The sequence below is a fragment of the Pantoea sp. CFCC18177 genome, from assembly GCF_059412425.1.
On sequence record NZ_JBNBPL010000033.1, the window covers coordinates 1 to 51,524 of the forward strand.

Consider the following 51,524-nt stretch of genomic DNA (forward strand, 5'->3'; position numbering starts at 1 on the left):
CGCCCCCATCTCACCAGCAACTTCCCGATGATCAGTCGGGGATCATAGCACCCGGAGGAGAATGATCGAGATATAAGGGTCGCCATTTATGGCGACCGAAAACCAACATTACCCCAGATACGCCCGCATGCGCCCTATGGCAACGGCGCAGACTTCGGCTCCAGTGTCGGTTTACGCAGCAAGCGCGGATACAAGAACAACATGCGTCCCGGCCCACGATTCAGCACGGACCACACCAACAACGAAACCGCCACACAGACAGCAACGCCCGTCACCGGCATCAGTATCGCCCACGCCCAGCTGAACACCGCATTGCCAAACCAGCCGTAGTGCAGTGCCAGCGCAATCGCGCTCAAACCCAGTAATTCGATAAAGATACGATGCAGCACATAAATCTGCAGGGTGTTGCGGCCAATCCAGTTCAGCCACGCCATATTCAGGCGCTCATTAAGGAAGCGACATACCACAATGCCAAACACGATAGTCAACAAACTGTAGAAGGGATTTTTATAGATGCCGCCCACATGGTGCGCGACGCCAATCAGCGCGATAGCCGCCAACAGCAGCCAGTGCTGGCGCTTGAGCTGACTGATCTCAATCAGCGACTGGCTAAAGAACACGCCAAGCAGGAAGTAGAGATAGTTTTGCGCCACGCTGGTTGGCCCCCAACCGGGGATCAGGCTGAACTGCGCCGCGTAATTGGCCAAAATCGCCAACAACACCAGCGCGATTTTCTGGCGATGGAACAACTTAGTGAACAGGAAGAACCCGGCCAGCGCATAGAGATACCACAGGCTGGTCATGGCGGTGAACAGCAGCTTGATGAACTCAAACGGCGTATCGGCATAGGCAGCATTCTTCGCACTGGAGAGCTTTTCCCCAAGGTGAGTGGAAATGTAATGAATACTGACCCACTGAATCGCTCCCCACAGTAAATAGAGATAGACGATGTTACTGAACTTCTTGGTAAACACCTCTTTCCAGCTCTTCTTAATAATCGAACTCGCTGCCAGCAGTCCGGACACAAAGAAAAACGCGGGCATACGTAGCGGCGAGAGGTAAGTGTTAAAGGTCACCCACCAGTGCGCGGGCACCACACCGGTGGTGAGATGATGTATCGAAGGAGCGAAGGTGGTGATGATCGAGTGGTGCAACACCACCAGCAAGATACAGGCACCTTTTAGCGTGTTGATCCAGAGGACCTCGTTTCTGGCATTACTCATTGTTTTATCCTGATTGCGCCATGAATTTGTAAAGAATTATTTATATTTACAAAGTTGTCTCAATCGGGCGGCTCTTAAAATTCCTTTAGCCTGTTGCTACAGAAATTTTAGTCATGATAAAACACCTAAATTCAGTGGGTTATTTAATCGAAGCGTAAATATTTTCAGAAGAAACTGAGAGCGGTTAATGACATAACGCAGAAAGGAAGCGCCATCCGATCCAGACGGCGCTTGAGACTATTGGTTAAGAAACTTGTCGAGAAATTGCCGGGTGCGTGCCTGCTGCGGGTTGCTAAACAGTTCTTTTGCTGGCCCCTGTTCGACAATGCGTCCCTGATCCATAAAGATGGCGCGGTCAGCGACATCGCGCGCAAAGCTCATCTCATGCGTCACGATTACCATGGTGCGCTTCTCCTCTGCCAGCGCGCGGATGGTATTGAGCACCTCCCCCACCAGCTCCGGGTCCAGTGCCGACGTCGGTTCATCAAACAGAATCACCTGTGGACGCATCGCCAGCGCACGCGCAATCGCCACACGCTGTTGCTGTCCACCGGAAAGACGGCGTGGGAAACTCTGTTCCTTACCGTGCAACCCGACTTTCTCCAGCAAGCTACGTGCGCGAGAGATCGCTTCCGCTTTCGGCTCACCTTTGACGATCACCGGACCTTCAATAATGTTCTCCAGCACCGAACGATGCGGGAACAAATTGAAGTTCTGAAACACGAATCCCACCTGCTGACGCAAGCGGCGCACCTGCTCTTTTTGCTTGTTGAGCCCGAGGCTGGCATCAATGGTGATATCGCCGACCGTGACACGACCACTTTCGGGCACTTCCAGCAGATTGATACTGCGCAGCAAGGTGGTTTTACCCGATCCACTCGGACCAATGATCGCCACCACCTCACCTGGAGCCACATCAAGATCGATGCCGTGCAGCACGGTCTGGCCGTGGAACTGCTTCACTAGCTGGCGTACTTCAATTGCACTCATTTCGCCTCCCGATCCTGTCGATTCACATGCGCTTCCAGACGGTTTTGCAGCGCCGACAGCACGGTCGCCATCACCCAGTAGATCAGTGAAGCGGCCAGATACATGGTGAACACTTCCAGTGTACGTGAGGTGATCAGCTGCGCCTGACGGAACAGCTCTGGCACCTGAATGGTGGCCGCCAGTGAGGTGTCTTTCACCAGACTAATAAAGCTGTTGCCGAGTGGCGGTAACGCAGTGCGTGCCGCTTGTGGCAGGATCACGCGGCGCAAGGTTTGCCACGGCGTCATGCCGATACTGGCTGCGGCTTCCCACTGCCCGCGCTCAATGGCAGCAATCGCGCCACGCAATGATTCTGAGGCGTAGGCTGCGGTGTTAAGCGACAGGCCGATCATCGCTGACGGAATCGGATCCAGCTCGATACCAAACTGTGGCAGACCGTAATAGATCATAAACAGCTGGGCGATGAGAGGGGTGCCACGGAAAATCGACACGTAAATACGCGCCAGCCAGTTTATCGGCCAGAAGTGTGACAAACGCATCAGTGCCAGCACAAAGCCGAGTACCAGGCCAAAGAACATCCCGCCGATACTCAGCTGCAGTGTGAACAACGCGCCCTTAAGTAAAAATGGTGCTGAATCCAGCACCAGTTGTAGGCTTTCCTGCATTATTTAGTGACGTCCGCGCCGAACCATTTCTCAGAGAGTTTGCTCAGCGAGCCATCTTTTTGCATGTCGGCAATTGCCGCATCAATGGCTTTCAGCAAATCATCATTGCCTTTACGCAGGGCAACGCCCGATTCCAGACGAGAGAACGCCGGGCCCGCGACCGCCATGGTGTCGCCCGTTTTCTTCACCAGATCCAGCGCCGCTAAGCGGTCAACCAGGATGGCATCAACACGGCCAGAACGCAGATCCTGATATTTGGTTGGGTCATCATCATAGGTACGGATGTCCACGCCTTTGACGTTATCGCGCAGCCACTGTTCGTAGTTAGAGCCCAGGCCGACACCGACTTTCTTGCCGGACAGGTCTTCCGGCTTAGTGATGCTGCCGGCGTTTTTCTTCATGGTCAGCGCCTGCACGCCAGAGATGGTGTACGGGGTAGAGAAGTCATACTTCTTTTTACGCTCAGGTGAAATCGTCACCTGGTTGATCACCACGTCGATGCGTTTTGAGTCCAGCGCGGCCAGCATGCCATCCCATTTGGTCGGCTTAAGGTCGGCTTTCACGCCAAGATGCTGAGCCAGCTCTTGAGCGAACTCCACTTCAAAACCGGTGAGTTTGCCGTTTTCATCCTGGAAACTGAACGGTGGATAGGTCCCTTCCAGACCCACGCGCAGCTCGCCTTTACTTTTCACCTGCGCCAGCAGATCTTCCGCTGCGAAGGATTTGGTGTTCACGCCCGCAACCAGCGCGACCGCCATCATGCCCATCACCAGTTGGCGACGAATTGGAGAGAAAGTCATGTTGACCCCATTTTTTGTGATGTGTTGTTGTGTGTCTCTTGGTGCGCATCAATGCTCCCCTACGAAAATGATATTGCCTCCTCGTAGGGTTGCCATTTATGGCGACCGTTTATGTAATAACCGCCGGATTATAAACTTTTTTTTGCTGCTGTCTCAGACCGAAGGATGATAAGCAAATAACGCAGGCGATCCACCGGTATGCACAAATAACAGTGGCCCTTCCCGACGGAAGCGGTTCTGCGCAATACCATCGATCAAGCCCGCCATCGCTTTGCCGGTATAGACCGGATCCAGCATGATGCCCTCCAGACGCGCCAGCAGCTTCACCGCTTCCATACCCTCTTCGTTCGGTTCACCGTAACGCGGGGCGAAATAGTCATCCCACAAGGTGATCGGCGCATGCACCTGCACTTCAAGCTGTTCTGCCAGTGCCGTGCGAATGCGTTCTACTACCGGCAGTTGTGCCTCAACTTTGCGTGAAACAGTCACACCCACTAATTCGGTTTCTGGCAACAAATGCTCAAGGCCCACCGCCAGACCGGCGTGGGTGCCTGCACTCCCGGACGCAACGACGACGGCGGCAAAATCCACCACGCCTTCACTTTGATGGGCGATCTCTTGGGCGCACTCTACATAACCTAGCGCACCCAAGGCATTTGAGCCGCCAACGGGTACCACATACGGACGGAAGCCCTGCGCTTCCAGACGATCGGCCTGTTCAGCGAGTTGTTCAGTGGGATTGTACAGCGACTCCACCATCACCACCTCGACGTCCATCAGGTCGAGCAGCAGGCGGTTGCCATTAGAAAGGTAGTTTTCGCTGGTCGTGCCAATAGGATTTTCCAGCAGTGCGACACACTTTAAGCCGAGACGAGCGGCCACCGCTGCGGTCTGTCGCACATGGTTGGATTGAATCGCACCTGCGGTCAGCAACACGTCGGCCCCTTCACGCAACGCATCGGCAGCGAGGAATTCGAGCTTACGCAGTTTGTTGCCACCCAAAGATACCGGCGTGAAATCATCACGCTTGATAAAGATATCGCGACCGAGGTAGTCAGAAAGCCGTGGCAAATGCTCAAGCGGCGTAGGCGCACCGAGTAATTCAAGACGAGGGAACTGGTGCAACAGGTGTAAGGACAATGCAGCCTCCATTCGGGCAATGTGCAATTATCCCTATAGTGTTGCAGAAGATGAGAAAAGTCGCACCCGGAAATCTGCGAGCGCGGCCCTTGTTGCCGCTATGCTCAGCAACAACAAGGGCAGGATCACAATCAGCCCTGCTGCCAGCCTAAAAACTGGTCATATTTGCGCAGCGCGATGCGGTAGTTATTGTTACCGGCATCAGGTAAGTCGTTTTCCAGACACTCATGCCAGCTGATGCCCCGTAATCTGTCGGCCGGGAAATTTTTCGCTTTCAGCATGTCATCAAGACGACGCAGGCGTACTACATACTCACGTATGGTGCTGTGACTCATTTCGGTCTGTTCAAACAGGTATTGCTTGAACGCCATAATGTCGAAGTAATTCGGATGGGTATTACAAAAAATATCGCTGCAAAAACGACACAACGCGGTCAATTCCGGCTGGAGTTTCATCCACACCTGATCGTCAATCATCTGGTCCATGCGTGCGATGGCCTCTTTATTGATGATCTGGCCGCGGAATACTAACGCCATGCGGTCTAAAACCTTGCCACAATGTGAACAATTGCTTTGGCTGTGTTTGTAGTCTTTAAGATAACGACTTAAAGGTCTGGCTTTGGCTTTGGCTCCCATTGCTGAGTCCCCGGTATTTTTATTTTTGATCCCAGGAACTGAGTCTGTCAGCGCGCCCCCGCTAATCGGGCACGCAGGCGTTTGATCGCCTGACTGTGCAGCTGGCTGACGCGGGATTCCCCCACTTCCAGCACTGCGCCAATCTCTTTCAGGTTCAGTTCTTCCTGGTAGTACAGTGTGAGCACTAATTTTTCACGCTCGGGCAACGCCTCGATCGCTTCAATTACGCGGTCACGCAAGTTTCCTTCCATTAACTGATGAAGCGGGTTGGCTTCTTCATGCCCTTCCGTCACCAGCTCCGCACTGTCACCGTGTTCTTCCCGATACTCGTCGTAGGAGAAAAGTTGGCTGTTGTTGGTATCGAGCAAGATCTGCCGATACTCCTCCAGCGAAACATTCAACTGTTCAGCCACTTCCTGCTCAGTAGCCGAGCGCCCCAACGCTTGTTCTACTTGATGCATAGCACCAGCCACTTCGCGCGCATTACGACGTACGCTACGAGGTGCCCAGTCGCGGCTGCGCAGTTCATCCAGCATTGCGCCCCGGATACGCTGCACGGCATAGGTGGTAAAGGCGGTGCCTTGTAGCGCGTCGTAGCGCTCCACGGCATTCAATAAACCAATGCCACCAGCCTGCAGCAGATCGTCAAGCTCAACGCTGGCTGGCAGACGTACCTGCAAGCGCAACGCTTCATGTCGCACCAGAGGAACGTAGCGCTGCCAGAGCGAATGTTTATCCATCACGCCTTCGGGCGTATAGAGATCGTTCACGATGACTACCCTGCGTTAATAAAGTTATCGGCATGATTATCCAATTCTGTAGGGGTTTCGATTGGCAGAATAGGCGGGAAAAAGCGAGGTTATTTCAAATTTGTTATGGATGGCGGCGCAATGCACCGCCATCAGCCCGATGTCTAGCGCAGATTACGCAGCCGTTGCCGCGTGCCAGGCGGCACCGCGTCCCACAGTGCACAGGTTTTGCCCTCAAGTGTCTGATAGAAATCGCTTACCGACACTTCAGTTTCCAGTGCCGGATTAAACACCACCTGCCCAGTTTCTGCGTCGATGCTTATCATTTTGTTGATAAACAAGCGCTGTAGATCACTGCGCAGGAACAGGCCGTTATCGACGCTGTTATCCGCCAGAAAGCCCTCTTCATTTTCTTGCGTATCGATATAGCAGGCTTCCACCCATGGCCAGCTGTGGCGTTCGGTGAGCTGCGTTCCGGTAATGATGCAGGCACCATAGCGTGCCTTTACCGCCGAACTGAACTCCGCCTGGCTGGCGCGCTGGAACACTTTGGCTTTCACACGCCGACCCACTTCCGTACCCGGCATCACGGCCGTAGGCACTTTATGATGCGGCGTGCTTAACACCACCAGAAACTGAATCTTGCGCGACAGCGGGAAACAGGGATGCGCATGGGGATCAAACAGCTGCCAATACTCCTCCTCTTCCGTTTGACGCATCAGCACCAGTTTGAACCCTCGACTGGAGAGCAGGTTCTGCGCTTCTGCCGAGTGAGGATCGAGCATGGCGTACACCTGCGTTTCCCCCACCACTTTCCAGCGCCCTTCTTTCTTTATTTCATCGTTGCGACGGAAATAAAGGAAAGCCTGTTGCGTCTTCAAATAGTGCTCAAAACGGCGCAGATAGTTTTTGCGTTCGTTATCTTCCGAGACGAACAGCAGATCCTCCAGCGGGCTGTTGATCTCTTCCTGCGCGAACACCGCGCGGATGATTAAATTGCGAAAGCTGGTCGACGGGCTCAGCAACCCGCGTGCGGTGAGTTCTTTCTCGTCAGGATGCTGCTGCGCATAGCGCAACGCAATCTCTTCGAAGGTCAGTTGCTCACCTGGTAACAAGTCATAATTGAAGCGCATAGACACCCCAGAAACAGGAAAAATAGAGCGTAAAAATTGGAATGATTCTGGAGTGGTTATCGGCATTTTTGTGCGGGACTGTAACAGGGTGGTTACTTTTCTGAGGATGTAGGGTGGTGGGGGAAATCAGCCTGTTCGATAAGGCACAATTTGATTTATCGCAGCAACAATCACTGCTTAAATTTGTAGGGTGCGGCCTTTGGGCTAATGCTGGTTACGTAAGCGCTTTTTGGCCGCCATAAATGGCACCCCTACTAGAATGTTGTGGTAATGGTGGTCACTTAAACGCATTTTGGTCGCCATAAATGGCGAGCCTACGAGAATGGATACTGTTTTTCGTAGGGTGCGCCTTTATGCGCACCAAGATAAATGCTCATTTCGTTGCGGCGCGATTTATCGCGCTTTTTCTTTTTCCGGCGCAAACAACAGCGCCACAGTTTTCATCTTCTCATGAACTTCCACTGATGGCGGTGCCGGTAACGCGGCATGATTTACGGCATATATGGCCGCCTCACACAGCCCAAGATCGCCGGTCGTATTATGAATCCCGGTGAGTTGCCCTTTGTCATCCAGATCGATACGCATATTGCAGCGTTTGCCAATAAAGTGGTCAACATCATAAAGCTCCAACTGAATGGCGTAGACAATACCTTCGTAGTAGCTTTTAAAATCAGTCACCGCAGGGAGTGGCGGCGGCGTGCCGTGAGTGCGCGGGTGTTTGATCGGGGTACAGCCTGCGAGCAAAAAAAGTGTAATAAGGATAAGTCGCATGGTTCACGTCCTGTGAAGAAGAGTGTAGTGAGTATATAAGGATATTCATGATATGCAGGTATAAAAAAACCCCGCCGAAGCGGGGTTTGATAAGCAAGAAGCTTAGAGCGATTAGCCCTGCAGCAGAGACAGAACCTGCTGTGGAACCTGGTTAGCTTTAGCCAACACTGAGTTACCCGCCTGCTGGATGATCTGTGCTTTAGACATGTTTGAAACTTCTGTTGCGTAGTCAGCATCCTGAATACGAGACTGTGCTTCAGACAGGTTGGTAGTGGTGTTGTTCAGGTTGGTGATAGCAGAGTCCAGACGGTTCTGTACCGCACCCAGGCTTGAACGGAATTTGTCTACCTGAGAGATAGCCTTGTCCAGCAGGGCCAGAGGATCTGAAGTAGATGCTCCTGCGAACTCAGTTGAAGCAGTAACTGTAGTTGTTCCATTACTCTCTGTGCCACTGCTCAGCTCGATACCAGTGGTACCTACAGTAGAGGTTGGTGTTGCTGAATCTTTAGAGTTAGCGAGTACGTCAGTACCAGTAGTACCAGCCTGATAGTTTTTGCCTTGGATGGTAACAAAACCTACGGCGTTGCCGCTAGCATCAGCGCCCACTTTAATCAGCTGTTTAGATTGAGCTGCACCGTTGGTATCAATTCCATTGGCAGCATCACCGTAAGTTACATCAGTGGTGTTCAGCTCTACTTTACCCGCATCTCCTGTTGTAACGCTGCCATCGCCCACAGAAACAGAGTAAGAATCGCTACCAGACTGAACAACATATTCGTTCTTGCCAGTAATCTGGTGCAGAGAAAGAGTGCTTGCATCAACCCCCAGAGTTTTAGCAACGTCAGTCAGGTTAACAGCTGTTTGAACACCGGTAGTTGAATCAGCTACGGTGCTGATAGAAGCGCCAACATCCAGAGTATTTTTAGATACTGAGAAACCGCTCAGACCCAGAGTTGAAGAGTCAATCTGCTGCAGGTTGATGTCGATAGTCTGGCCATCGTTTGCACCAACTTGGATAGACATTTTGCCGTCTTTAGCCAGTACGTTCACGCCGTTGAACTGAGTCTGACCAGATACACGGTCAATTTCGTCCAGACGTGATTTGATTTCGTCCTGGATTGAAGACAGGTCAGAATCTGAGTTAGTACCGTTCTGAGACTGTACAGTCAGTTCACGAATACGCTGTAAGTTGTTGTTGATTTCTGACAGTGCGCCTTCAGTAGTCTGCGCAGCAGATATACCGTCGTTGGCGTTACGAGCAGCCTGAGTCAGGCCGTTGATGTTAGAGGTGAAGCGGTTGGCAATTGCCTGACCAGCAGCGTCATCTTTAGCGCTGTTGATACGAAGACCAGAAGACAGACGCTCGATAGAAGTAGACAGAGCAGACTGGTTCTTGTTGATGTTGTTCTGAGTGATCAGCGAGAGGCTGTTGGTGTTAATTACTTGAGCCATGGTTTAAGTTCCTATTAATCAAGTCTTTGGTTAAGGTGTGGGCTTCAACCCGCCGGCNAGAGGCTGTTGGTGTTAATTACTTGAGCCATGGTTTAAGTTCCTATTAATCAAGTCTTTGGTTAAGGTGTGGGCTTCAACCCGCCGGCTTCAGCGCCGTCAAAGTTGTTATCGTCTACCTGCTAACAACCTTTAGATTTTTTTTAGTACCAGGCGAAATTTTTTCTCTTCAACCTGTCACGCTTATCTTTATCGCCCTCACCCAGCACTTCTTTAGTGCAACCCAAGCACTTTTCTAGCGCGAGAAATACCCTTCTCTATATGCCTTATTCGCTTTATCACTCGCTGATAAATAATTTTAAACTTTGCCCATCAAAAGCCGATAACCCGGGTATTCACTCTCCGTGTCGATATAAAAGGAAACAACATGGCTAGTATCTCTACGCTCGGTATCGGTTCAGGACTCGATTTAAGTACCATTCTGGATAACCTGGAAACCGCCGAGAAAGCGTCTCTGACACCGATTTCCACTCAGCAAACGGCCTATACTGCCAAACTGAGTGCTTACGGGACGCTGAAAAGTGCCCTGACCACCTTCCAGACCGCTAACACCACGCTCAATAATGCCGATCTGTTCACCGCGACGTCTGCCAGCAGCAGTTCCAGTGCCTTTAGCGCCACCACATCGGGTTCCGTGGTTGCCGGTAAATACACCATCAGCGTGTCGCAGCTGGCTCAGGCTCAAACCCTGACTTCAGCAGTACAGACCAGTAACACCACTGCATTAGGTGACAGCTCCGCCAGCAGCCGTACACTGACCATTGCGTTGAAAGACGGCACCAGCAAAGATATCTCTCTGACCAGCGATCAAACCTCGCTGACGGGTATGCGTGATGCCATCAACAGTGCTGATGCCGGCGTCTCTGCCACCATTATTAAAGTCGGCGATGGCAGCTACCGTTTATCGCTGACCTCAAGCGAAACCGGCAGTGATAATGCCGTCAGCTCGATAAGCGTGACCGGTGATGACACCTTGCAGGGCATTGTGGGTTATGACTCCACTGCCAGCAGCAACGCGATGACCGAGAGTGTCACAGCGCAGAATGCCAAGTTAACCGTTAACAACGTTGCGATTGAGAACAGCAGCAATACCATCAGTGATGCGCTTGAAGGAATTACGCTCAACCTGAATGACACCACTAGTGGCAATCAGACGCTGACCATTACCAAAGACACGACGAAAGCTGAAAATGCAATTACCAGTTGGGTGGATGCTTATAACACCTTGCTGGACCAGTTCAATACGTTGACCAAATACACCGCCGTTGACGTTGGTGCTGACTCACAAGATTCCAGTAACGGCGCGCTGTTGGGTGACAGCACCCTGCGTACCATTCAGACCCAGTTGAAGAGCATGCTGACCAATGCGCAGAGCTCTTCTACTTATAAAACTCTGGCACAGATTGGTATCACTACCGATCCGACAACGGGTGAATTGGAAACCGATTCTGACAAACTGGAAACGGCGCTGACCAGCGATCCAGACGGCGTAAAAGAGATGATCGTCGGTGATGGCAAGACCACCGGGATCTCCACCACCATCGCAACGAACCTGACTGGCTGGCTTTCCAGTACCGGTATCGTGCAGGCCGCCACTGATGGCGTGAGCAAAACGCTGAACCAGCTGACGACTCAATATAACGACATGAGCACCCGTATCGACAACATGGTGGCGCGTTATAAAACCCAATTTACTCAGCTTGATGTCCTGATGAGCTCGCTCAACCAGACCAGTAGCTATCTGACACAGCAGTTCGAGTCATCCAGCAGCTCTAGCTCCAGCAGCTCTTCTTCATAAGGAGTGATCATGTACAGCGCAAATGGCACTAAAGCCTATGCAAAAATTGGTGTGGAGAGCGCAGTGATGAGCGCTAACCAGCAGCAGCTGGTCTCCATGCTGTTTGACGGCGCGCTCAGCGCGCTGGTACGTGCCCGCCTGTTCTTGCAGGATGGCAATATTGAAGGCAAAGGTTCATCGCTGTCGAAAGCGATCAACATCATCGAAAACGGACTTAAGCAAGGTCTGGTGGAAGGTAGCGGCGATGAGCTCACCGATAATCTGGTGGGGCTTTACGCCTATATGGTCCGCCGTCTGCTGCAGGCCAACCTGCGAAATGACGTAGAAGCCATCGAAGAAGTCGAAGGTCTTTTACGCAATATCGCTGATGCCTGGAAAGAAGTCGCACAACCTCAACACCTTCAGGACGCCGTTTAATGAATAACGCACCGCAACTGATTACCGTTTACCAACAGCTACTCGATCTCAGCCATGGAATGCTGCGCCTGGCCGCAGACGGCGAATGGGATGACCTGATTACAAAGGAGATGGATTATGTCAGTGCGGTGCAAACATTGGCCCGCTCGACGGAAGCCGCGTCGCCGTCCAGCCAGCTGCAGGATCAGCTGCGCCCGGTACTGCGTCATATCCTCGACAATGAGAGTGAAGTCAAACGTCTGTTGAAATTGCGTATGGACGAGCTGACGCTGCTGGTGGGCCAGTCATCTAAGCAGAAATCGGTGATGAGCGCCTACGGCAAGCAAGGTAATGTGTATTTGCCGCAGAGTTCGTGATCGTCATGAAGTGTGAATGAGAAAGGGTGAGCCTCGTGCTCACCCTTTTTTTATTACTTCTGTGCAGGCACCGACACCGGCTCCATAATTTGCGGCTGAATATTCTGAATCACCGCGTCATTTGGGCGTTTCGCCACCTCTTCTAAGGCCTGCTGGCACTCTACGGTTGGACGATCGACCTTACGCATCCGCAAGCCGTCATAACGCAGCTCACCGTTCTGCAGGGTAATCGGCATCACGCGCACCTGACGTGTCACGTTGACCCAATCATCGCCCAGGCGGGTTAATTTGCCCGGCTTGGCAATCACGCGCTGCCACTGGCGGCAATCCAGCGTATCGCCCTGCGCACCGATAATCAGGCTGCCGATAGCTTGATCACTGATCAGCTTGCTTTGTGGCCCCACGGTCTGCCAGTTACCTTGTAATTCCTGCGGTGCCGGGGTTTTTACTGCCCCTTCATAGCTGGTGATTTGCGCACATCCGCTCAATGCCAATGCGGCCAGTACCATCCACTTTTTCATTATCGATTCCTACGCTCGCTTCAATGCCCGGTACGTTATAATTTTTCGCGTAAGTTACGCAAGGAATCTTCATTAAAACCCGGTGGTTCCTGACAATGTTCCCGGCGCGCGTTACACTAGCGCGCAAGATGATCAGCAGGAATTCCGAATGAAAACCCCAGAAGAGTATTACGCACAAGCCCGCACCATGTTTTTTGCTGCGCATGCCGATTTCCAGGCCGCGCTGGATGAGTTAACCGAAAGTGATGCGCGTGCGGCTAACCTGTCTTTGCGTCAACTGCGTGAATGGCATGCCGAGCGTATTTACGCGGCGTTCCTGCGCCAAAAGAAACTGGATGGCATGCTGTTTTCTATTCAACTGGCCGAACCCGATAAAGCGGTTGCTGCGGAAGCCATTGAAACCTATTTAAAATCTCATGCGGAAGCGCTGGGGATGACGTGGGAAGAGTTCTGTATTAAGAACGAACTCTAAGCGGAGCGGTACTAAAAAGGCGTCTCAGATACACCTCCAACCACACAAATGACCAAGGAAAAAGTTGTACAACACCATCGAAGTTGTATAACTTATCTCTGACGGCTTAGGTCGTAGATTGTCCTTGAACGAAGGTGCTGTTGCACCGCCTCTGGAGGAGTTGCTGGATTTCCCCTCCAGAGGTAGTATTTTTTCCCCTACTCTTCGCGCTCAATACCCTTCACCTCAACATAGCTCGCCACCGCCAACAGACGATTAATATGGGTGAGCAGCAGATCCACATCCGACTGCAAAAACTCATGCCCGCTGCGGGAAGCCGTCACAATCGCATCCTGAACGGTATCGCTAATGGTTAAGCTATTATCCTGCTTCGCATGAATCAGCAAGGCCGCGATCAGTAATGATTGCGCTTCAACCTGCGCCACCAGCTCTTTTGCTTCCGTATCCATTTTTGCCATTTTCAGCAAGATATCGATCACCAGTTGCCGCATGTCTACCTCCCAATGAGTCCATTTCCCTGTGTAACGCTGTTGAGTATCAGCGCAAATCCTGTGCGCCGCTTGCCAGAAAGAAAAAATTTCCAGCCGACTAGCGTCGATGACTTGCTACTGTTTTTATTTACAGTAATATGACGCACCCTTTTGAAGAATGGAATGCCCTGATGTTTGTGGAGCTGATTTACGACAAGCGCAACGTTGCCGGTTTGCCAGGCGCACGCGAGATGATTTTGCAGGAGCTGGAGAAGCGCGTGCAACGTGTATTTCCTGAGGTTGAGGTGCGCGTCAAGCCGATGGAGCGTAATGGGATTGATACCGATTTGAGTAAGAACGAAAAAGCAACTATCGCACGTATTGTCGAAGAGATGTTCGATGAAGCGGATATGTGGCTGGTGGCCGAATAGGCCACCCGCACGAAGGGAAATTAACTTTCTTGTTCGCTGTGATTGATGGTGATCTCTAAATCCTGAATCGTCTGCTCAATGTCATCCAGCAGTTTGCCCTGCTTATTGAGCAGCGTGTCGAAACGTCCCGCATACTCTTTATCCTTATACTCGCCTGCATCGAAGGCTAACCAGTGGCTGGAAAGCGTCTCGGTGTTGGTCTGTGCGTAGTGACGCATCTCTTTAAGCTGTGAGGTGACATCACGCAGGTAGTCGGTTTTGGTTTTGACAGTCTCTGTATCACTCATGGTGTCTTCCTTTTTGCTTAATAAGCCTGTTTAAATAACGTCTGAATGATTAAAGTTAGTAGAAAATATCGAGACTGCCTTAGGAATAATCGGAAGGTTAAATCGGGCGGCCAAATGACCGCCCGTATAGTTACAGATACTTCCGTGCTAACGCTATCAGCTCATCCTTGGCGGCTGCCCCCAGCTTCTCCACGCCCTGCTCGACAAAGTTAAATGCCTGCGTGAAGTCTTTAACGCTGGCACTCACATCCTCGCTGACGGCAGAGACAGCGGCTGAACTGGCGGCTGCCGCAGGTGCAGCAACCTCCGGTGCTGGCGCACTGCTCGCATCCGGTGCCGCGATCTCATTAGCAAAACTCTCCAGCGGTGACACTGTGCTGGTATCCGTGGCGGTGGTCGGTTCAATAACAGTTTGGTCGCTCATAACTTTCTCCTTCTTGCTGAATAAAGACCGCAACTGATGAAGACGAGTTGCGATCCGCTTAGTAATACTCATCATGGCCTCCTTAATGCGTTGATTCTGGTGGCGCGTCTTCGGTAACAACCTGCTTAACTTTGTCTGCCGTTTTGTTTGCCGTGCGGTCTGGCAAACCATCGAGTTTTTTCTGCAGCGCCACCAACTGGCTGGTCAGTTCGGCTACGCGAGCTTCGCGTCGATCAGAGATGGTTCGGTACTGCTGGCGAATATCCTCCACCCGGCGATTGGCACTGTTATTGACGAAAACAAACATGATGGTCATTGCCACACACATCAGTGACAGCACCAGCAACAATCCGCCCAACAGCAGCTGACGCCGATGACCTCTGACTGAAAATTCACTGTTTATCTGCACCATCGCGACTCTCCTCAAGGGTGGTAATCAGTTGATTGATTTGGCTACGGAATTTGTCACTGTGATCCGATTCCGTGGTCGCCAGTAAAATGCCCAGCGCGTTCTTGATCAGCCGTAAATCGGTTTCCAGCGAAGAGATACGCCGGAGATTTTTATCGTGCCGGATGCGCAGATCATCATTCTCCCGGCGCATCAGCGCGTGGCTCTCCTTGAGAAGCATCACCTGCTCTTTGTAGCTGGTGATGATCTCGCCGCCGGCGCGATTGCTGGTGACGATGGCTGCAATGCCAGCCATTAACGGTTTCCAGAACACAGCTGCCGCGCCGCCGCCGAGAAGCAGCGCACCGACACTGGTCACCAAACTACTTTCCATGCCCCACCTCTCAACACTGGCAAGGAGTCCGCCCCAGAAGCACATTGACTGCCCTTGCCAGGTGCGCAGCCAACGCCTGAATTTAAGTTTACTTTAGTTTATGAATTTAAGTATACTTAAGTAAAGCTTCCGGGAGTTGTCAAGATGATGAAAAAAGAATGTGTTGGTGAGCGTATTCGCAGTCGCCGTAAGGCGCTGAAATTGACGCAACAGGCGTTGGCCAAGGGTGTGGGCGTATCACATGTTGCTGTTTCTCAATGGGAAAAAGAGGAGACCGTGCCGCGCGGTGAGAACCTGTTGCGGTTGGCAGAATGGCTGCAATGCACTGCGGCATGGATCATGGATGGCGAGGGTGAAGTGTTTAGCGCACCGCTGGCGATTAACCACCTCACCCCGCTGCCATTGATAAGTTTGACGCAAGCGGCGCAGTGGATGCATGAGCAACGGTTGGCGATGCAACAGCAGGCCACACGCTTTCTCTACAGCGATATCCTACTCAGCGAACAGTCGCTGGCCGTGATGTTAGAAGATGGTTCCATGCAACCCGACTATCGGCAGGGTGATACGTTGATTTTTGACCCCACCGTCACACCACAACCTGGTGATGTGGTGCTCGCAGAGGTCAATGGTGTGGCGCAGGTTCGCGTTTTCCGACTGTTATCTCAGCGTCATGACGAACAAATTTTCTCGTTGCGCCCCTTAAACGAAGATTTTCCTGTGTTGACATCATCGGAGAACAAAATGCAATTGATTGGAACGTTGATGGAAATGCGTCGTTATCGCGCCGATTATCTCACGCAAAAAACCCGCTAATAAGCGGGCCAAGGTGGAGAAAACTACGGCAAATATTACAAAACGTCGGTCAGATGATCGACGACAACCCTCCCGTGCACATCCTTTTGTGTAATTCGATAACTGACGCAATAAGAGCGGCGGGTACTGAGTTTATCAAACAGCGCGACACTGCCCTTCTGCTTGCCGTCTGCGCCAACAATGCACCATTCGGTGACATCTTCCTGACCGCGGTTGTTGAGTCTTAACACGCTCTGTTCAACTAAACTATCGCTATCATCAATCTTTAAATAATCGCGTAACATCATGCTCACCTCTGGTTAACGAGGTCAAAGATACGCTTTTTATTTATCCATTCAATCGAATTTATTTATCGAAATCACTGCGCGAATACACTTAATTAACAATTCGATTTGACGTCTATTGCCAGCCGCTTCGGTTAACCTGTTATTTGAAAAAAAGTTTACCGTTCGGCCGATCAGCTATGGAGATAATTATCCAAGGCCTGCTAGTGTAGGGCCACAATAAAGATATGTCCGGACAATCGCTATGCTCACCACTATCCTCTATCGCAGCCATCTTCACGAACACGTGCCGATCAACACGCTTAAAGATATGGTTGCTAAAGCCAACACCAAGAATAAACGCGCGGATGTAACAGGCATATTACTGTTCGACGGCTTGCATTTCTTCCAACTGTTGGAAGGCCCGCGTGATGCCGTACAGGGCATTTATCATCGTATTAGTGCGGATGCCCGCCATCATAATTTGGTAGAGCTCATGCATGACTTCGCGCCAGCACGGCGCTTTGGCAAAGTGGGCATGGAACTGTTTGATTTACGCGAACACGACAAAGATACGGTTCTCCAGTCGGTATTGGATAAAGGTACCTCACGTTTCCAACTGACTTATGATGATCGCGCGCTGCAGTTTCTGCGCACCTTCGTGATGGCGCGCGATAAAGACAACTACTTTGAACTCCCTGCCGCTACCATGTGGGATTTCATCGCTAATGAATCATCGCATACCGTGCAAGATGACGTGTCAAACCCACCCCAGGACTTCCGCTTTGCGTTCCAGCCGATTATCGATCCCTTTGCACGTCGCATCGTGTCCTATGAGACGTTGATTCGTACCCCAAAAGGGGGGTCACCCCAGGAATACTTTTCTGCTTTCGAAGGTGAGGCGGTTTACTACGCGGATATCCACTCGAAAAAACGTGCATTTCAACTTGCAAGTACCTTGAACATTGGCGATCACAGCCTGGCGATTAATTTACTGCCAATGTCGCTGGTGACAGTGCCGAATGCCGTCGAGTTCTTGTTAACGGAAATTGAGGCGAATGGCCTGGTACCTGAACAGGTGATCGTTGAAGTGACCGAGAACGAAATCATTTCACGGGCAGATGAATTCACAGCAGAAGTCAGAAAGCTAAAGGCAGCGGGGATCAGCCTGGCATTGGATGATTTCGGCGCAGGGTTTGCCGGCCTGTCACTGCTCTCCAAATTCCAGCCCGACAAGATTAAAATTGACCGCGAGATCATCAGTGACGTGCATAAAAGTGGGCCGAAGCAGGCCATCGTGCATGCCATTATCAAATGCTGTTCTTCTCTGGAGATTGCCGTCATTGCCGAGGGTGTGGAAAAAGCTGAAGAGTGGATGTGGCTGGAGGCGGCAGGGATCAGTCAGTTCCAGGGATATCTGTTCGCGCACCCGCTGTTGAGCGGATTCCCAGCGGTGGCCTGGCCCGAAATTAAATAGCGCTGTTCAACAGACAAAAACCGCCTGACTTTGGGCGGTTTTTCATTTAAAGCGGTGTAAAGCCCGGTGGTAATAATCGATCGCTGATGACTTGATAGTTCATCAGCTTAAAAGAGCTGAGGGTAATCGGCACTGCAACACAGGGACGATACCAGCCAAACTGCCTAATATAACGCCACACCTCTGGCGGGTTATCTTTATCTCTAACCCAGTAATAACCTTCTTTCATCTATGTACGCTTCTTGTCGCTGCCCTCAAGAGCAGGCATTTATCAACGACGGCATACTAACACACAGATGACAGGAATGATCAGTAAGTGATTGTTTTAATTAGCGCTTCGCTTATTTTCAGCATTAAGACAAACGACAATTCACACCGCGAGCAATGCCTTTCAAACTATGCCACTACACCTGCATATTCATGATGTCGGTATAAGCAGACACCAGTTTGTTACGTACCTGAATCCCCATCTGCATTGAGATAGAGGACTTTTGCAGATCGACCATCACATCATTTAACTGAATGCCGGGTTTACCCATTTCGAAATCTTGCGCCTGGGTGCGTGCCGCATTTTGCGTATCGCTGATTTTATCCAGCGCTGCTTTCATGGTCGCACCGAAATCTACCTGACTGGTTGACTCGGCCTGCTTGCCGCTGGCCTGCAGCGACGTTAACTGCAGCTGCTGCAACACACCATCAATTGCCTGAATCGACATTGCCTGTTCCTCATTGAAGAAGGGTTCACATTTTCACGCTGGAAAAGTTAACACAGTGTCAATAGGACAAAGGCGCTAAATAAACGTAAAAACCACGGCTTATCCAGCCATCGAAGTGACCCGATTCATCAAATAATGCCAGGCATAAGATTGGAAGTTCATTTTTATGTCTTCCTCAAAACAGTTCGCATTGCAACAAGGCGGTAAGCGGGCGCATCCCCGGGAGCTTACATCAGTAAGTGACCGGGGTGAGCACGAGAAGCCAACGCAGTTGCAATGCGAAATGTGAAGAGGAAAGTCAGGGAGTCTGTTTTGTTATCACAACTAACCCGGTCAATTATGTCAGGCAGGAAACGGTCATGAATGCGAGTGCAGCCGCCACACAAGATACCGCAAAGAAAGGCTTCAGTGACCTTCTCGCCCGTCTGCGCGCGAATCCGCGCATTCCCTTAATTGTTGCTGCAGCTGCCGCTATCGCAGTGGTTTTTGCGTTGGTGCTGTGGGCAAAAGCGCCGGACTATCGCGTCCTTTATAACAACCTCTCTGATGAAGATGGTGGCGCAATTGTCACGCAGTTGACGCAAATGAACATTCCTTACCAGTTCGCCGAGAACGGCGGTGCCTTGATGGTGCCCGCCGATAAGGTGCATGAACTGCGTCTGCGTCTGGCGCAACAGGGGCTGCCGAAAGGCGGCTCCGTTGGCTTTGAGCTGATGGACAATGAGAAGTTCGGCATCAGCCAGTTCAGCGAGCAAATCAACTACCAGCGCGCGCTGGAAGGTGAACTGGCGCGCACCATGGAAACGCTCGGTCCGGTGAAGAGCGCCCGTGTGCATCTGGCCATGCCTAAACCCACTCTGTTCGTGCGCGAGCAGAAAGCCCCTTCTGCCTCCGTCACCCTGAACCTGCAACCGGGTCGCGCATTAGATGAAGGGCAGATTCAGGCTATTCAGCACCTGGTTTCGAGCAGTGTCGCGGGCTTACCGCCAGGCAACGTGACCGTGGTGGATCAGGCAGGTCGCCTGCTGACCCGTTCAGACAGCGAAGGCCGTGACCTGAATGACGCGCAGTTGAAATATGCGTCTGAAGTTGAAGCGCGCTATCAGCAACGTATTGAAGCGATCCTGAATCCTATTGTTGGCCAGGGCAATGTGCATGCGCAGGTAACAGCGCAGATTAACTTTGACCGCAGCGAACAAACCGACGAGAAGTACCAGCCGAACGCTAATCCGAACAGCACGGCGATTCGTTCACGTCAGACCAATACCAATCAGCAGAACGGCAGCCCATATCCAGGCGGCGTACCGGGTGCGCTGTCTAATCAGCCTGCACCGGCCAATACGGCACCGGTTAATAACCCGCAGCAGCAGAACAATGCCAACGGCCAGAATGCCAATGGTCAGAACAACGCGGCGAACAACGGCACCACCACCAGCACCGCACAGAGCAGCGGCCCAAGCAATTCAAGCCGTAACGATACGGTCAACTATGAGCTGGACCGCACCATCCGCCATACCAAAGTGAACGTGGGTGATGTGCAGCGTCTGTCGGTCGCGGTAGTGGTCAACTACCGCGATGACGGTAAAGGCAAAGCGGTTGCGCTGAACGACCAACAGATCAAACAGATTGAAGACCTGACCCGTGAAGCGATGGGCTATTCGCAGAACCGTGGCGACAGCGTGAATGTGGTGAACTCGCAGTTCAACACCACGGAGCCAACCGGCGGTGACCTGCCGTTCTGGCAGACGCAGGCCTTCTTCGACATGTTGATGAGCGGCGGTCGCTGGCTGCTGGTGGCGCTGGTTGCCTTCATCCTGTATCGCAAACTGGTTCGTCCACAGCTGATGCGTAAGAAAGAGCAGGAGAAAGCCGCCGCCGAAGCGCTGGCAGCCCGTGCTGCAGCCATGGAAGAAGAAGAAGCCTTCAGCGTGCAGCTCAGCAAAGACGAGCTGGAACAAGAACGTAAGTCGAATAACCGCATGAGCGCCGAGGTGATGAGCCAGCGCATCCGCGATATGTCTGAGAACGATCCGCGCGTCGTGGCGCTGGTTATCCGTGAATGGATGGGTAATGAACTATGAGTCTGACCGGTACAGAAAAAAGCGCCATCCTGATGATGACCATTGGTGAAGAGCGCGCGGCGGAGGTGTTCAAACACCTCAACCAGCGTGAAGTCCAGCATCTCAGTGCGGCGATGGCCAACATGAAGCAGGTCTCGCATAAGCAGCTGACTGAAGTGCTGCGCCAGTTTGAGGCCGATGCCGAACAGTTTGCCGCGCTCAGTCTCAATTCCAATGAGTACCTGCGCTCCGTGCTGGTTAAAGCCTTGGGCGAAGAGCGTGCCTCCAGCCTGCTGGAAGATATTCTCGAGAAAAACGAGACCACCAGCGGCATGGAAACGCTCAACTTTATGGAACCTCAAGCGGCCGCCGACCTTATTCGCGACGAGCATCCGCAGATCATCGCCACCATCCTTGTCCACCTCAAACGGGGTCAGGCGGCAGATATCCTGGCGCTGTTCGACGAGCGTCTGCGTCACGATGTGATGTTGCGTATCGCCACCTTTGGCGGTGTCCAGCCAGCGGCGCTGGCAGAACTGACCGAGGTGCTCAACGGTCTGCTGGACGGTACCAACCTCAAGCGCGCGAAGATGGGCGGCGTGAGAACGGCGGCAGAGATTATCAACCTGATGAAAACTCAGCAGGAAGAAGCGGTTATCGAAGCGGTACGCGACTTCGATGGCGAGCTGGCGCAGAAAATCATCGACGAGATGTTCCTGTTCGAAAACTTGGTGGAAGTGGACGACCGCAGCATCCAGCGTTTGCTGCAGGAAGTGGAGTCCGAGCAGTTGCTGATCGCCTTGAAAGGTGCAGAGCAACCACTGCGCGAGAAATTCCTCAAAAACATGTCGGCACGTGCGGCCGATATCCTGCGCGACGATCTGGCCAACCGTGGCCCGGTACGTATGTCGGCGGTGGAAAACGAACAGAAAGCGATTCTGCTGGTGGTACGCCGCCTGGCCGAATCTGGCGAGATGGTAATTGGTGGTGGCGAGGAAACCTATGTCTGATGCCTTTTCCGCCCGTGCGTGGCAGCGCTGGCAGCCTGATGATTTAGGCAGCGCATTCAAAGTAGAAGTCGAACCGCAGCTGGAAACGCCCGCTGAAGAGTTCGAAGTCAGTGCTGAAGTTGAGCAACAGCAAATGCTGGAGCGCATGCAGCAGCAGATGCGCAAAGACGCGCAGACGCAGGGCTACAGCGAAGGCTATCAAAAAGGGTTTGCCGAGTCGCAGCAGAACGGTTACGACGCGGGTTTCCAGCAAGGTCTGGCTGATGCCCAACAGCAGCAAGCGCCTTTGCAAGCGCGTATGCAGCAGTTAGTCAGCGAGTTCCATCACACGCTGGAAGCGCTGGACAGCGTAATTGCATCACGCCTGATGCAGCTGGCGCTGGAAGCGGCACGAACCGTGATTGGCCAGGCCACCCAGGTGGACGGCACCGCCCTGCTGCGTCAGATACAGCAATTGATTCAACAAGAACCGATGTTCAGTGGCAAACCACAGCTGCGCGTGCACCCGGATGATTTGCAACGCATTGAACAGACTCTGGGCCCGACGCTGGATCTGCACGGCTGGAAATTACTGGCTGACAATTCCCTGCATCCTGGCGGCTGTAAACTCAGTGCCGAAGACGGCGATCTCGATGCCAGCGTGGCCACGCGTTGGCAAGAGTTGTGCCGCCTGGCTGCGCCGGGGACATTCTAATGACCTCGTCGCGCCTTTCTCGCTGGCTCGGGGCACTCGATGCCTTCGAAGATCGCATTTCGCAAGTGCAGACGGTGCGTCGTTACGGTCGTCTGACCCGTGCCACCGGCTTAGTGCTTGAAGCCACCGGGCTGCAACTGCCGCTGGGTGCAACCTGCATTATTGAACGTCACGACGGCAACACTATCTCTGAAGTCGAAAGTGAAGTCGTAGGTTTTAACGGTCAGAAATTGCTGATGATGCCGCTGGAAGAAGTGGACGGCATCTTGCCAGGCGCACGCGTGTATGCGCGGGTTAATGGCGAAAGTGGACACAGCGGCAAACAATTGATGCTCGGTCCAGAGTTGTTAGGCCGCGTGCTGGATGGCAGTGGCAAGCCGCTCGATGGCTTACCCGCGCCGGATACCGGCTATCGCGCTCCGCTGATCACCGCCCCTTTCAACCCATTACAACGCACGCCCATTGAAGATGTCCTCGACACCGGCGTGCGCGCGATTAACGCCCTGCTGACCGTCGGTCGTGGTCAGCGTATGGGCCTGTTTGCCGGTTCCGGCGTCGGTAAATCGGTGCTGCTGGGTATGATGGCACGTTACACCAAAGCCGATGTGATTGTGGTGGGCTTGATCGGTGAGCGTGGCCGTGAAGTTAAAGAGTTTATTGAGAATATCCTCGGTGCGGAAGGTCGTGCGCGCTCGGTGGTCATCGCCGCGCCTGCCGACGTTTCGCCGCTGTTGCGTATGCAGGGGGCCGCCTACGCCACGCGTATCGCAGAAGATTTTCGCGATCGCGGCCAGCATGTCTTGTTGATCATGGACTCCCTCACCCGCTACGCCATGGCACAGCGTGAAATCGCCCTCGCCATCGGTGAGCCGCCAGCGACCAAAGGTTATCCGCCGTCGGTGTTTGCGAAGCTTCCAGCGCTGGTCGAACGTGCCGGTAACGGCACCCACGGCGGCGGTTCAATTACCGCCTTCTATACCGTACTGACCGAAGGCGACGATCAGCAAGACCCGATTGCCGACTCCGCTCGCGCCATTCTTGACGGCCACATTGTGCTGTCGCGCCGTTTGGCAGAAGCCGGTCACTATCCGGCGATTGATATAGAAGCTTCCATCAGCCGTGCAATGACCGCGCTGATTGATGAGACCCATTACGCGCGCGTGCGCCAGTTCAAACAGTTGCTCTCCAGTTTCCAGCGTAACCGCGATCTGGTGAGCGTCGGTGCGTATGCCGCAGGCAGCGATCCGATGCTGGATAGAGCCATCAAGCTTTATCCTGAAATGGAAGCGTTTCTGCAACAAGGTATTTTCGAGCGCAGCGACTATGACGATGCCAGTCTGCATCTGCAAGCCATGTTCGGTTAGCGCCCGCTTAAACGAGGTAAGCCATGAAAACTGCCAATGCTATCGATAAGCTGCGCGACCTTGCGGAGCAGGATCTGGAACAGGCCGTGATTCATTTAGGCGATATGCGCCGTGGCGTACAGCAGGCAGATGAACAACTCAGCATGCTGCTCGACTATCAGGACGAGTACCGCAACAAACTCAACGCCGATATGTCGGGTGGCATCGCCAGCACCCGCTGGACCAACTATCACCAGTTTATTCAGACGCTGGAAAAAGCGATTGAACAGCATCGGCAGCAGCTTAACCAGTGGAATCAGCGCCTTGATCAGGCATTAAGTAACTGGCGTGAAAAACATAAGCGACTGAATGCTTATCAAACGCTGATCACCCGCGCGGCTGAAAAAGCATTACAACAAGAAAACCGTCTCGATCAGAAACGGATGGATGAATTTGCCCAACGGGCCGCAATGAGGAGAGGGGAATGATTACGCTGCCAACTGTGGTTACGCAAACCTCTAATTTGGGAAACGCAGACAGTTCAGTTTCGACGGATGTTCTGCAAAACACCGACACCCTGCCACAAGGGTTTGTCACCGAGCTGGGTAACCGCTTATTAACGCTGGCTAAGCAACAAGGTGTTAACACGCAATCGACTGATATAGCAGCAGAAGTCGATGAAAAAGACGTCACAAAAGCGTCACTAAGCGCATTATTGCAGGCACTGGACAAACCAGAAGCGTTAAACGCACTTTTACAGCCGGAAAACACTAAAGCCGCGCTGAAATCAGCCGATGATAAAGACAAGACTGAAGCAAGTTCGTTAAGTGCCAGCGACTTACAGAATGTGCAGGCGTTATTTGCCATGTTACCGGCAGCAGTAGAAGACCGCAGCAGCCAAAGCGCGATCAGGGCCAGCACTGATAAGACATCAGCAGATGCAGGGTCTACGCTAAACAGTGCATTGTTAAGTCGTACGCTACAAAGCGCACTAAAGGATGAACCGGCTTCAACAGACAGCAGCGCGCCAAAGAAATCCAGCACGGTGCTGAGTGAATTGAAGAGTGATGCCAGCGCGGCGCAGACCAGTACCAGCGCCTCCACTGCCAGCACCACGGCCAGTGCCAGCAACGCAACGCTGACACTGGACGAGAGTTTTAAGCAAGTACTGAGTGCCTTGAGTAAACCGGAAGAACGCCGTGACAGCCAAAGCGGCAGCGATACGGTGACAGCATTAACCAGCGCCCCGGTCAGCAGCAGTAGCACACTGACCAATAGCACGGCGACGACCAGTACCACTCCGTCGACGCCGATGCTGAATGCCCAACTCGGCAGCAACGAGTGGCAGCAGGCACTTAGCCAGCAAATTGTGATGTTTAGTCGTAACGGTCAGCAAAACGCCGAACTGCGCTTACATCCGGAAGATCTGGGCGCTATCCAGATCAACCTGACCCTTGATAAGGATCAGGCGCAGTTAAGTATGGTTTCCAGCCACAGCCAAGTGAGGGCCGCGCTGGAAGCGGCTCTTCCTCAGCTGCGAAATGCGCTGGCGGAGAGCGGAATAAACCTGGGACAGAGTAACGTCAGCAGCGACGCCTTCGCACAGAGCCAGAATTATCAGGGCCAGCAGGAAGGTCGTCGTGATGGCCAGCACGGCAGCTTTACCCTCTCCCAGGACAGTGAAAACGAGATAACGCCTATTGCCGTCCCGGCAGCCCTTCAGGCACGCGCGACCGGCAACGGCGCTGTCGATATCTTTGCCTGACAGCGGCTAAACGCTGAAGGTAAGCGTAAAACCCGCGTCTTTTCTTCCCATTGTTTGACTTAAGACGCGGGATAATCTGTCCAGGTGAGCCGAAAGGCTTGCCCATAATTCACAGGAAGTAACTGCAAACATGTCTGATAACGCGAAAGCTAAAGGCCGCAAACGTTCACTACTAATACCGGTGTTACTGATTGTAACGCTGGCCGCTTGCAGCGTGGCAGGCTATGCAGTCTGGCGAATGATGAATAAACACGGGGATGACAAACCGGAAGCGGCGAAAGTAGAGCCACCGGCCGCCCCTGTATTTTTTGCAATGGATACGTTTACGGTTAACCTGGTCAATCCTGACAACGATCCCGACCGTGTATTGTACGTAGGCTTTACCCTGCGTCTGCCGGATGAGGATACCCGTCGTCGGTTGAATGATTACCTGCCTGAAGTGCGCAGCCGTTTGCTGTTGTTGCTCTCGCGTCAAAATGCCGCGCAGCTTGCAACGGAACAAGGCAAACAGGCCCTGGTTGAGCAGATCAAACAGGTATTAGCGCCACCGCTGGTAAAAACTCAACCGCCTCAGGTCGTCAGTGATGTGCTGTTTACCGCCTTCATTTTGAGGTGATTTAATGGGCGATAGCATTCTCTCCCAGGCTGAGATTGACGCGCTGCTTAATGGCGACAGTGACAGCGCGGAAGTAGAGAACAGTTCCAAAGGGACCGAGGGTGATATCCGTCCCTATGATCCCAATACCCAGCGTCGCGTGGTGCGCGAGCGCCTGCAGGCGCTGGAAATCATTAACGAGCGCTTTGCCCGTCATTTTCGTATGGCGCTGTTCAACTTACTGCGCCGTAGCCCGGATATCAGTGTCGGTTCGATCAAGATTCAGCCATACCATGAGTTCGCCCGCAACCTGCCGGTGCCAACCAACCTGAACCTGATCCACCTGAAACCGCTGCGCGGCACCGCGCTGGTGGTGTTCTCACCGAGTCTGGTATTCATCGCCGTGGATAACCTGTTCGGCGGTGATGGCCGTTTCCCTACTAAAGTGGAAGGCCGTGAATTTACCCATACCGAGCAACGTGTTATCCGTCGCATGTTAAAGCTGGCGCTGGATGGTTACAGCGATGCCTGGAAAGCAATTTATCCGTTAGACGTTGAGTATGTCCGTTCCGAAATGCAGGTGAAGTTCACCAACATCACCACTTCACCGAACGACATCGTGGTCAACACGCCGTTCCAGGTCGAGATTGGTAACCTGGTGGGTGAATTTAATATCTGTATTCCGTTTTCTATGATTGAGCCGCTGCGCGAGCTGCTGGTCAATCCGCCATTAGAAAACTCGCGCCAGGAAGATACCCATTGGCGCGACAATCTGGTGAAACAAGTACAGCACTCAGAGCTGGAGCTGATTGCCCACTTCGCTGAGACATCGCTGCGCCTGTCACGCATTTTGCAACTGAAACCCGGTGACGTCCTGCCCATTGAGAAGCCGGACCGTATCATCGCACACGTCGATGGCGTACCTGTACTGACCAGCCAATACGGCACCATGAACGGTCAGTACGCGCTGCGTGTAGAACATCTGATTAACCCGATTTTGAATTCGCTGAACGAGGAACAGCCCGATGAGTGACAGCAAAAAACCGTCCGATGATATTTCTGCGGACGACCTGTGGGCTGAAGCAATGAACGAACAGGCTACCACCAGCGCCCCGGATCCCACGGAGAACGTGTTCAAGTCTTTCGACAGCAACGGTGCCAGTGGCTCGCTGCAGGATATCGATTTGATCATGGATATCCCGGTCAAACTGACGGTGGAACTGGGCCGCACCAAGATGACCATCAAAGAGCTGCTGCGCCTGACGCAGGGTTCTGTGGTGGCACTGGATGGTCTGGCGGGTGAGCCGCTGGATATTCTGATCAACGGTTATCTGATTGCCCAGGGTGAAGTGGTGGTGGTGAACGACAAATATGGCGTGCGCATCACCGATATCATCACCCCTTCCGAACGTATGCGTCGTCTGAGCCGTTAAGCATGTTGAAGAACGCGCAAATCGGCCAGCCTGTCCACAGCCAGCCGGTGGTCTCTACCGGTTCGGTGATTGGACAAGTCAGTAGCGTACTGGCGGTGATTGTCCTGCTGATCCTGGCCTGCGGTTGGTTAGCTAAACGCCTCGGTTTTGCGCCTAAAACCGTCAACACCCAGGCGCTGAAAATCAGCGCCAGTGTGCAGGTTGGTCGTCAAGAGCGAGTGGTGATTGTGGACACGGCCGATGCGCGTTTGGTATTAGGTGTCACTGCTCAGCAAATTACCCATCTGCACTCATTGCCACCTGTGCCGCCAGAAGAGTTGGCCAGCAACAGCGTTGCACCGCAGGATTTTCGTCAGCTGTTTCAGAACCTGGTTAAACGTCCCGGAAAACCCCAATGATGCGTCGATTGCTTCCCCTTCTGCCGCTGCTGTTGCTGGCACCGGTTGCCCATGCGCAACTGCCAGGTTTAGTGAGCCAACCGCTTGCCAATGGCGGTCAGAGCTGGTCGTTGCCGGTACAAACGCTGGTCTTCATCACCTCGCTGACGTTTATTCCCGCCGTGCTGCTGATGATGACCAGTTTTACCCGTATCATTATTGTTTTCGGCCTGCTGCGTAACGCCCTGGGCACACCGTCTGCGCCGCCAAACCAGGTGCTGCTCGGCCTCGCGCTGTTTTTAACCTTCTTTATTATGGCGCCGACCTTCGACAAGATTTATTCCGACGCCTATTTGCCGTTCAGTCAGGACAAAATCAGCATGGACGTGGCGATTGATAAAGGCGCGCAACCGCTGCGCGAATTTATGCTGCGTCAGACGCGTGAAGCAGATTTAGCCCTGTTTGCCCGCCTCGCGAATACCGCCCCGATTGAAGGGCCAGAAGCGGTACCGATGCGCATTTTGCTGCCGGCTTACGTTACCAGTGAACTGAAAACCGCTTTCCAGATTGGTTTCACGGTGTTTATTCCTTTCCTGATCATCGACCTGGTGGTCGCCAGCGTGTTAATGGCGCTCGGGATGATGATGGTGCCTCCGGCGACCATCTCCCTGCCGTTCAAGCTGATGCTGTTTGTACTGGTTGATGGCTGGCAACTGCTGGTCGGTTCCCTCGCACAAAGTTTCTACTCGTAGGAGCACAGCATGACACCCGAATCGGTAATGCAAATTGGCCAGGAAGCGATGCGCATCGCGTTGATGCTTGCAGCGCCACTGCTGCTGGCGGCGCTGGTCAGCGGCTTGATCATCAGTTTGTTGCAGGCGGCGACGCAGGTGAACGAACAGACGCTCTCCTTTATCCCGAAAATCCTTGCCGTTGCCGCTACAGCAGTGATCGCCGGTCCGTGGATGCTCAATCTGGTACTGGATTACATGCGTAATCTGTTTACCAACCTGCCGTATATCATTGGCTAATGATTAATCTCGACAGCAGCCAACTGATCCATTGGGTCGCGCAATTTTTCTGGCCGATGGTACGTCTGTTGGCGCTGTTCGCCAGTGCGCCGGTGCTGAGCGAAAAGTCGATTCCTAAACGCGTTAAAATTGGCCTCGCGGTGCTTATCACTTGGATCATTATTCCGGTGCTGCCGCCTGTTGAAGTCACCCTCTTCACCCCTGCCGGGTTCTGGATTCTGCTACAACAGCTGCTGATTGGTGTCGGTATTGGCCTGACCATGCAACTGGCATTCGCCGCGGTGCGCATGGCAGGTGAAGTGGTGGGTTTGCAGATGGGTTTGTCCTTCGCGACCTTCTTCGATCCTGGCAGCCGCTTAAATATGCCGGTGCTGGCACGCTTTCTCGATATGCTGACGATGCTGCTGTTTTTAACTTTCAACGGACACTTGTGGCTGATCTCGCTGCTGGTGGACAGTTTTCATACCCTGCCGATTAACGATCAACCTCTCAACGCCAATGCATTTATGGCGCTGGTGAAGTCCGCCGGGTTAATTTTCCTTAACGGCATGATGTTAGCGCTGCCCTTAATAGTTCTGTTGCTCACGCTAAACATGGCACTAGGTTTGTTAAACCGTGTTTCACCACAGCTGTCGGTTTTCGCCATTGGCTTCCCAATTACCTTAACGGTGGGGATCCTTAGTCTGGGGATGATGATGCCGCTGCTTGCCCCATTCTGTGAACATCTCTTCGGCGAAGTCTTTGATTTACTCGCGCAGTTTGTGTCAGAACTCTCCCGCCCGCGCTAATTAACGATTCTGTAGCGAATCTTATGCGATAGTTAAGTATTCAAAATCAATCTGTGCATTTTTCGAACCATATTTCTCAGAAATCAACTGAGGTTATTCTGATAAATGCGCATTTCAGGTGAAAATTATTCTTATTAAACCGCGCTTCGCGTATTTTAGTCAGACGATTCCTAAGGTGGAAAACCTTGTGAATTGGTTGAAAAAATGCTCAAAGGGCTGTTTTTAAACAAAAAAAATTTTACAGCGATTTTTCTTGTCTAAATCCCTTTTTTACGGCATTGTCAACACTCGCTGAAACGTCACACTTTCGCGATTCAAATGTTTTTAAGAATTGTCCTATCAGATTTGTCTGTGACTTGCGCGATAGTGACAGGGCTCTCAAAAACAGAGCGAATTACACACTTAATGCAAACTCCCGGCGATTCCCACTATCGCGGGGACAAGAGTGACGTTGAAGTAACACAAAAAAACTTCGCAGAAGGGTTCAGGGAAGAGTCATGATGGCGCACGGATACATTTCGCCAGTCTGCCGAGCAGAATAAAAAAGTGTCTTTGGAAATCTCTCTCGTACCGCAAACGCGTATTCATCGTTGATTTAAACGGATAACAAATTGGTGAGGGTCGCTATAATGCCAACGATTATTATGGATTCATGTAACTACACACGCCTGGGATTATCAGACTATATGTCGGCCAAAGGAGTTAAAAAGAAAAACATTACTCCGGTCTCTGATATCGAACAATTGCAACAAAGATGTGAACAATTAAAACCAGGTGTCGTGTTTATTAACGAAGAGTGCTTCATTCACGAATCCGATTCCAGCGATCGTATTCGTGCCATTATTATGCAGCATCCTGATACGTTATTCTTTATTTTCATGGCCATCTCGAATATCCATTTTGAGGAATACCTCTACGTTCGTAAGAACCTGATTATTACGTCAAAATCGATAAAAACATCGACTCTGGATTCATTATTAGGCACATACCTGCAAAAGAAACTCAGCGTTGCGCCGCGTATTTCCGCTGGCCTCGATATTCACCCACTGACATTAAGCCAGACTGAATCAAACATGCTGAAAATGTGGATGTCAGGACATGACACCATTCAAATTTCAGACAAGATGCAAATTAAAGCCAAAACGGTATCGTCACATAAAGGTAATATTAAACGCAAAATTAAGACACATAATAAACAGGTTATTTATCATGTGGTGCGTCTTACCGATAATGTGACCTCCGGGATTTATGTCAACGTACGATAGTCCCTAAGGGTTAATATCCGTAGCAGACAGAGGGCCAATCCGCAGATTGGCCCTCTGTCGTTTTGCTGTGTTTTGCGAGCCAGATCGCATTTCCCCGTCTAAGCCTTTGCCGTTTATTGCCGATGCTTGTTCTCAGAACACCTACCCAAAATGAGAGCAAGGATATGAAAACAGCATCGATTGATGAGCAATATAAGCTCAGCATCTGGCAGAACCTGCGCCTGATGCCTCTTTTCAGCATGATCTTTGGTGGCATTCTGCTACTTTTCGCCCTGTGTATCGGCCTCGCCAGCTACTTTCTTATTCAGAGTAATAATTCGCTTAATGATGCCACGGATGAAATTCAAATTCGGATGGGCATTTCTAACAGCTCAAACCACCTGCGAACGGCACGTTTGAATGTTCTACAATCTGGTGCGGCTGCACGTATTGGTGAGATGGATGGTTATCGTGCCGATCTGGCGCGTACAGAAACACGCATCAAGCAGGCGCGCGAAGGGTTTAAAACTTATATGGATCGCAAGTCCAAGACGCCAGAAGATTTGGCACTGGACGCACCACTGACCGCCAGTTTTAACGACTATATCGATAAGGGGCTGAAGCCGATGATTGAATCGGCTAAGCAAGGCAGCTTTGAGGGGATCGTTGCGCAAGAAACTGATGTGACCCGTAAGCTGGATGATGCCTATAACGCCGTGTTGCTGAAAGCCATCAAAATCCGTACTGACCGCGCAGAAGCGATTAATGCCGAAGCAGCCCACCAGTCCCGCGTTGGCTTTATTGCTATGGCCGTCGCCTTTGCTGCCGCACTGGTTCTTGTGCTCCTGACCTTTGTTTTCCTGCGCCGTGTCGTGATTAACCCGCTTAAGCAGTCAGTAGAACGTATTGGTCGTATTGCCCAAGGCGATTTAACCGCGCCAGAGCAGCCCTATGGCCGCAGTGAAATTGGTAGCCTGCTGCATAATCTGCAACTGATGCAGGCGGCGCTGGTCCGCACTGTGGGAACCGTACGTGAAGGCGCCGTGGCGATTTATCAGGGGTCGAGTGAGATCTCTGCGGGCAACACCGATCTGTCATCACGCACCGAGGAGCAAGCTTCCGCGCTGGAGCAGACGGCGGCCAGCATGGAGCAGCTCACTGCAACCGTGAAACAGAACGCCGAAAATGCGCATCATGCCAGTCAACTGGCGGCGGACGCTTCAGGGAAAGCGCGCAGCGGTGGGGAGTTGGTGAATGGTGTAGTGAAAACCATGAACAATATCTCTGGCAGTTCGAAGAAGATTGCTGAAATTACCAATGTGATTAATAGCATTGCTTTCCAGACCAATATTCTGGCGCTGAATGCCGCCGTTGAAGCCGCACGTGCCGGTGAACAAGGCCGTGGTTTTGCCGTGGTGGCCAGTGAAGTGCGCAATCTGGCACAGCGCAGTGCGCAGGCAGCCAAAGAGATTGAATCGCTGATTGCCGAATCGGTAGATCTGATTACCAACGGTTCTCATCAAGTGGGTGAAGCAGGCTCAACGATGAGTGAGATTGTCGAAGCGGTGCGTCGCGTGACCGATATTATGTCGGAAATTGCTGCAGCATCCGATGAGCAGAGCCGCGGTATTCAGCAGGTGAGCCTGGCAGTTACCGAGATGGATAACGTGACGCAGCAGAACGCCTCGTTGGTTGAAGAAGCCTCTTCAGCGGCGGCATCGCTGGAAGATCAGGCAGGCCGTCTGACCCAGGCCGTCGCCGCATTCCGTTTAAACGATGCACCAGCGTCACGGATGGTATCTCCTTCAGCACCGGCACTGAAAGCCCCGACGCTGGCACCGCGCCCGGCACTGGCTGCACCTAACAGCAATGATAACTGGGAAACGTTTTAAATGATCCGGGGCGCCATTGATGGCGCCCCTAACAACCAGTTGGACCTCACGCTCCGTCGTATGGCTCGACAAACACCCCTTCGGCATGGTCGCTCTCATTGAAGAACCAAATCCCCAGCGGGTAATCTTCTAACGCCACCAGATACATCACGCCTTCATTAAAGCCTTCCACCGCCAACACTGTGCCTATACGACGTGGGCCGCCATCGGTTTTTACCGTTACCCGGTCATTGACCTTCATTCACTGCTCTCCTGAAATTGTCATGCACACAGTGTAACGGAAGAAAAAGTCCGCTGCCTGATCGCGATCAGCGTCGTGCGATTACCCACACCGCATGCACGATACCGGGAATATATCCGCATAGCGTCAGCAAAATATTCAGCCAAAAAGCCCCGCCGAAACCCACTTGCAGGAAAACCCCCAGTGGTGGCAACAAAATCGCAATCACAATTCGAATAAAATCCATACTAACTCCCTGATAATGAAAAATAATCGTTCAAGGTTAAGCATAGACACTGATAACAGAAATGGAGTTTGACTCGGGTAAAGATCTGTCAAAACCTGACTTTTCACTTTCTTAACGTTTAGCAGAGAGACTTCTGACGCGGCCTGCTCGTACACTTCTCGGTACTGCACCAACCCCAAAGGCGCAGTCAACCTAAAAGTAACAAGGATTTTTGCCCGCGCAGCGCGGGCTTTTTTTTGCCTGAAATCCGCCCTTCCCGCTCATGCACCTGCGTTGTCTATACTTAACCTGAATCTCATCGCCTCTGGGAGGCCCACTATGACGACCGCGAAAGAGTACAGCGACAACGTGCAGCGTGAAGTGAATATCGATGTAGAAGCATTGCTGGAAGCGATACAGAAGAAAACCTCAGGCGAGGTTAAAGAGTTCATGGAAGCGGAACATGCGCATCGGGTAAAAGTGAATGGCGAAGCCTACGACTCCTACACCGAGTTGGCAGAAGCCTTTGAACTCGACATCCGCGACTTCTCCATCACTGAAGTGAATCGCTGAAATCGATTTCAAAAAAATACCCGGCGGGGGCGCCGGGTAAAGTTAATCAGTAAATTCGTTACACCAGGGAATTCTTAACACCTGATTGAGGTTACGCTTTAGTCAACACAAGACAAGTCCCAATTTTGCGTGTAAATCGAACAAAAATGCATTAGCTTCCCCGTATGTTACCGAAAACACTCTGTGCTCACTGTGTTTTTCACGTGCACAAATCACGCACACACCGCGTAGCACGCATGACGATTTAAGATTTATCCTGGAACTTACCCGCGAAAAAGTGTGATCCCGATTACGCTATTATACTGATTGCTCTCTGCTTTATGGATGCGCCTGGCGTAAGGAGTGTAACGATGCTCAGACTCGATTCGTCCTTAATGATAGTGACCGACCTCGATGGCTCGCTGCTGGACCATCATGATTACAACTGGGATGCCGCCAGTGAGTGGCTGACCCGCCTCAAACAACACGCGATCCCTGTGGTGATTTGTTCCAGTAAAACGGCGGCTGAAATTATTCCCTTGCAGAAACGCCTTGGTCTCATCGGTTCCCCTTTTATCGCCGAAAATGGTGCACGCATTGCGTTCAATGGCGAACAGCGCCTCGCGGATGAGCCGGGCGAATCCTATCTGCAGTTGTGCCAGACGCTGCGTCAACTGCAATCCGGCTTCCGCTTCACCGGCTTTCATGATTTCAGTGATGCCGAAGTCGCTCGTTTCACCGGTTTGACACTCACCGAAGCCAGCCAGAGTCGGCTGCGTGATGCCTCAGAAGTGGTGCTGTGGCGGGATGATGGCGATAAGTTAGATGACTTTCGCGCCGCACTGGCGGAGCACGGATTAGCACTGACGCAGGGAGGTCGATTTTGGCATGTCATGCCAGCCGGCAGTGGCAAAGGTGTGGCACTCACGCAATTGCAACAGCATCTGGCGCAACAGGAAGCACGCACCCGCATCACCATCGGATTAGGCGATGGCCCCAACGATGTACCCATGCTGGATCAAGTCGATTATGCCGTGGTGATTAAAGGCTTCAGCAAGACCCCGGTAAGACTCCAGCGCGACGATCATCAACACGTTTATCACACCGCGCATGTCGGCCCACAGGGCTGGCGTGAAGGGCTGGATTACTTTCTGGCGCAACCCGATTAACCGCCTGACCTAAGGATGAGACGATGAGTGATTTTTACCAAAATGGTGTCATTACTAACTTTCATAATCTCACCCACCGCAGCGTTGAATCGCTGGAAAAAGAGATGGTGCGTTTTGCCCGTAAACGCAAAATGGGGCTGATTTTACCTTCGTTGTTTTCCGAGTTAGAAGGCCCGGCTCTGGATAAAATTGTCAGCGAGCTGGCCAAAGTGCCCTATCTGGATGAAATTGTCATTGGTTTGGATCGGGCCGATCGTGAGCAGTTTCTCTTTGCCCGCGAGTTCTTCTCGCGGCTGCCGCAACGGCATCGCATTTTATGGAATGATGGGCCGCGCCTCAAAGCGCTGGACGCGGAACTGGATAAAGAGGGGTTGTCTCCCAGCCAACCGGGCAAAGGGCGTAACGTGTGGTTCTGCACCGGTTATACGCTGGCCTCCGATCGTACGCAGTGCGTGGCGCTGCACGATTGCGACATCGTCACTTATGAACGCGGCATGCTCGCCCGCCTGCTCTATCCGCTTGCCAACCCCGCTTTCCAGTATGAGTTTTGCAAAGGGTTTTATGCGCGCGTGGCAGATGGAAAACTCAATGGCCGCGTCGGCCGCCTGCTGGTCGGCCCGCTGTTGCGATCGCTGCAGAAGGTTTATGGCCATTCCGAATATCTGGATTATCTCACCAGCTTCCGCTATCCGCTTTCCGGCGAATTTGCTATGCGCACTCACGTGCTGAATGGCATAAAAATACCCGGTGACTGGGGGCTGGAGATTGGGGTGTTATCGGAGATCTACCGCAACTACACCACGCGTCAAACCTGTCAGGTTGAGATTGCGGATAACTACGATCATAAGCACCAGCCGCTGGCCGAAGAGGATGGCACCGGCGGTTTGAAACGGATGAGCAATGACATTGTGCAATCGCTGCTGCGCAAGCTAGCGACCATGGGCGTGCCACTGACCAGTGACTCGTTCCGCGTGCTCAAAGCCACCTACTACCGCAATGCGCTGGACATGATGGAGATTTATAATCACGAAGCGACGATGAATGGCCTCAAGTTTGACCAACACATCGAAGAAGCCGCCGTTGAAATGTTCACTCAGGCCATTCTCGATGCTGGACAGTCCTTTATTGAACGTCCTAACGAGAAGCCATTTATCCCCAGCTGGAGTCGGGTGCAATCCGCCTTTCCGGACATCCTGCAACGTATCTATCAGGCGGTGGAAGAGGATAACGACGGCAAAGTCTAACCTTCCGCACACACGCGATTACGACCGCTGGTTTTTGCCTGATACAGGCGACGATCGGCGGTCGCTTGCAGACTCTCAGCATCATAATCGCCCTGCTCCTCACTCCCTGTCACACCGGCAGACAGCGTGATGCTGAAGGTCGAATTACAGTTCACCAGTATCGTTTTGGCGGCTAAGCGCGTACGGATGCGTTCTGCCACCGCGCTGGCATCAGCCAGGGTGGTTTCCGGCAGCACGATACAGAACTCCTCACCGCCAATGCGCCCGGCAATGTCATATTTGCGCAGCGTATGGCTAATGACGCCCGCAACGCGAATCAGCGCCTGATCACCTGCCGCATGACCCCAGGTATCATTGACGTTTTTGAAGTGATCAACATCCAGCTGTATCACCGCCATCGGTGTTTGCTGCTGTTTATTGTGTGCCGCAAGGGCAACAAACTGCTCGAAGAAGGCATTGCGATTGAGCAGGCGCGTCATGCCATCATAATTGGCGCGCCAGGTGAGTTTGGATGAGAGATCGTCCATGCGTCGAACCAGACGAAAGATGACCTGATGTGAAACCAGCAACAACACCACAAATAACAGCCAGGTGCCAAACAGGAAGAGTGCAACACGTCCAAGAGGCTGCGCTATCCCCTGTTTCAGGCTCTGAATGTTGACCAGATAAGCGTCAACGTTAGTCAGTTTGCTCCAGCTAGTAAATTGCGTCCCTAAGCGCATGATGCCCGCGGGATGCAATCGCATCTGCTGTTCAAGCCGTGCTTGTTGTTCATCCGTTAATGGCTTGTCATGCAGGGCCGAAAGCCGGGTGATTTCATGCATACTGCGGTCGACGATAAGCAACTTGCCCTGTAAGTAACTTTGCCGCGCCTCGTTCAATAACGCGTGAATGCGCTGTTGCGTGAAATCCATTGAGAGAACGCCGTACCAATAGTCTCCGCTGACGACAGGCGCACTCACCGTGATCATCAGCCCTTCATTGAATAGACCTTGGTAGGCTTCGGTCCAGCGCAGGCGTGAATGCTGCGGATTGCGCGGGTCCAACTCGCGGAAATAAGGCCGTTTCACCATCGTGGCATAGGTTTCTTCAAGCTCCTGCGGACTTTGCGGTGGCCGGGAGCTGATAAAGAAACCCGCGCGTGAGGTGTACCAAAAACGTGAGTGGAACTCCTGTTCCGGATCGCCAAATTGCATAATAAAGCTGAACTCAAGTGCAGCGCGGAGCTCCTGAGCAATGTGCTCGCTATCGCGTTGTAACAGCGGGTCCTGCTGGATCCAGCTATCACTCATCCCATTCAACGGCATGCTGCGTGGACTGGCAATCTGTAACTGCCAGGTGTGCTGTTGACGCAGTTGTTGAAAGCGTTGTGATGCTTCGCGCCCGTGGTCAGAGTCCAACGGATGGGTTAACGCATAGGTCAGCATTTTCTGGTAGTACATCAGCTCATCCAGGCTTTCCTGAAACTGGCTGTCGAGGTTCTTTTGGAAATCAGAAAGTTGCGCACGCTGACGCTCTTCATAATTGTTCTTGAGTTCCAGCGCTTCATGGACGGTAAGAAAAGACGAGAAGAGAAAGACCGCCAAAAAACAGAGATGCACCGGCAAAAATGGATTGCCTGCGCGTGGCGACAAGGGCGAGTTTGGCATCAGCAACCATGCTCCGAAAGAAGTCGAATGCCAAAAGTGTAGTCAGGTGATGAGGAAGCGTACAGGCAGGGATCAAAGGAAAATCAAATAGCTAAAAACGCAACGGGACGGTGATTGCCGTCCCGAATACGTTCAGCTGGCCAGCTGCTGCGCGGTCGACAGGTGACTCAGTTCGTCACTGCGGAACGCCTCACGACGCACACTGTAGCCATCATACCAACGACACTCTACCATTCCGCTGGCATAGCCGGTCACCACCATCGTGGGTCCGCCCTCTTTATGCTGAACTTCGTCACTGATCGCAAAGGTCATACCGCGCCCTCCCTTTTTCCGTTGAATGAACGAAATTAGGTATAGCAGCTGCACAGGGTTTTTGCCTATAGGATATTGCTATTACTGTGACGAAATCGGAATAAGCAGTCATAAATGTTGTTTATAAAAAAAGCCGATAAAAATTATTATCGGCTTTGAAGCGGTTTCCCGGGTGGGAAAATCAAATTTTGCAGCCTTCGCAATCAGCTTCATCGCTGATATCTGCCGGAACTTCATTGGCTTTTTCCGCCGCTTTGGCTTCAGCCTGTTCCAGCTGCGCATCGATATCAAATTCAAACATATCGTCGTTCATCATCGTTCTCCTGACCCGTGATTAGAAATTTCCTGCGCTTTATACCGATTTTCCACGCAGTTTAGCAATCAGATTTACCGCCAACAGCACGATCGACCCAATGATAAAACCGAGCACCAGATTGGCGCCGTTACTCAGAAGCGCCGATACCACACCATTAAAGTCGCCGCTGTATTCCGTGATGGCGTGATGCAGCGGCGCGATGCCATGCACGATGATGCCGCCGCCCACCAGGAACATGGCGACCGTGCCGACCACGGACAACACCTTCATTAACCAAGGCGCTAACGCCAGCAGTGCACCGCCGGTCGCCTGAGCCAGCGTGGAGGATTTTTCACGCAGCCAGTATCCGAGATCGTCAATTTTGACAATCATCGCCACAATGCCATACACCCCAATGGTCACCAGAATCGCAATGCCCGCCAGAATGAGCACTTGGTTTAACAACGGTGCTTCGGAAACGATCCCCAGAGTGATCGCCACAATCTCTGCGGACAAAATAAAGTCAGTGCGCACCGCACCTTTGACCTTATCTTTCTCGAACTGGCGAGGATCCTGCTGTGCCAGCTTGTCGAGGCGCTGTTGACGCGCTTCTGGTGTGCTTTCGGCTTTATCGTGATTGAGGCTATGTAATACCTTCTCCACGCCTTCATAACAGAGATACGCTCCGCCCAGCATCAGCAGCGGTGTGATCAGCCAGGGCGCAAACGCTGAAATCACCAACGCCAGCGGCACCAATATTAATTTGTTTAGAAAGGAGCCTTTTGCCACACTCCAGACCACCGGCAATTCCCGGTTGGCCTTAACACCGGTGACCTGCTGCGCATTGAGTGACAAATCATCACCCAATACGCCCGCAGTCTTCTTTGCGGCAACCTTGCCCATCACTGAAATATCATCAAGCAAGGTCGCAATATCATCCAGAAGCGTTAATAAACTGGTTCCTGCCAAAATAGTTATCCTTATTCCGGTTCGTGATCCTGACAACAGGGGCAACGCTCAACCGCCGTTACCGTGATATCGGCGATGCCCGCACAGTCCCATTCAACGCGAAGTGTCTGCCCGGCAACATCACCCGCATGAACATACTTGCTCACCGGACTTTCCGTCATCCCACTGATCTCCTCAGTGGCCACTAACTGCTCACCCAGATAGATGCGAGCTGTTGCGTGGGTGTTCACCATCCGCTCATCGCGGAGTTGATACAAGCGTTTGACCGTCAGTTTAATGCTGCTCATGGCTCTATTCCGCGTCCCAGAGAAAGGGGTGATCTAAACCGTTATGGTGGCTAAAAGCAACAATCACGCGCTACTCTTCGCGATAGTGATGCAACCCCTGATGATCAATTTCTCCGCTGTGCGTGGCGGCAAGCAGCCACTCCTCCAGCCGTTCAATGAGTGCAACGTCTTCCAGTCGCAGTTTACCGCGCAACGCACACTCCCAGACGATCAACACTTTCCAGCCACTCTGCTGCAATTGCTGGATATAGCGACGATCACGCTCAACGTTACTGTTGATTTTTCCGGCCCAGAACTCGGTGCGCGTGGCAGGCATGTTAAATAGATAGCAGTGGTGACGATGCCAGAAGCAACCATGCACAAAGATGATCGCTTTCTGCTGCGGCAGCACAAAATCGGGGCGGCCCGGCAGCGCCTTATCCTGCACGCGATAACTGAACTCGCGATCTTTTAGAATCAGCGCAATACGTTGCTCAATCGCCGTATCCTGTTGACGAATGGCGCGCATATTTTTGCTGCGGATGTTTTGCGGGTGGACGTCTGCCATGGCGTCTCCTTTTAATGGGGCTCCTTCAACTTTAGCGGTTTAAGGCAAAAGCGAAAGGCACGCGCAACAAGTGTGTGAATGTGCGATGAGTGTTAGCATAGTGGCTTCACTGTTAAGGAAAAACGCATGCTTGCTATCGACCCCGCCGCGACCGTCTCGCCCTCCCCGTTTACTGCTGCTCCGGATGACGCAACATCGCTGTTAATGCAGGTGCTCGATATCTATGCCGCGCGCGATCTGGTGCAGACCTTAACCGAGGCTGGCGGCCGAGACTGGAGCATCCCGCGGCTCAATCGTATTCGTCAGGGAAAAAGTGCCGCACCCGCGCTCTCCAGCAATGAGGTGGAAAGCCTGCGGTGTTTGCTGCCATCACGCCCCGCCCATTACGACGCAGCTAAATTCCAGTTTGTCGATCTGTTCGCCGGCATCGGCGGCATTCGCCGTGGCTTTGAACAGATTGGCGGTCAGTGCGTCTTTACCAGCGAATGGAACAAAGAAGCGGTACGCACCTATAAAGCCAACCACTATAGCGATCCGGCACGGCATCAGTTCAACAGTGATATTCGTTTGGTGACACAGCCCGCAGGACTTTCTGACGAAGACGCAATTTACCAGCACATCGATCAAACCATTCCCGACCATCAGGTATTGTTGGCTGGTTTTCCCTGCCAGCCCTTTTCGCTGGCGGGTGTGAGTAAGAAGAATGCGCTGGGTCGCGCACACGGTTTTGAATGCGAAGCCCAGGGCACGCTGTTTTTCGATGTCGCGCGCATCCTGGCGGCCAAGAAACCGCCGTTTTTCGTGCTGGAGAATGTGAAAAACCTCAAGAGCCACGATAAGGGCCGCACCTTCGCCATCATTATGGCGACGCTGGATGAACTCGGATACGACGTGGCCGATGCTGCCGATAACGGCTCACCCGATGCGAAGATCGTGGATGCACGCCATTTCTTACCGCAACATCGCGAACGTATTGTGCTGGTCGGTATTCGTCGTGACAGTGGTTTGAGCAACGGCTTTTCACTGCGCGCACTCTCCACACTTTACCCGCAACAGGTGCCGTCGTTACACAGCCTGCTGGAGCCCACGCCAGAGGCGAAATACATTTTGTCGCCAACGTTGTGGCAATACCTGTACCAGTACGCGAAGAAGCACAAAGCCAAAGGCAACGGTTTTGGTTTTGGCCTTAACGACCCGCATAACCCTGACATTTGCGTTCGCACTCTCTCGGCGCGCTACTACAAGGATGGTTCGGAAATTCTGATTGATCGCGGTTGGGATCAGGCTCAGGGTGAGGCAGACTTCCAGCATGCCAGTAACATGGCACGGCGGCCGCGTCGTTTGACGCCGCGCGAATGCGCCAGACTGATGGGTTTTGAAGCGCCGGGAGAATCATCGTTCCGTATTCCCGTCTCCGATACTCAGGCCTACAAACAGTTTGGTAACTCGGTGGTGGTACCGGTTTTTGCGGCGGTGGCTAAGCTGCTTTCACCGCTGATCGAGCAGCATCTTCTGACACAGAAGCCGTAGCGATGGTCTTCAGGCCATTCGCTTGCGCGCATACAACGAGTTTATCAGGTCCATAATTTCCTTTAGGGACGGGCTTTGTGCTGTTTTGCTTTGATTCACCGCCCCTGTCACCAAACTGTCACGCCCGCTCCCAATACTCCTTTTTATTTTTGGGGGCGTTAGATGTCACTCCTTTCCGTTATCTCCTTACCGCTGCGTTTACGTACACGATTCTCATGGCGTATGCCATTGTGGCTCACCAGTTTGCGCAGCCAGTTCTTGCTGTTTATCTTGCTGTTCTGTTTGCTGCAATTTGCCGGTGTGCTGCTGCTGAGTAACCACGTCAACCAGACGCAAACCTCATTGCAGCAAGCCAACCAACTTCGGGAAAGGCTGGCCCTGCTGGATAAAGCGCGCATTGAGCTGCTGACCGCCAGTGATAACAGCCATCGCGCAGGTATCTACCTGATGCAGGATCAGCAAAGTGGTTCGGTTGATAGTTGGAAAAGTCTTGCCGCCGCCTCCGATGACTCGTTGAAAAAAGCCCAGGCACTGTTTGCTGCTTATCATGCCAAAGCTGACAGCCCGTTAGCGCAAGGTTTTGCCATGCTGGCAGAAGGTTTGCAGGAGCAGTTAAAAGGCTTGTCGGCCAACGATATTAACGCCTTCTTTATGGTGCCGATGCAGGCCTTTCAGCAGCAGTTCAACGATGCCTGGTTCAGCGAAATCGAACAGGCCAACCACCAGTTGAGCAGCGTTAACCAGAACACGCTGAGTACGCTGAAACAGAGCCGCAATATGTCGCTGATAGTCAGTGCCATTCTCATGGCGTTGTTAGTATTGGCCTCCAGCCTGTTGATGCGAGGTGTGCTGTTACCGTTGCGACGCGCGAATAAGCAGTTGGAACAGATCGCCACCGGCGATTTGGTGCCAGGCCATGATACGCCGCGCCGTCAGTCTTTGGAGACGCGTCAGCTGTTCCAGACCATTGAATCCATGCGCAGCGGTTTGCAACAGATCGTCAATGATATCAACACCGTTGCGGTCAGCGTTGCCGCCGGTGCTGAGGATATGCAGCAGCATAATGAACAGGTGATGCAGCAACATCAGGCGCAAAACGCCAGTTTCCATCATCTTTCCCAGCGTTTGCACCGTGTATCAGAAGAGGTGGAAATCGGCGCGCAGTTCTCACAACAGGCCACGCAGGAAGCCCAATCAGCAGACGCGTTGATGCGCAACTGCGCCACTGAAGTCGATAACATGGAGCTTAAGATGCAGCAAATTGTGACCGCATCGGGCAATATCGCCGGGATTGTCGGCATGCTGGATAGCCTGTCGATGCAGACGCGTTTGTTATCGCTAAATGCCGCCATTGAATCTGCGCATGCCGGCGCTTATGGTCGCAGCTTCTCGGTGGTCGCAAAAGAGATGGGCATGTTGTCACAGCAGAGCGGCGAATCGACGCGCCAGATTGATGGTTTAATTCAGCACACTCAGCAGCATGTAAATGATGGTTTTGACAAAGTAAAAGCACTGGAAGTGTTGTTCGCGCAAATTAGTGCTGCGGTGTCGGGTGTGGTGACACAGCTGGATGAACTACAGCAAAACACCACGGCACAGAGCCACCGTGTGAGTAAGATTGCACATGAAGTGGTGGAGATGAGTAATCAGCTTCAGCAAAACGAAGCGTTGAACGCGCATCAGGTTCAGGCCGCAGCTCAACTCCGTGAACTCTCAGACCGCCTCGCCCAGCGCGCACAGCAATTCCGCGTTGATGCCGCGTAAACTGTAGAGATAAAAAAACCCGTCAATGACGGGTTTTATCGTTTATTTCTTCTTTTTGCCTTTCTTCAGCAGCGCACGCACCTGCTTCAGTTCAGACGCGGAAAGCTGTTCAGCTACCGCTTCTTCGGTATGCAGACTATCAACGGCCGGTTGCTCAACAGCATGTAAACTGGCCTGTAAGCGGTTAACGATCTCCTGACTCATGGAGATTTGGTTATCGGCGGCTAACTGTTTGATGTGCTCTTTCAGTGCCGGGTCAATTTTAATGGTTAAGTTAACGGTCTCGGTCATCTTCATACTCCCTTTTGATTTACAACAACGTAGCGGAAGAAGATGAAAGTTAACAGACTGTCATAAAAATTTAATATTAAGAGTGTATGGGGCTGAAATCCCTTAACACCGACTCATCAATGGTGGTCAGATTGCCCTGTAATTCCGCACAGAGTTTGCCCATATACTGCACGAGAAAATCGGCATTATGTTCCGCCAGCAGGCGCCCCGCTTCGGTTTGCATGGTTTCGGGCAGACGTAAAAGTTTTTTCTGGAAATGGTCCAGCGTCCATTTCACATCATCCAACTCGCGCTCTTTGCCTAAGGGATCTTCGCTGTCGAACAGCGGTCGTCCCAGTGCCCCTGCCGTGTAGAAAACACGCGCAAGGCCGATAGCCCCTAAAGACTCAAGGCGATCGGCATCCTGAACGATCTTTGCTTCCAGTGTTTGTGGCGTGATGCGCGCACTAAAGCTGTGCGCCTGGACCGCATGGGCAACACCGTCGTGCAGTTCCTGTGGGAAATCAGGAAAGTCCTGCTGCAGAATGCGCCGCGTCTCTTCCGCGGCATAGGTTGAGGCCAAATGGCGCTCGGGATGGTTTTTGGGCAGGTTGACCACATCGTGGAAGTAGCAGGCGGTCAGCACCACCATGGGGTCGGCTGCGCTGTGTTGCATGATGCGGTTGGCGCTCATCCAAACACGACGCAGGTGCGCGATATCATGGGCTTTGTCGTCATGCAGCCAGTTTTGCTGCAGCCAGTTCTCGTAGCGTTGTTGCCAGCGGGTGAGTGACATCGTGCTTCTCCTTATTGCTGTTATAAAAGCACCGCTCAATCAGGGTGCTGCTCCTGGTAACATCATAGCGGTCTGGTCGTGACACTTTTTTTACATCCTTCCTGGATGTTCAAAGCGTAAAAAATGAGACTCCGATCTTGTTATAGCGCTGTTAATGCGCGTTTCCCAGCACAGATCACGTTTTAAGCATTTCCTTAGCGTCGTTTTAGTTAATCAACTCTGTTAAACATGAGTAATCTATTTTGACCATCAACAATTTTCACATTGCTGAGATATTCCAGTTAAACGTGCTGATTAACTCTGAGTAAAGGCGATAATCACCCACGACTAAATCCGAAAAGATTCCCATCGTGGCCGTTATAACGTACTGTATAAGGGATATTTCCCGCTCAGCATGGCCTGACGTGCTGCTATTAGCACGCATTTTGCTTATGAGCCATTTTTAAAACCGGAATATGCAGGAAAAGCCTGATACTAAGGCGACAAATTATTAAGCAAATCGATTCAAACCCATTATGCTGATTCTCACATCTGCGGATGCGGATGTTTCGTCGAAGTTCTCCGGGTTAGTGACACTACATGAGGTACGTAATGAAAGAACGGCCGATTCTTTTTTCCGAACAGCGGGTCCGCGCCCTGCTTGTTGGCCAGCAAACGCAAACCCGGCGCATCATGAAAACTCAGGCTTTTGGCCCGGGTCAGGATCATCACGAAGGCGTACATGCATTCGACGTCAGCGCTAACCATCTTCACGGCTATAAGCTGATGTCGATGTCGGATATCAGCTCTCACTGTCCGTATGGGCAGGTAGGCGATCGTTTGTGGGTGCGTGAAACGTGGCGCGGCCCGATCGTGCCAGAGGAGCAACTGCCAGAATACGAACGCGATCCCCTGCCCTTCCGCACACCTGCTTTTTGCCAGTATCGAGCGGACAGCAACGAACTCGGTCAGTTGGATGAAGATCTTCAGGACGCTGAACAGTTTGGTTGGCAGACCGCGATCCATATGCCACGCTGGGCCAGTCGAATTAGCCTGGCGATCACGTCTGTGCGTGCCGAGAAAATTCAGGACATCAGTGAAGATGACATCATGGCCGAGGGCGTGCAGACCGATACGCACTTCCTGAATAACTTCTTCACTATGAATATGAATGCGGAATCCCCCAAAGAGGCCTACCGCAAAGCGTGGCAAAAGCAGTACGGTGCCACCAGTTGGGAAGTGAACCCTTGGGTGTGGGTAATCGAATTCCAGCGTCTGGAGAAAGACTAATCACTTCATCATGACAAGGTCGCTGCATAGAGCGTAATGCTTGTCAGTTGAGCGCCTGACGGTCGCCATGAAGGGTGATCCTACAAGAATGAATGCGGTTTTTTGTAAGGTGCGCAATGGTGCGCACCTTTTTATTTTCTCCCGGCTTTGCCACGCCAATCACAGACAATTTCTGTAGCAACTGATTGAATATCCGGCTTTGATTCCGCGCTGGTAATTTTTGTCTTGCCGCGCCAGGATAAACCTTTCCGCCCTGCAGAGTGAGTCGCACGATGTTTAAATGGCCATGGAATGCGCAGGTTGATGCAACAGTGACGGCGCTACCCTGGCAGCAGGCGCTGGCGCAGCCTATTTTCTCTTTGCTGACCGCAGAAGAACAATCCACTCTCACTGCCCTGGCGCAGCGCTTCCTGCAACAGAAGAAAATCTCCCTGTTGCTGGGTTTACAACTCACTGAACTGCAACTGGCACGCCTCGCGTTGCTGTTTTGTTTGCCAGTGTTGAAGCTCGGGCTTGAATGGCTCGATGGCTTTCACGAAATCCTCATCTATCCCGAGCCTTTTAACGTTGACGACCATTGGGAAGATGACACTGGACTGGTGCATCATGCTGCTGCTGTGCATGCCGGTCAGAGCTGGACACAAGGTCCAGTGGTGTTGAATGCGTTGGATATTCAAGACTCTTTCGACCTGTCAGGCTACAACCTGGTGATCCACGAAGTGGCACATAAGTTAGATGCGCGCGGTAGCGGCTACACCAGCGGTATCCCGGCCATTGCGTTGCGAGACGTCGCGCAATGGGAAAAGGATTTGCTCGCAGCAATGGAAGAGATTGAAGCGGAGGTGGAACTGGTAGGCGAGCAAGCGGCGACTATCGATCCCTACGCCGCCAGTGATGCTGCCGAATGCTTTGCCGTGCTGTCAGAGTACTTCTTTAGTGCACCCGATCTATTGGCACAACGATTCCCTGCCATGTATCAGCACTTACATCAATTTTATCGTCAGGACCCGATAGCCCGTTTATCCGTGGAATCTGCTTAAATCGCGATCGCTTTGTACTTTTGCTAGCCAGTTGAATACAAATGTGTTTTTAGCTGTTGACACATAAAGGGGGGGCCATTAATATGCGCCTCGTTCACACGATTCCTCTGTAGTTCAGTCGGTAGAACGGCGGACTGTTAATCCGTATGTCACTGGTTCGAGTCCAGTCAGAGGAGCCATATTTAGAGAAGCCCGCTCAGGGAAACCTGAGCGGGATTTTTGCTATTCCGTTTAAATCCTTAAAAATTGCGATCCCTGTCATAATGTGGCAATGCTCATAAGAACATAAGTTGTTCATCTGTTCATTGACCTCTAAGCTGATTAAACACCCGCTTAGTGATCTTTTCAAACAGGAGGCGATGTCTGGATTATGGCGACAACTCTTTATCCTTCCGCACATCTTGCAGAACTCTTCTTTCCCATCACACATGATGAGGAAGCCATGCTGCAGGTCATCAGTAAAATAGCCGTTAGTGATTACTATCAAGGATTTGAAACAGGCATTATTCACCACCCCACTATCGCCAAAAAGATCTCTTCTCTGGCTCAAGAGCATCATTTGCATGTCACCCAGTGGCTCACGTTTGAGTTACTGAAACAAGATTTAAACCTGAGCAGCCTGGACAGTGAGCTTCGCACAAAATCAATTCGTCGTGCCTGTGAATTAGTCCACATGGCTGCGGAGTGCGGTACAACGAAACTGTCACTGGTCAGCGGCAGCGATCCCGGCGATGCGCAACGGCCTGAAGCGATGAAAGGCTTTAGTGAAGCCATCGTGCAAATCGGTGAAACTGTCAGCCAATATGACGGGATGCTACTCCAGATCGAACCTCTCGATCGTTTTGCGCATAAATGTCAGTTAATTGGCCCAACAGATGAGACCGTGGCATGGATGAAACAGTTGCGCCCAGATTGCCCAAAACTCTATCTCGCATGGGATAGTGCGCATGTTGCGCTCAATCAGGAAGACCTCACTGAATCGCTGACACTCGCTGCACCCTTTATTTCACAACTTCATCTGGCGAATGCCATTCTCGACCCGCAGGCGGCTGGATTTGGTGATTACCACATGAAATTTGGCGAGCCCGGTTTCCTCACGCATGACACTGCTGCACAGATCATCCACACCGCTCGCAACCTGCCACTGCCTTCAGAACTCGGCCCGATTTCTATCGCAGTAGAGATGCGAACGACCGCGCAGGATGATCTGTGGGACAATGAGCAACAATGCCGGGCTTTTTTGCAGCGTGCGGGAATCGCTTAATGAACAAGGGGGAATGAACTCCCCCTTGTTCATTAATATATCGGGGTTAGCAGTGGTCTACCTGATTGATAAGCTGAGATATTATCCAGCATTAATTTTTCCATTGCTGCACGTGTGGCGTAGCTAAAATAATATCGATTGCTTGCTCATCTGGCAGATGCAAATCCACAAGTTCAATCACTTTATTATGGAGTGACAACTCATCAACCAACGTTTGTGGTACTTTGTTAATGCGCAGTATTAATGGCATACACTCTCCTTAAAATGAACAACTACTTTTGGAATGATAGCTGACCATCTTTAGTCGGCAGTTTATTGAAATTAATACAGAGTGTTCCCAGCGTATAACAACCGGCACAAATGGCGAAATAGACTAAAACACTTTCATAACTTCCTGTCACTTGCAAAATGATTCCGACCAGAATCGGCACAAGGATGCCGGCACAACTGTTAGCCATATTCATAAAGCCCCCCACCATGCCCACACGGTCTTTCGGTGCCAAAATAGCTGGAAAACTCCAATACAGACTACCGAACATCATAAAGAAGGCGGCGATGGATAACAGGCCTACTGCCAGATTTGGATTTTTAATCGTCGCTAACGCATACAACACACCAAGGCCCACCAATCCCGACACTGACAATAAGCTTTTTAGTGCAACGTTGTGACTCATCCCTTTTTTCACCAGGTAATCAGCAAAGAAGCCGCTAAATAAACAACCGGCGGTACCCATAATAAAGATTAAGAAAGTCGAATTACCAATTGAAGCGAGTTGTAATCCTTGTGCCTGAGCCAAGTAACTCGGTCCCCATGTCAATAATCCCCAGTACACCATGCCCCATGAAGCGCGCCCAACCATGATGGCGATCATGGTAAACCAGCTGATGCCAAGCCCTTTGGTGGGTGTAATGTCGGTATTCGTCGCCGATCCATCAACATTGCCCGCCGCGATGTAATCGACCTCTTGCTGACTCACTTTAGGATGTTCCGTTGGACGGTCACGTAGTATCCGCCAGGCAAAAAATCCTAACAGCATGGTGAACAGGCCCACCACCACAAAGGTCACGCGCCAGGAATCGAGCACAACGATCAAATGTGCGACAATAATCCCGCCAATGGCCACCCCCAGCGGACTGCCTGAATCCATAATCACAGCCCCACGACCACGTTCTGATTGCGTCAGCCAGGTGGAACTTAACTTTGCCCCGCTTGGCGATACCGGCGCTTCCATGGCACCTAAGCCTATACGTGCCAGGATCAAGCTAAGCCCGCCACTCGCCAAACCAATAATGGCCTGGAAGAACCCCCAGCCAAACAGCGCGCCAGTAATGATTTTTCTCGGCCCATAGCGGTCCAGTAACCAGCCGCCTGGAATTTGTAATAACGCATATGACCAGAAAAAACTGCTGAGAATGAGGCCTTGCATCGTCGGTGAAAGATGGAATTCATCTTTAATGTAAGGCATGCCAATTGATAACGTGATTCGGTCCATTAAATTAACGGCTAACAGAAAGAACATTGTGGCAAATATCGCCCAGCGAAATTGGGTCGGCTTGCCGGATTTTGGTGAGGCATTCAATGTAGAGTCAGACATAATTAACCTTCAGTTTTGAAATCGTTAAACAACGGATTATTCAAAGAAGCTTAAAGTACGCTTTACTTTTGGATCGAAAATGCACAGGTAAAACCCGCTGACGAATCCATCAGCGGTTATTATCACAACGTTTGTTATTGACTGACTGGATTATACCCCAGCCATTCCTCTAGTTTTTTTCGGGACTGTATTAAGACATGGAGACTGACATCCGCATCCACGGGTAATTCACCGCGCAGCGGATAACTGTCTCTTTGTCGATGCATACGTAATGGAATTTCCAGACTGCAAGGAATATTTAATTTTTCCAGTGCTCTGAGCATCGGTACATAATTGAGCTGACCATATCCCAGCGGGGTGAAATGAACTTCACCGTCGACGACATTCAAATCCTTAAGATGGCAGTGCTGTGCACCCGGCAACATCGCGATGCCTTGTTCAATCGCGTCAACTTCTGGGCAGAGCGAAACAATGTTGCCGGCATCCACATTGAATGCCACCGCGGGATGATTAATTTCATTCAGTAAGGAAAAGCCATCATCTGCTAATTGAAACACGTCATAATTCGGGTCACCCCCGTTTTCCAGACAGATGACACATCCATGGTCAGCAGCGACAGGCGCCAATTCTTTTAGATTTGCAATAATCTGCTGGCGGTCTTCTTTACGTCCAACGCAAATATTAATCCACTTAGCGCCAATCAAATTCGCAAAGCGTATGCGGCGTGTAAACTGAGCAACAGCATCTGTCGAGCCCATGTTCATGGTGGCACCGAAGGATCGCGTGCCTAACTGATGCTTTTCCAGTAACGCAGCGACCTGTCTGGCGTTTTCTTCGCCGAATAATTCAGGCGGCATCTCACCGACATAGCCTTGGTTATAGGCCAGTTCCACATAATGAAAGCCTGCTTTTTTAATGGTGCTGAAAGCCACATCCATATCTAAACCGTCAAACATCGCCGTGTTTACGCCAATTTCCAGCTTACTCATGATGCCCTCCCTATTGAACTAAAGTTCAGCATATGACCGTATGAACACTTTTAGCAAAAAACAGAAACCCGAAAGCGCGAGTGGATCACGAAAGGAGACTTTGATTGAAATATGCGGGTTTGAGGTGATGAACTCGAGGGCAGTCAACCTAGAGGAGTGTTTGTCAGTCAGGAGCTGTTAAGTCGCCATAAATGGTGTAATGCTTGTCCGTTAAGAACTCAGGCTGCTTATTGTTAAGTGGCCTGACTTTTCAGTGCGGGCTCTGCCGCCTCTGCTGCCCCCTCTGGGCCGTCCTCGCCCCCCTAAAGCGGTACCTTCGACTTCCACGTCGTGCCGGACGGACCGTTCGCGGATGACCATCCATGTAGTGGTTTAATAGATTAGGACACACTCAGAGGTTATAACGTTATTAACCAGAGAGGTGATTCTATGAGCGGAAGAATATTTACTCCTGAGTTTAAGC

62 protein-coding genes and 1 tRNA gene are annotated in these 51,524 nt (G+C 51.9%); 31 read left to right on the top strand and 32 right to left on the bottom strand.

Features of this window, described 5'->3' with window-relative positions; all coding sequences use genetic code 11:
* Positions 1-134: 134 nt before the first annotated feature.
* From ACPUC8_RS23485 to ACPUC8_RS23530, 10 genes are all read right to left on the bottom strand, one after another.
* Entirely contained in the window at positions 135-1,223 is a 1,089-nt protein-coding gene (locus ACPUC8_RS23485; protein WP_494927503.1) for an acyltransferase family protein, read from the bottom strand.
* 237 nt (positions 1,224-1,460) lie between these two features.
* Positions 1,461-2,213, bottom strand: a complete 753-nt coding sequence (gene tcyN, locus ACPUC8_RS23490; protein ID WP_039331796.1) for an L-cystine ABC transporter ATP-binding protein TcyN — start codon at positions 2,211-2,213, stop codon at positions 1,461-1,463.
* A complete protein-coding gene (tcyL, locus tag ACPUC8_RS23495; RefSeq protein ID WP_034824349.1) occupies positions 2,210-2,878 on the bottom strand; it encodes a cystine ABC transporter permease in 669 nt (222 codons plus the stop codon). The genes tcyN and tcyL overlap by 4 nt, the downstream gene beginning before the upstream one ends.
* Positions 2,878-3,678, bottom strand: a complete 801-nt coding sequence (tcyJ, locus tag ACPUC8_RS23500) for a cystine ABC transporter substrate-binding protein (protein ID WP_494927504.1) — start codon at positions 3,676-3,678, stop codon at positions 2,878-2,880. The genes tcyL and tcyJ overlap by 1 nt, the downstream gene beginning before the upstream one ends.
* 153 nt (positions 3,679-3,831) lie before the next feature.
* Entirely contained in the window at positions 3,832-4,818 is a 987-nt protein-coding gene (locus ACPUC8_RS23505) for a D-cysteine desulfhydrase (RefSeq protein WP_494927505.1), read from the bottom strand.
* 131 nt (positions 4,819-4,949) lie between these two features.
* Complete coding sequence (gene fliZ, locus ACPUC8_RS23510; protein ID WP_039331790.1) at positions 4,950-5,453, bottom strand: flagella biosynthesis regulatory protein FliZ; 504 nt, start codon at positions 5,451-5,453, stop codon at positions 4,950-4,952.
* 47 nt (positions 5,454-5,500) lie between these two features.
* On the bottom strand, positions 5,501-6,223 hold the full coding sequence (locus tag ACPUC8_RS23515) for an RNA polymerase sigma factor FliA (RefSeq protein WP_058973537.1): 723 nt from the start codon (positions 6,221-6,223) through the stop codon (positions 5,501-5,503).
* A 143-nt stretch (positions 6,224-6,366) separates the two neighbouring features.
* Positions 6,367-7,335: an HNH endonuclease signature motif containing protein gene (locus tag ACPUC8_RS23520; protein ID WP_494927506.1), complete on the bottom strand. Its 969-nt coding sequence runs from the start codon at positions 7,333-7,335 to the stop codon at positions 6,367-6,369.
* A 393-nt stretch (positions 7,336-7,728) separates the two neighbouring features.
* Complete coding sequence (locus ACPUC8_RS23525; protein ID WP_494927507.1) at positions 7,729-8,106, bottom strand: cell envelope integrity TolA C-terminal domain-containing protein; 378 nt, start codon at positions 8,104-8,106, stop codon at positions 7,729-7,731.
* Between the two features lie 111 nt (positions 8,107-8,217).
* Positions 8,218-9,558, bottom strand: a complete 1,341-nt coding sequence (locus ACPUC8_RS23530) for a FliC/FljB family flagellin (protein ID WP_494927508.1) — start codon at positions 9,556-9,558, stop codon at positions 8,218-8,220.
* Positions 9,559-9,982: 424 nt separating this feature from the next.
* Here ACPUC8_RS23530 and fliD point away from each other — a divergent pair, with 424 nt between their 5' ends.
* The 3 genes from fliD to fliT are packed head-to-tail and all read left to right on the top strand — an operon-like array spanning position 9,983 to position 12,186.
* Positions 9,983-11,413, top strand: a complete 1,431-nt coding sequence (gene fliD / locus ACPUC8_RS23535; protein ID WP_494927509.1) for a flagellar filament capping protein FliD — start codon at positions 9,983-9,985, stop codon at positions 11,411-11,413.
* A 9-nt stretch (positions 11,414-11,422) separates the two neighbouring features.
* Complete coding sequence (gene fliS, locus ACPUC8_RS23540; protein ID WP_034824372.1) at positions 11,423-11,830, top strand: flagellar export chaperone FliS; 408 nt, start codon at positions 11,423-11,425, stop codon at positions 11,828-11,830.
* Positions 11,830-12,186: a flagella biosynthesis regulatory protein FliT gene (gene fliT, locus ACPUC8_RS23545; protein ID WP_494927510.1), complete on the top strand. Its 357-nt coding sequence runs from the start codon at positions 11,830-11,832 to the stop codon at positions 12,184-12,186. Before fliS ends, fliT begins: the two co-directional genes overlap by 1 nt.
* Positions 12,187-12,239: 53 nt before the next feature.
* Here the strand turns inward: fliT and yedD are convergent, their stop codons facing one another.
* Positions 12,240-12,707: a lipoprotein YedD gene (gene yedD / locus ACPUC8_RS23550; protein ID WP_494927511.1), complete on the bottom strand. Its 468-nt coding sequence runs from the start codon at positions 12,705-12,707 to the stop codon at positions 12,240-12,242.
* A 148-nt stretch (positions 12,708-12,855) separates the two neighbouring features.
* On the opposite strand from yedD, the gene ACPUC8_RS23555 reads away from it, so the two are divergent.
* Positions 12,856-13,179, top strand: a complete 324-nt coding sequence (locus tag ACPUC8_RS23555) for a DUF6388 family protein (protein WP_034824381.1) — start codon at positions 12,856-12,858, stop codon at positions 13,177-13,179.
* 197 nt (positions 13,180-13,376) lie between these two features.
* Here ACPUC8_RS23555 and iraP read toward each other — a convergent pair whose 3' ends face one another.
* Positions 13,377-13,670 carry an anti-adapter protein IraP gene (iraP, locus tag ACPUC8_RS23560; protein WP_039331764.1) on the bottom strand — a complete coding sequence of 98 codons (294 nt, stop codon included), beginning with the start codon at positions 13,668-13,670 and terminating at the stop codon, positions 13,377-13,379.
* 170 nt (positions 13,671-13,840) lie between these two features.
* Between iraP and ACPUC8_RS23565 the strand changes: the two genes are divergently transcribed.
* Positions 13,841-14,080 (top strand): DinI-like family protein, encoded by a 240-nt coding sequence (locus tag ACPUC8_RS23565; protein WP_494927512.1) that lies wholly within the window; start codon positions 13,841-13,843, stop codon positions 14,078-14,080.
* Positions 14,081-14,100: 20 nt separating this feature from the next.
* Here the strand turns inward: ACPUC8_RS23565 and ACPUC8_RS23570 are convergent, their stop codons facing one another.
* From ACPUC8_RS23570 to ACPUC8_RS23585, 4 genes are all read right to left on the bottom strand, one after another.
* Positions 14,101-14,367 (bottom strand): hypothetical protein, encoded by a 267-nt coding sequence (locus ACPUC8_RS23570; protein WP_494927513.1) that lies wholly within the window; start codon positions 14,365-14,367, stop codon positions 14,101-14,103.
* Between the two features lie 130 nt (positions 14,368-14,497).
* Complete coding sequence (locus tag ACPUC8_RS23575; RefSeq protein ID WP_494927514.1) at positions 14,498-14,791, bottom strand: hypothetical protein; 294 nt, start codon at positions 14,789-14,791, stop codon at positions 14,498-14,500.
* A gap of 82 nt (positions 14,792-14,873) precedes the next feature.
* A complete protein-coding gene (locus tag ACPUC8_RS23580; protein ID WP_039331756.1) occupies positions 14,874-15,203 on the bottom strand; it encodes a hypothetical protein in 330 nt (109 codons plus the stop codon).
* On the bottom strand, positions 15,184-15,573 hold the full coding sequence (locus ACPUC8_RS23585; RefSeq protein ID WP_039331752.1) for a hypothetical protein: 390 nt from the start codon (positions 15,571-15,573) through the stop codon (positions 15,184-15,186). Before ACPUC8_RS23585 ends, ACPUC8_RS23580 begins: the two co-directional genes overlap by 20 nt.
* A 144-nt stretch (positions 15,574-15,717) precedes the next feature.
* Here ACPUC8_RS23585 and ACPUC8_RS23590 point away from each other — a divergent pair, with 144 nt between their 5' ends.
* On the top strand, positions 15,718-16,386 hold the full coding sequence (locus ACPUC8_RS23590; RefSeq protein ID WP_494927515.1) for a helix-turn-helix domain-containing protein: 669 nt from the start codon (positions 15,718-15,720) through the stop codon (positions 16,384-16,386).
* Positions 16,387-16,421: 35 nt separating this feature from the next.
* Here the strand turns inward: ACPUC8_RS23590 and ACPUC8_RS23595 are convergent, their stop codons facing one another.
* Positions 16,422-16,670: a hypothetical protein gene (locus ACPUC8_RS23595; RefSeq protein WP_494927532.1), complete on the bottom strand. Its 249-nt coding sequence runs from the start codon at positions 16,668-16,670 to the stop codon at positions 16,422-16,424.
* A gap of 244 nt (positions 16,671-16,914) precedes the next feature.
* Between ACPUC8_RS23595 and ACPUC8_RS23600 the strand changes: the two genes are divergently transcribed.
* Positions 16,915-18,126, top strand: a complete 1,212-nt coding sequence (locus ACPUC8_RS23600) for a diguanylate phosphodiesterase (protein ID WP_494927516.1) — start codon at positions 16,915-16,917, stop codon at positions 18,124-18,126.
* A 46-nt stretch (positions 18,127-18,172) separates the two neighbouring features.
* Here the strand turns inward: ACPUC8_RS23600 and ACPUC8_RS23605 are convergent, their stop codons facing one another.
* Both ACPUC8_RS23605 and fliE read right to left on the bottom strand, forming a co-directional pair.
* Positions 18,173-18,355, bottom strand: a complete 183-nt coding sequence (locus ACPUC8_RS23605; RefSeq protein ID WP_039331747.1) for a hypothetical protein — start codon at positions 18,353-18,355, stop codon at positions 18,173-18,175.
* Between the two features lie 175 nt (positions 18,356-18,530).
* Positions 18,531-18,842, bottom strand: a complete 312-nt coding sequence (gene fliE / locus ACPUC8_RS23610) for a flagellar hook-basal body complex protein FliE (protein WP_039331746.1) — start codon at positions 18,840-18,842, stop codon at positions 18,531-18,533.
* Between the two features lie 359 nt (positions 18,843-19,201).
* Between fliE and fliF the strand changes: the two genes are divergently transcribed.
* From fliF to ACPUC8_RS23685, 15 genes are all read left to right on the top strand, one after another.
* Positions 19,202-20,923, top strand: a complete 1,722-nt coding sequence (fliF, locus tag ACPUC8_RS23615; RefSeq protein WP_494927517.1) for a flagellar basal-body MS-ring/collar protein FliF — start codon at positions 19,202-19,204, stop codon at positions 20,921-20,923.
* Entirely contained in the window at positions 20,920-21,912 is a 993-nt protein-coding gene (gene fliG / locus ACPUC8_RS23620; RefSeq protein WP_039327733.1) for a flagellar motor switch protein FliG, read from the top strand. Before fliF ends, fliG begins: the two co-directional genes overlap by 4 nt.
* Positions 21,905-22,606, top strand: coding sequence for a flagellar assembly protein FliH (gene fliH / locus ACPUC8_RS23625; protein WP_039327734.1), 702 nt, complete (start codon positions 21,905-21,907; stop codon positions 22,604-22,606). Before fliG ends, fliH begins: the two co-directional genes overlap by 8 nt.
* Positions 22,606-23,970: a flagellar protein export ATPase FliI gene (gene fliI / locus ACPUC8_RS23630; RefSeq protein WP_039327737.1), complete on the top strand. Its 1,365-nt coding sequence runs from the start codon at positions 22,606-22,608 to the stop codon at positions 23,968-23,970. The genes fliH and fliI overlap by 1 nt, the downstream gene beginning before the upstream one ends.
* Positions 23,971-23,993: 23 nt before the next feature.
* Positions 23,994-24,437 carry a flagellar export protein FliJ gene (gene fliJ / locus ACPUC8_RS23635; protein WP_039327738.1) on the top strand — a complete coding sequence of 148 codons (444 nt, stop codon included), beginning with the start codon at positions 23,994-23,996 and terminating at the stop codon, positions 24,435-24,437.
* On the top strand, positions 24,434-25,714 hold the full coding sequence (locus ACPUC8_RS23640; protein ID WP_058972720.1) for a flagellar hook-length control protein FliK: 1,281 nt from the start codon (positions 24,434-24,436) through the stop codon (positions 25,712-25,714). Before fliJ ends, ACPUC8_RS23640 begins: the two co-directional genes overlap by 4 nt.
* Before the next feature lie 130 nt (positions 25,715-25,844).
* Entirely contained in the window at positions 25,845-26,330 is a 486-nt protein-coding gene (fliL, locus tag ACPUC8_RS23645; protein WP_058972721.1) for a flagellar basal body-associated protein FliL, read from the top strand.
* A gap of 4 nt (positions 26,331-26,334) precedes the next feature.
* Positions 26,335-27,342, top strand: coding sequence for a flagellar motor switch protein FliM (gene fliM, locus ACPUC8_RS23650; protein WP_494927518.1), 1,008 nt, complete (start codon positions 26,335-26,337; stop codon positions 27,340-27,342).
* Positions 27,335-27,742 (top strand): flagellar motor switch protein FliN, encoded by a 408-nt coding sequence (gene fliN, locus ACPUC8_RS23655; protein WP_039327747.1) that lies wholly within the window; start codon positions 27,335-27,337, stop codon positions 27,740-27,742. Before fliM ends, fliN begins: the two co-directional genes overlap by 8 nt.
* Positions 27,743-27,744: 2 nt before the next feature.
* A complete protein-coding gene (gene fliO, locus ACPUC8_RS23660; protein ID WP_039327749.1) occupies positions 27,745-28,140 on the top strand; it encodes a flagellar biosynthetic protein FliO in 396 nt (131 codons plus the stop codon).
* The gene (gene fliP, locus ACPUC8_RS23665) at positions 28,140-28,871 is read left to right on the top strand and encodes a flagellar type III secretion system pore protein FliP (RefSeq protein ID WP_039327781.1); all 732 of its coding nucleotides are present in this window, start codon (positions 28,140-28,142) and stop codon (positions 28,869-28,871) included. Before fliO ends, fliP begins: the two co-directional genes overlap by 1 nt.
* Positions 28,872-28,880: 9 nt before the next feature.
* Positions 28,881-29,150 (top strand): flagellar biosynthesis protein FliQ, encoded by a 270-nt coding sequence (gene fliQ, locus ACPUC8_RS23670; RefSeq protein WP_039327751.1) that lies wholly within the window; start codon positions 28,881-28,883, stop codon positions 29,148-29,150.
* On the top strand, positions 29,150-29,938 hold the full coding sequence (gene fliR / locus ACPUC8_RS23675; protein WP_039327753.1) for a flagellar biosynthetic protein FliR: 789 nt from the start codon (positions 29,150-29,152) through the stop codon (positions 29,936-29,938). The genes fliQ and fliR overlap by 1 nt, the downstream gene beginning before the upstream one ends.
* Before the next feature lie 629 nt (positions 29,939-30,567).
* Positions 30,568-31,203 carry a transcriptional regulator RcsA gene (gene rcsA / locus ACPUC8_RS23680; RefSeq protein ID WP_039327754.1) on the top strand — a complete coding sequence of 212 codons (636 nt, stop codon included), beginning with the start codon at positions 30,568-30,570 and terminating at the stop codon, positions 31,201-31,203.
* Between the two features lie 164 nt (positions 31,204-31,367).
* Positions 31,368-33,074: a methyl-accepting chemotaxis protein gene (locus tag ACPUC8_RS23685; RefSeq protein ID WP_039327756.1), complete on the top strand. Its 1,707-nt coding sequence runs from the start codon at positions 31,368-31,370 to the stop codon at positions 33,072-33,074.
* A 46-nt stretch (positions 33,075-33,120) separates the two neighbouring features.
* Here ACPUC8_RS23685 and dsrB read toward each other — a convergent pair whose 3' ends face one another.
* Together dsrB and ACPUC8_RS23695 are read right to left on the bottom strand one after the other, a co-directional pair.
* A complete protein-coding gene (gene dsrB / locus ACPUC8_RS23690) occupies positions 33,121-33,315 on the bottom strand; it encodes a protein DsrB (RefSeq protein WP_494927519.1) in 195 nt (64 codons plus the stop codon).
* A 67-nt stretch (positions 33,316-33,382) separates the two neighbouring features.
* Positions 33,383-33,541, bottom strand: coding sequence for a YqaE/Pmp3 family membrane protein (locus tag ACPUC8_RS23695; RefSeq protein ID WP_034824466.1), 159 nt, complete (start codon positions 33,539-33,541; stop codon positions 33,383-33,385).
* A gap of 318 nt (positions 33,542-33,859) precedes the next feature.
* Between ACPUC8_RS23695 and yodD the strand changes: the two genes are divergently transcribed.
* From yodD to ACPUC8_RS23710, 3 genes are all read left to right on the top strand, one after another.
* On the top strand, positions 33,860-34,093 hold the full coding sequence (gene yodD, locus ACPUC8_RS23700; RefSeq protein WP_039327762.1) for a YodD family peroxide/acid resistance protein: 234 nt from the start codon (positions 33,860-33,862) through the stop codon (positions 34,091-34,093).
* Between the two features lie 350 nt (positions 34,094-34,443).
* On the top strand, positions 34,444-35,241 hold the full coding sequence (locus ACPUC8_RS23705) for a mannosyl-3-phosphoglycerate phosphatase-related protein (protein WP_494927520.1): 798 nt from the start codon (positions 34,444-34,446) through the stop codon (positions 35,239-35,241).
* 23 nt (positions 35,242-35,264) lie between these two features.
* Positions 35,265-36,485: a glycosyltransferase family protein gene (locus tag ACPUC8_RS23710; RefSeq protein ID WP_494927521.1), complete on the top strand. Its 1,221-nt coding sequence runs from the start codon at positions 35,265-35,267 to the stop codon at positions 36,483-36,485.
* Here the strand turns inward: ACPUC8_RS23710 and dgcQ are convergent.
* From dgcQ to ACPUC8_RS23740, 6 genes are all read right to left on the bottom strand, one after another.
* A complete protein-coding gene (dgcQ, locus tag ACPUC8_RS23715; protein WP_494927522.1) occupies positions 36,482-38,134 on the bottom strand; it encodes a cellulose biosynthesis regulator diguanylate cyclase DgcQ in 1,653 nt (550 codons plus the stop codon). The two genes, ACPUC8_RS23710 and dgcQ, sit on opposite strands and share 4 nt — an antisense overlap.
* A gap of 132 nt (positions 38,135-38,266) precedes the next feature.
* Positions 38,267-38,446: a YodC family protein gene (locus ACPUC8_RS23720; protein WP_494927523.1), complete on the bottom strand. Its 180-nt coding sequence runs from the start codon at positions 38,444-38,446 to the stop codon at positions 38,267-38,269.
* A 181-nt stretch (positions 38,447-38,627) separates the two neighbouring features.
* Positions 38,628-38,762: a hypothetical protein gene (locus ACPUC8_RS23725; RefSeq protein WP_255253243.1), complete on the bottom strand. Its 135-nt coding sequence runs from the start codon at positions 38,760-38,762 to the stop codon at positions 38,628-38,630.
* A 36-nt stretch (positions 38,763-38,798) separates the two neighbouring features.
* Positions 38,799-39,710: a DUF808 domain-containing protein gene (locus ACPUC8_RS23730; RefSeq protein WP_039327773.1), complete on the bottom strand. Its 912-nt coding sequence runs from the start codon at positions 39,708-39,710 to the stop codon at positions 38,799-38,801.
* 11 nt (positions 39,711-39,721) lie between these two features.
* On the bottom strand, positions 39,722-39,997 hold the full coding sequence (locus ACPUC8_RS23735; protein WP_494927524.1) for a hypothetical protein: 276 nt from the start codon (positions 39,995-39,997) through the stop codon (positions 39,722-39,724).
* Between the two features lie 70 nt (positions 39,998-40,067).
* Positions 40,068-40,544, bottom strand: coding sequence for a very short patch repair endonuclease (locus tag ACPUC8_RS23740; RefSeq protein WP_039327778.1), 477 nt, complete (start codon positions 40,542-40,544; stop codon positions 40,068-40,070).
* A 126-nt stretch (positions 40,545-40,670) separates the two neighbouring features.
* Between ACPUC8_RS23740 and dcm the strand changes: the two genes are divergently transcribed.
* Together dcm and ACPUC8_RS23750 are read left to right on the top strand one after the other, a co-directional pair.
* Positions 40,671-42,074: a DNA (cytosine-5-)-methyltransferase gene (gene dcm, locus ACPUC8_RS23745; RefSeq protein ID WP_494927525.1), complete on the top strand. Its 1,404-nt coding sequence runs from the start codon at positions 40,671-40,673 to the stop codon at positions 42,072-42,074.
* A 162-nt stretch (positions 42,075-42,236) separates the two neighbouring features.
* Positions 42,237-43,838: a methyl-accepting chemotaxis protein gene (locus ACPUC8_RS23750; RefSeq protein WP_494927526.1), complete on the top strand. Its 1,602-nt coding sequence runs from the start codon at positions 42,237-42,239 to the stop codon at positions 43,836-43,838.
* 42 nt (positions 43,839-43,880) lie between these two features.
* On the opposite strand, the gene ACPUC8_RS23755 is transcribed toward ACPUC8_RS23750, so the two are convergent.
* Together ACPUC8_RS23755 and ACPUC8_RS23760 are read right to left on the bottom strand one after the other, a co-directional pair.
* Positions 43,881-44,129 (bottom strand): hypothetical protein, encoded by a 249-nt coding sequence (locus ACPUC8_RS23755; RefSeq protein WP_039336835.1) that lies wholly within the window; start codon positions 44,127-44,129, stop codon positions 43,881-43,883.
* Positions 44,130-44,205: 76 nt separating this feature from the next.
* Positions 44,206-44,904: a phosphohydrolase gene (locus tag ACPUC8_RS23760; protein ID WP_494927527.1), complete on the bottom strand. Its 699-nt coding sequence runs from the start codon at positions 44,902-44,904 to the stop codon at positions 44,206-44,208.
* A gap of 591 nt (positions 44,905-45,495) precedes the next feature.
* Between ACPUC8_RS23760 and ACPUC8_RS23765 the strand changes: the two genes are divergently transcribed.
* The 4 genes from ACPUC8_RS23765 (at position 45,496) to ACPUC8_RS23780 (ending at position 48,477) form a co-directional block, all read left to right on the top strand.
* Positions 45,496-46,173 (top strand): ASCH domain-containing protein, encoded by a 678-nt coding sequence (locus ACPUC8_RS23765; protein ID WP_039336839.1) that lies wholly within the window; start codon positions 45,496-45,498, stop codon positions 46,171-46,173.
* Between the two features lie 272 nt (positions 46,174-46,445).
* Positions 46,446-47,213 carry a DgsA anti-repressor MtfA gene (mtfA, locus tag ACPUC8_RS23770; protein ID WP_494927528.1) on the top strand — a complete coding sequence of 256 codons (768 nt, stop codon included), beginning with the start codon at positions 46,446-46,448 and terminating at the stop codon, positions 47,211-47,213.
* Positions 47,214-47,316: 103 nt separating this feature from the next.
* A tRNA-Asn gene (locus tag ACPUC8_RS23775) sits at positions 47,317-47,392 on the top strand.
* Positions 47,393-47,583: 191 nt separating this feature from the next.
* On the top strand, positions 47,584-48,477 hold the full coding sequence (locus tag ACPUC8_RS23780; RefSeq protein ID WP_494927529.1) for a sugar phosphate isomerase/epimerase family protein: 894 nt from the start codon (positions 47,584-47,586) through the stop codon (positions 48,475-48,477).
* Positions 48,478-48,568: 91 nt separating this feature from the next.
* Here the strand turns inward: ACPUC8_RS23780 and ACPUC8_RS23785 are convergent, their stop codons facing one another.
* The 3 genes from ACPUC8_RS23785 to ACPUC8_RS23795 form a co-directional block, all read right to left on the bottom strand.
* Entirely contained in the window at positions 48,569-48,727 is a 159-nt protein-coding gene (locus tag ACPUC8_RS23785) for a hypothetical protein (RefSeq protein WP_494927530.1), read from the bottom strand.
* A gap of 22 nt (positions 48,728-48,749) precedes the next feature.
* A complete protein-coding gene (locus tag ACPUC8_RS23790) occupies positions 48,750-50,072 on the bottom strand; it encodes an MFS transporter (protein WP_058972733.1) in 1,323 nt (440 codons plus the stop codon).
* Positions 50,073-50,206: 134 nt separating this feature from the next.
* Positions 50,207-51,061: a sugar phosphate isomerase/epimerase family protein gene (locus ACPUC8_RS23795; RefSeq protein ID WP_494927531.1), complete on the bottom strand. Its 855-nt coding sequence runs from the start codon at positions 51,059-51,061 to the stop codon at positions 50,207-50,209.
* Positions 51,062-51,524 lie beyond the last annotated feature (463 nt).

What these genes read in the sequence shown, in the direction of transcription:
- ACPUC8_RS23485 (WP_494927503.1), bottom strand. Translation starts at nt 1,223, where the DNA reads ATGAGTAATGCCAGAAACGAGGTCCTCTGGATCAACACGCTAAAAGGT.
- tcyN (WP_039331796.1), bottom strand. Translation starts at nt 2,213, where the DNA reads ATGAGTGCAATTGAAGTACGCCAGCTAGTGAAGCAGTTCCACGGCCAG.
- tcyL (WP_034824349.1), bottom strand. Translation starts at nt 2,878, where the DNA reads ATGCAGGAAAGCCTACAACTGGTGCTGGATTCAGCACCATTTTTACTT.
- tcyJ (WP_494927504.1), bottom strand. Translation starts at nt 3,678, where the DNA reads ATGACTTTCTCTCCAATTCGTCGCCAACTGGTGATGGGCATGATGGCG.
- fliZ (WP_039331790.1), bottom strand. Translation starts at nt 5,453, where the DNA reads ATGGGAGCCAAAGCCAAAGCCAGACCTTTAAGTCGTTATCTTAAAGAC.
- ACPUC8_RS23520 (WP_494927506.1), bottom strand. Translation starts at nt 7,335, where the DNA reads ATGCGCTTCAATTATGACTTGTTACCAGGTGAGCAACTGACCTTCGAA.
- ACPUC8_RS23525 (WP_494927507.1), bottom strand. Translation starts at nt 8,106, where the DNA reads ATGCGACTTATCCTTATTACACTTTTTTTGCTCGCAGGCTGTACCCCG.
- ACPUC8_RS23530 (WP_494927508.1), bottom strand. Translation starts at nt 9,558, where the DNA reads ATGGCTCAAGTAATTAACACCAACAGCCTCTCGCTGATCACTCAGAAC.
- fliD (WP_494927509.1), top strand. Translation starts at nt 9,983, where the DNA reads ATGGCTAGTATCTCTACGCTCGGTATCGGTTCAGGACTCGATTTAAGT.
- fliS (WP_034824372.1), top strand. Translation starts at nt 11,423, where the DNA reads ATGTACAGCGCAAATGGCACTAAAGCCTATGCAAAAATTGGTGTGGAG.
- fliT (WP_494927510.1), top strand. Translation starts at nt 11,830, where the DNA reads ATGAATAACGCACCGCAACTGATTACCGTTTACCAACAGCTACTCGAT.
- yedD (WP_494927511.1), bottom strand. Translation starts at nt 12,707, where the DNA reads ATGAAAAAGTGGATGGTACTGGCCGCATTGGCATTGAGCGGATGTGCG.
- ACPUC8_RS23555 (WP_034824381.1), top strand. Translation starts at nt 12,856, where the DNA reads ATGAAAACCCCAGAAGAGTATTACGCACAAGCCCGCACCATGTTTTTT.
- iraP (WP_039331764.1), bottom strand. Translation starts at nt 13,670, where the DNA reads ATGCGGCAACTGGTGATCGATATCTTGCTGAAAATGGCAAAAATGGAT.
- ACPUC8_RS23565 (WP_494927512.1), top strand. Translation starts at nt 13,841, where the DNA reads ATGTTTGTGGAGCTGATTTACGACAAGCGCAACGTTGCCGGTTTGCCA.
- ACPUC8_RS23570 (WP_494927513.1), bottom strand. Translation starts at nt 14,367, where the DNA reads ATGAGTGATACAGAGACTGTCAAAACCAAAACCGACTACCTGCGTGAT.
- ACPUC8_RS23575 (WP_494927514.1), bottom strand. Translation starts at nt 14,791, where the DNA reads ATGAGCGACCAAACTGTTATTGAACCGACCACCGCCACGGATACCAGC.
- ACPUC8_RS23580 (WP_039331756.1), bottom strand. Translation starts at nt 15,203, where the DNA reads ATGGTGCAGATAAACAGTGAATTTTCAGTCAGAGGTCATCGGCGTCAG.
- ACPUC8_RS23585 (WP_039331752.1), bottom strand. Translation starts at nt 15,573, where the DNA reads ATGGAAAGTAGTTTGGTGACCAGTGTCGGTGCGCTGCTTCTCGGCGGC.
- ACPUC8_RS23590 (WP_494927515.1), top strand. Translation starts at nt 15,718, where the DNA reads ATGATGAAAAAAGAATGTGTTGGTGAGCGTATTCGCAGTCGCCGTAAG.
- ACPUC8_RS23595 (WP_494927532.1), bottom strand. Translation starts at nt 16,670, where the DNA reads ATGTTACGCGATTATTTAAAGATTGATGATAGCGATAGTTTAGTTGAA.
- ACPUC8_RS23600 (WP_494927516.1), top strand. Translation starts at nt 16,915, where the DNA reads ATGCTCACCACTATCCTCTATCGCAGCCATCTTCACGAACACGTGCCG.
- ACPUC8_RS23605 (WP_039331747.1), bottom strand. Translation starts at nt 18,355, where the DNA reads ATGAAAGAAGGTTATTACTGGGTTAGAGATAAAGATAACCCGCCAGAG.
- fliE (WP_039331746.1), bottom strand. Translation starts at nt 18,842, where the DNA reads ATGTCGATTCAGGCAATTGATGGTGTGTTGCAGCAGCTGCAGTTAACG.
- fliF (WP_494927517.1), top strand. Translation starts at nt 19,202, where the DNA reads ATGAATGCGAGTGCAGCCGCCACACAAGATACCGCAAAGAAAGGCTTC.
- fliG (WP_039327733.1), top strand. Translation starts at nt 20,920, where the DNA reads ATGAGTCTGACCGGTACAGAAAAAAGCGCCATCCTGATGATGACCATT.
- fliH (WP_039327734.1), top strand. Translation starts at nt 21,905, where the DNA reads ATGTCTGATGCCTTTTCCGCCCGTGCGTGGCAGCGCTGGCAGCCTGAT.
- fliI (WP_039327737.1), top strand. Translation starts at nt 22,606, where the DNA reads ATGACCTCGTCGCGCCTTTCTCGCTGGCTCGGGGCACTCGATGCCTTC.
- fliJ (WP_039327738.1), top strand. Translation starts at nt 23,994, where the DNA reads ATGAAAACTGCCAATGCTATCGATAAGCTGCGCGACCTTGCGGAGCAG.
- ACPUC8_RS23640 (WP_058972720.1), top strand. Translation starts at nt 24,434, where the DNA reads ATGATTACGCTGCCAACTGTGGTTACGCAAACCTCTAATTTGGGAAAC.
- fliL (WP_058972721.1), top strand. Translation starts at nt 25,845, where the DNA reads ATGTCTGATAACGCGAAAGCTAAAGGCCGCAAACGTTCACTACTAATA.
- fliM (WP_494927518.1), top strand. Translation starts at nt 26,335, where the DNA reads ATGGGCGATAGCATTCTCTCCCAGGCTGAGATTGACGCGCTGCTTAAT.
- fliN (WP_039327747.1), top strand. Translation starts at nt 27,335, where the DNA reads ATGAGTGACAGCAAAAAACCGTCCGATGATATTTCTGCGGACGACCTG.
- fliO (WP_039327749.1), top strand. Translation starts at nt 27,745, where the DNA reads ATGTTGAAGAACGCGCAAATCGGCCAGCCTGTCCACAGCCAGCCGGTG.
- fliP (WP_039327781.1), top strand. Translation starts at nt 28,140, where the DNA reads ATGCGTCGATTGCTTCCCCTTCTGCCGCTGCTGTTGCTGGCACCGGTT.
- fliQ (WP_039327751.1), top strand. Translation starts at nt 28,881, where the DNA reads ATGACACCCGAATCGGTAATGCAAATTGGCCAGGAAGCGATGCGCATC.
- fliR (WP_039327753.1), top strand. Translation starts at nt 29,150, where the DNA reads ATGATTAATCTCGACAGCAGCCAACTGATCCATTGGGTCGCGCAATTT.
- rcsA (WP_039327754.1), top strand. Translation starts at nt 30,568, where the DNA reads ATGCCAACGATTATTATGGATTCATGTAACTACACACGCCTGGGATTA.
- ACPUC8_RS23685 (WP_039327756.1), top strand. Translation starts at nt 31,368, where the DNA reads ATGAAAACAGCATCGATTGATGAGCAATATAAGCTCAGCATCTGGCAG.
- dsrB (WP_494927519.1), bottom strand. Translation starts at nt 33,315, where the DNA reads ATGAAGGTCAATGACCGGGTAACGGTAAAAACCGATGGCGGCCCACGT.
- ACPUC8_RS23695 (WP_034824466.1), bottom strand. Translation starts at nt 33,541, where the DNA reads ATGGATTTTATTCGAATTGTGATTGCGATTTTGTTGCCACCACTGGGG.
- yodD (WP_039327762.1), top strand. Translation starts at nt 33,860, where the DNA reads ATGACGACCGCGAAAGAGTACAGCGACAACGTGCAGCGTGAAGTGAAT.
- ACPUC8_RS23705 (WP_494927520.1), top strand. Translation starts at nt 34,444, where the DNA reads ATGCTCAGACTCGATTCGTCCTTAATGATAGTGACCGACCTCGATGGC.
- ACPUC8_RS23710 (WP_494927521.1), top strand. Translation starts at nt 35,265, where the DNA reads ATGAGTGATTTTTACCAAAATGGTGTCATTACTAACTTTCATAATCTC.
- dgcQ (WP_494927522.1), bottom strand. Translation starts at nt 38,134, where the DNA reads ATGCCAAACTCGCCCTTGTCGCCACGCGCAGGCAATCCATTTTTGCCG.
- ACPUC8_RS23720 (WP_494927523.1), bottom strand. Translation starts at nt 38,446, where the DNA reads ATGACCTTTGCGATCAGTGACGAAGTTCAGCATAAAGAGGGCGGACCC.
- ACPUC8_RS23725 (WP_255253243.1), bottom strand. Translation starts at nt 38,762, where the DNA reads ATGATGAACGACGATATGTTTGAATTTGATATCGATGCGCAGCTGGAA.
- ACPUC8_RS23735 (WP_494927524.1), bottom strand. Translation starts at nt 39,997, where the DNA reads ATGAGCAGCATTAAACTGACGGTCAAACGCTTGTATCAACTCCGCGAT.
- ACPUC8_RS23740 (WP_039327778.1), bottom strand. Translation starts at nt 40,544, where the DNA reads ATGGCAGACGTCCACCCGCAAAACATCCGCAGCAAAAATATGCGCGCC.
- dcm (WP_494927525.1), top strand. Translation starts at nt 40,671, where the DNA reads ATGCTTGCTATCGACCCCGCCGCGACCGTCTCGCCCTCCCCGTTTACT.
- ACPUC8_RS23750 (WP_494927526.1), top strand. Translation starts at nt 42,237, where the DNA reads ATGTCACTCCTTTCCGTTATCTCCTTACCGCTGCGTTTACGTACACGA.
- ACPUC8_RS23755 (WP_039336835.1), bottom strand. Translation starts at nt 44,129, where the DNA reads ATGACCGAGACCGTTAACTTAACCATTAAAATTGACCCGGCACTGAAA.
- ACPUC8_RS23760 (WP_494927527.1), bottom strand. Translation starts at nt 44,904, where the DNA reads ATGTCACTCACCCGCTGGCAACAACGCTACGAGAACTGGCTGCAGCAA.
- ACPUC8_RS23765 (WP_039336839.1), top strand. Translation starts at nt 45,496, where the DNA reads ATGAAAGAACGGCCGATTCTTTTTTCCGAACAGCGGGTCCGCGCCCTG.
- mtfA (WP_494927528.1), top strand. Translation starts at nt 46,446, where the DNA reads ATGTTTAAATGGCCATGGAATGCGCAGGTTGATGCAACAGTGACGGCG.
- ACPUC8_RS23780 (WP_494927529.1), top strand. Translation starts at nt 47,584, where the DNA reads ATGGCGACAACTCTTTATCCTTCCGCACATCTTGCAGAACTCTTCTTT.
- ACPUC8_RS23785 (WP_494927530.1), bottom strand. Translation starts at nt 48,727, where the DNA reads ATGCCATTAATACTGCGCATTAACAAAGTACCACAAACGTTGGTTGAT.
- ACPUC8_RS23790 (WP_058972733.1), bottom strand. Translation starts at nt 50,072, where the DNA reads ATGTCTGACTCTACATTGAATGCCTCACCAAAATCCGGCAAGCCGACC.
- ACPUC8_RS23795 (WP_494927531.1), bottom strand. Translation starts at nt 51,061, where the DNA reads ATGAGTAAGCTGGAAATTGGCGTAAACACGGCGATGTTTGACGGTTTA.